The 55,387-nt window shown below is 56.6% G+C and carries 60 protein-coding genes and 1 tRNA gene (1 of these 61 cut by a window edge); 45 read left to right on the plus strand and 16 right to left on the minus strand.

Annotated elements, in window-relative coordinates; genetic code table 11:
* Positions 1 to 322 (minus strand): hypothetical protein (locus ACFE7X_RS15780; protein ID WP_375436644.1); only part of this gene is annotated, 322 nt, incomplete at its 3' end.
* A 62-nt stretch (positions 323 to 384) separates the two neighbouring features.
* The gene (locus tag ACFE7X_RS15785) at positions 385 to 1,065 is read right to left on the minus strand and encodes a helix-turn-helix transcriptional regulator (RefSeq protein WP_375436645.1); all 681 of its coding nucleotides are present in this window, start codon (positions 1,063 to 1,065) and stop codon (positions 385 to 387) included.
* 369 nt (positions 1,066 to 1,434) lie between these two features.
* Here ACFE7X_RS15785 and ACFE7X_RS15790 point away from each other — a divergent pair, with 369 nt between their 5' ends.
* From ACFE7X_RS15790 to ACFE7X_RS15900, 23 genes are all read left to right on the plus strand, one after another.
* A complete protein-coding gene (locus tag ACFE7X_RS15790) occupies positions 1,435 to 1,749 on the plus strand; it encodes a hypothetical protein (RefSeq protein ID WP_375436646.1) in 315 nt (104 codons plus the stop codon).
* A gap of 32 nt (positions 1,750 to 1,781) precedes the next feature.
* Positions 1,782 to 2,207 (plus strand): hypothetical protein, encoded by a 426-nt coding sequence (locus ACFE7X_RS15795; protein ID WP_375436647.1) that lies wholly within the window; start codon positions 1,782 to 1,784, stop codon positions 2,205 to 2,207.
* A gap of 39 nt (positions 2,208 to 2,246) precedes the next feature.
* Complete coding sequence (locus ACFE7X_RS15800; protein ID WP_375436648.1) at positions 2,247 to 2,471, plus strand: hypothetical protein; 225 nt, start codon at positions 2,247 to 2,249, stop codon at positions 2,469 to 2,471.
* Between the two features lie 199 nt (positions 2,472 to 2,670).
* Positions 2,671 to 3,414 (plus strand): hypothetical protein, encoded by a 744-nt coding sequence (locus tag ACFE7X_RS15805; RefSeq protein ID WP_375436649.1) that lies wholly within the window; start codon positions 2,671 to 2,673, stop codon positions 3,412 to 3,414.
* 64 nt (positions 3,415 to 3,478) lie between these two features.
* Positions 3,479 to 3,700, plus strand: coding sequence for a hypothetical protein (locus tag ACFE7X_RS15810; protein WP_375436650.1), 222 nt, complete (start codon positions 3,479 to 3,481; stop codon positions 3,698 to 3,700).
* Positions 3,701 to 3,704: 4 nt separating this feature from the next.
* Positions 3,705 to 4,775 carry a hypothetical protein gene (locus ACFE7X_RS15815; RefSeq protein WP_375436651.1) on the plus strand — a complete coding sequence of 357 codons (1,071 nt, stop codon included), beginning with the start codon at positions 3,705 to 3,707 and terminating at the stop codon, positions 4,773 to 4,775.
* Positions 4,765 to 5,649 (plus strand): hypothetical protein, encoded by an 885-nt coding sequence (locus ACFE7X_RS15820; protein ID WP_375436652.1) that lies wholly within the window; start codon positions 4,765 to 4,767, stop codon positions 5,647 to 5,649. The genes ACFE7X_RS15815 and ACFE7X_RS15820 overlap by 11 nt, the downstream gene beginning before the upstream one ends.
* A gap of 18 nt (positions 5,650 to 5,667) precedes the next feature.
* Complete coding sequence (locus ACFE7X_RS15825; protein ID WP_375436653.1) at positions 5,668 to 5,829, plus strand: hypothetical protein; 162 nt, start codon at positions 5,668 to 5,670, stop codon at positions 5,827 to 5,829.
* Positions 5,826 to 6,263: a hypothetical protein gene (locus ACFE7X_RS15830; RefSeq protein ID WP_375436654.1), complete on the plus strand. Its 438-nt coding sequence runs from the start codon at positions 5,826 to 5,828 to the stop codon at positions 6,261 to 6,263. Before ACFE7X_RS15825 ends, ACFE7X_RS15830 begins: the two co-directional genes overlap by 4 nt.
* Before the next feature lie 238 nt (positions 6,264 to 6,501).
* Complete coding sequence (locus ACFE7X_RS15835) at positions 6,502 to 6,948, plus strand: hypothetical protein (protein ID WP_375436655.1); 447 nt, start codon at positions 6,502 to 6,504, stop codon at positions 6,946 to 6,948.
* A 39-nt stretch (positions 6,949 to 6,987) separates the two neighbouring features.
* Positions 6,988 to 7,374 (plus strand): hypothetical protein, encoded by a 387-nt coding sequence (locus tag ACFE7X_RS15840; RefSeq protein WP_375436656.1) that lies wholly within the window; start codon positions 6,988 to 6,990, stop codon positions 7,372 to 7,374.
* A 158-nt stretch (positions 7,375 to 7,532) separates the two neighbouring features.
* Positions 7,533 to 7,766 carry a hypothetical protein gene (locus ACFE7X_RS15845; protein ID WP_375436657.1) on the plus strand — a complete coding sequence of 78 codons (234 nt, stop codon included), beginning with the start codon at positions 7,533 to 7,535 and terminating at the stop codon, positions 7,764 to 7,766.
* Entirely contained in the window at positions 7,766 to 8,587 is an 822-nt protein-coding gene (locus ACFE7X_RS15850) for a terminase small subunit (protein ID WP_375436658.1), read from the plus strand. Before ACFE7X_RS15845 ends, ACFE7X_RS15850 begins: the two co-directional genes overlap by 1 nt.
* Complete coding sequence (locus tag ACFE7X_RS15855; RefSeq protein ID WP_375436659.1) at positions 8,580 to 8,879, plus strand: hypothetical protein; 300 nt, start codon at positions 8,580 to 8,582, stop codon at positions 8,877 to 8,879. The genes ACFE7X_RS15850 and ACFE7X_RS15855 overlap by 8 nt, the downstream gene beginning before the upstream one ends.
* A 3-nt stretch (positions 8,880 to 8,882) precedes the next feature.
* The gene (gene terL / locus ACFE7X_RS15860) at positions 8,883 to 10,337 is read left to right on the plus strand and encodes a phage terminase large subunit (RefSeq protein ID WP_375436660.1); all 1,455 of its coding nucleotides are present in this window, start codon (positions 8,883 to 8,885) and stop codon (positions 10,335 to 10,337) included.
* Positions 10,330 to 11,055, plus strand: coding sequence for a hypothetical protein (locus ACFE7X_RS15865; protein ID WP_375436661.1), 726 nt, complete (start codon positions 10,330 to 10,332; stop codon positions 11,053 to 11,055). The genes terL and ACFE7X_RS15865 overlap by 8 nt, the downstream gene beginning before the upstream one ends.
* A gap of 12 nt (positions 11,056 to 11,067) precedes the next feature.
* Positions 11,068 to 11,589 carry a hypothetical protein gene (locus tag ACFE7X_RS15870; protein WP_375436662.1) on the plus strand — a complete coding sequence of 174 codons (522 nt, stop codon included), beginning with the start codon at positions 11,068 to 11,070 and terminating at the stop codon, positions 11,587 to 11,589.
* A complete protein-coding gene (locus ACFE7X_RS15875; RefSeq protein ID WP_375436663.1) occupies positions 11,589 to 13,208 on the plus strand; it encodes a hypothetical protein in 1,620 nt (539 codons plus the stop codon). Before ACFE7X_RS15870 ends, ACFE7X_RS15875 begins: the two co-directional genes overlap by 1 nt.
* Positions 13,205 to 13,837 (plus strand): hypothetical protein, encoded by a 633-nt coding sequence (locus ACFE7X_RS15880; protein ID WP_375436664.1) that lies wholly within the window; start codon positions 13,205 to 13,207, stop codon positions 13,835 to 13,837. Before ACFE7X_RS15875 ends, ACFE7X_RS15880 begins: the two co-directional genes overlap by 4 nt.
* 7 nt (positions 13,838 to 13,844) lie before the next feature.
* On the plus strand, positions 13,845 to 14,360 hold the full coding sequence (locus tag ACFE7X_RS15885; protein WP_375436665.1) for a hypothetical protein: 516 nt from the start codon (positions 13,845 to 13,847) through the stop codon (positions 14,358 to 14,360).
* Positions 14,361 to 14,526: 166 nt separating this feature from the next.
* Positions 14,527 to 15,078 carry a hypothetical protein gene (locus tag ACFE7X_RS15890; protein ID WP_375436666.1) on the plus strand — a complete coding sequence of 184 codons (552 nt, stop codon included), beginning with the start codon at positions 14,527 to 14,529 and terminating at the stop codon, positions 15,076 to 15,078.
* Complete coding sequence (locus tag ACFE7X_RS15895; protein ID WP_375436667.1) at positions 15,075 to 17,078, plus strand: hypothetical protein; 2,004 nt, start codon at positions 15,075 to 15,077, stop codon at positions 17,076 to 17,078. The genes ACFE7X_RS15890 and ACFE7X_RS15895 overlap by 4 nt, the downstream gene beginning before the upstream one ends.
* Positions 17,079 to 19,250 (plus strand): hypothetical protein, encoded by a 2,172-nt coding sequence (locus tag ACFE7X_RS15900; RefSeq protein WP_375436668.1) that lies wholly within the window; start codon positions 17,079 to 17,081, stop codon positions 19,248 to 19,250.
* 210 nt (positions 19,251 to 19,460) lie between these two features.
* Here the strand turns inward: ACFE7X_RS15900 and ACFE7X_RS15905 are convergent, their stop codons facing one another.
* Entirely contained in the window at positions 19,461 to 19,589 is a 129-nt protein-coding gene (locus ACFE7X_RS15905; RefSeq protein ID WP_375436669.1) for a hypothetical protein, read from the minus strand.
* A 253-nt stretch (positions 19,590 to 19,842) separates the two neighbouring features.
* Here ACFE7X_RS15905 and ACFE7X_RS15910 point away from each other — a divergent pair, with 253 nt between their 5' ends.
* Complete coding sequence (locus ACFE7X_RS15910; RefSeq protein ID WP_375436670.1) at positions 19,843 to 20,409, plus strand: DUF4468 domain-containing protein; 567 nt, start codon at positions 19,843 to 19,845, stop codon at positions 20,407 to 20,409.
* Positions 20,410 to 20,441: 32 nt separating this feature from the next.
* Here ACFE7X_RS15910 and ACFE7X_RS15915 read toward each other — a convergent pair whose 3' ends face one another.
* Positions 20,442 to 22,883, minus strand: a complete 2,442-nt coding sequence (locus tag ACFE7X_RS15915) for a hypothetical protein (RefSeq protein WP_375436671.1) — start codon at positions 22,881 to 22,883, stop codon at positions 20,442 to 20,444.
* Between the two features lie 401 nt (positions 22,884 to 23,284).
* On the opposite strand from ACFE7X_RS15915, the gene ACFE7X_RS15920 reads away from it, so the two are divergent.
* The 12 genes from ACFE7X_RS15920 to ACFE7X_RS15975 all read left to right on the plus strand — a co-directional run bounded on the left by ACFE7X_RS15920 (position 23,285) and on the right by ACFE7X_RS15975 (position 31,295).
* Positions 23,285 to 24,610 (plus strand): XkdF-like putative serine protease domain-containing protein, encoded by a 1,326-nt coding sequence (locus ACFE7X_RS15920; RefSeq protein ID WP_375436672.1) that lies wholly within the window; start codon positions 23,285 to 23,287, stop codon positions 24,608 to 24,610.
* Positions 24,611 to 24,649: 39 nt separating this feature from the next.
* Positions 24,650 to 25,657: a hypothetical protein gene (locus tag ACFE7X_RS15925; RefSeq protein WP_375436673.1), complete on the plus strand. Its 1,008-nt coding sequence runs from the start codon at positions 24,650 to 24,652 to the stop codon at positions 25,655 to 25,657.
* A gap of 86 nt (positions 25,658 to 25,743) precedes the next feature.
* Positions 25,744 to 25,983 carry a hypothetical protein gene (locus ACFE7X_RS15930; protein WP_375436674.1) on the plus strand — a complete coding sequence of 80 codons (240 nt, stop codon included), beginning with the start codon at positions 25,744 to 25,746 and terminating at the stop codon, positions 25,981 to 25,983.
* 5 nt (positions 25,984 to 25,988) lie between these two features.
* Complete coding sequence (locus ACFE7X_RS15935) at positions 25,989 to 26,522, plus strand: hypothetical protein (RefSeq protein ID WP_375436675.1); 534 nt, start codon at positions 25,989 to 25,991, stop codon at positions 26,520 to 26,522.
* Positions 26,523 to 27,029 carry a hypothetical protein gene (locus ACFE7X_RS15940; RefSeq protein WP_375436676.1) on the plus strand — a complete coding sequence of 169 codons (507 nt, stop codon included), beginning with the start codon at positions 26,523 to 26,525 and terminating at the stop codon, positions 27,027 to 27,029.
* A gap of 13 nt (positions 27,030 to 27,042) precedes the next feature.
* Positions 27,043 to 28,452, plus strand: a complete 1,410-nt coding sequence (locus tag ACFE7X_RS15945) for a hypothetical protein (RefSeq protein WP_375436677.1) — start codon at positions 27,043 to 27,045, stop codon at positions 28,450 to 28,452.
* Entirely contained in the window at positions 28,445 to 28,813 is a 369-nt protein-coding gene (locus ACFE7X_RS15950; protein WP_375436678.1) for an SH3 beta-barrel fold-containing protein, read from the plus strand. Before ACFE7X_RS15945 ends, ACFE7X_RS15950 begins: the two co-directional genes overlap by 8 nt.
* On the plus strand, positions 28,803 to 29,285 hold the full coding sequence (locus ACFE7X_RS15955; protein WP_375436679.1) for a hypothetical protein: 483 nt from the start codon (positions 28,803 to 28,805) through the stop codon (positions 29,283 to 29,285). Before ACFE7X_RS15950 ends, ACFE7X_RS15955 begins: the two co-directional genes overlap by 11 nt.
* Before the next feature lie 12 nt (positions 29,286 to 29,297).
* The gene (locus tag ACFE7X_RS15960) at positions 29,298 to 29,780 is read left to right on the plus strand and encodes a hypothetical protein (protein WP_375436680.1); all 483 of its coding nucleotides are present in this window, start codon (positions 29,298 to 29,300) and stop codon (positions 29,778 to 29,780) included.
* 12 nt (positions 29,781 to 29,792) lie between these two features.
* Positions 29,793 to 30,305, plus strand: coding sequence for a hypothetical protein (locus ACFE7X_RS15965; RefSeq protein ID WP_375436681.1), 513 nt, complete (start codon positions 29,793 to 29,795; stop codon positions 30,303 to 30,305).
* 11 nt (positions 30,306 to 30,316) lie between these two features.
* Positions 30,317 to 30,736: a CHAP domain-containing protein gene (locus ACFE7X_RS15970; RefSeq protein WP_375436682.1), complete on the plus strand. Its 420-nt coding sequence runs from the start codon at positions 30,317 to 30,319 to the stop codon at positions 30,734 to 30,736.
* A 1-nt stretch (position 30,737) separates the two neighbouring features.
* The gene (locus ACFE7X_RS15975) at positions 30,738 to 31,295 is read left to right on the plus strand and encodes a hypothetical protein (protein ID WP_375436683.1); all 558 of its coding nucleotides are present in this window, start codon (positions 30,738 to 30,740) and stop codon (positions 31,293 to 31,295) included.
* A 78-nt stretch (positions 31,296 to 31,373) separates the two neighbouring features.
* Here ACFE7X_RS15975 and ACFE7X_RS15980 read toward each other — a convergent pair whose 3' ends face one another.
* The 7 genes from ACFE7X_RS15980 to ACFE7X_RS16010 all read right to left on the minus strand — a co-directional run bounded on the left by ACFE7X_RS15980 (position 31,374) and on the right by ACFE7X_RS16010 (position 39,389).
* Positions 31,374 to 31,982 (minus strand): RNA polymerase sigma factor, encoded by a 609-nt coding sequence (locus ACFE7X_RS15980; RefSeq protein WP_375436684.1) that lies wholly within the window; start codon positions 31,980 to 31,982, stop codon positions 31,374 to 31,376.
* 459 nt (positions 31,983 to 32,441) lie between these two features.
* Positions 32,442 to 33,524: a hypothetical protein gene (locus ACFE7X_RS15985; RefSeq protein WP_375436685.1), complete on the minus strand. Its 1,083-nt coding sequence runs from the start codon at positions 33,522 to 33,524 to the stop codon at positions 32,442 to 32,444.
* Positions 33,525 to 33,639: 115 nt separating this feature from the next.
* Positions 33,640 to 33,710, minus strand: a tRNA-Cys gene (locus tag ACFE7X_RS15990).
* A 190-nt stretch (positions 33,711 to 33,900) separates the two neighbouring features.
* Positions 33,901 to 36,012: a 30S ribosomal protein S1 gene (gene rpsA, locus ACFE7X_RS15995; RefSeq protein WP_375436686.1), complete on the minus strand. Its 2,112-nt coding sequence runs from the start codon at positions 36,010 to 36,012 to the stop codon at positions 33,901 to 33,903.
* Between the two features lie 152 nt (positions 36,013 to 36,164).
* Positions 36,165 to 36,755, minus strand: a complete 591-nt coding sequence (locus tag ACFE7X_RS16000) for a hypothetical protein (RefSeq protein WP_375436687.1) — start codon at positions 36,753 to 36,755, stop codon at positions 36,165 to 36,167.
* Between the two features lie 64 nt (positions 36,756 to 36,819).
* Positions 36,820 to 37,884, minus strand: a complete 1,065-nt coding sequence (locus ACFE7X_RS16005; RefSeq protein ID WP_375436688.1) for a fatty acid desaturase family protein — start codon at positions 37,882 to 37,884, stop codon at positions 36,820 to 36,822.
* Between the two features lie 242 nt (positions 37,885 to 38,126).
* Positions 38,127 to 39,389 (minus strand): DUF3298 domain-containing protein, encoded by a 1,263-nt coding sequence (locus ACFE7X_RS16010; protein WP_375436689.1) that lies wholly within the window; start codon positions 39,387 to 39,389, stop codon positions 38,127 to 38,129.
* A gap of 113 nt (positions 39,390 to 39,502) precedes the next feature.
* Between ACFE7X_RS16010 and ACFE7X_RS16015 the strand changes: the two genes are divergently transcribed.
* Positions 39,503 to 40,342 carry an alpha/beta fold hydrolase gene (locus tag ACFE7X_RS16015; protein WP_375436690.1) on the plus strand — a complete coding sequence of 280 codons (840 nt, stop codon included), beginning with the start codon at positions 39,503 to 39,505 and terminating at the stop codon, positions 40,340 to 40,342.
* A 196-nt stretch (positions 40,343 to 40,538) separates the two neighbouring features.
* Here ACFE7X_RS16015 and ACFE7X_RS16020 read toward each other — a convergent pair whose 3' ends face one another.
* The 5 genes from ACFE7X_RS16020 to tsaD all read right to left on the minus strand — a co-directional run bounded on the left by ACFE7X_RS16020 (position 40,539) and on the right by tsaD (position 44,211).
* Positions 40,539 to 41,036: an HNH endonuclease gene (locus ACFE7X_RS16020; RefSeq protein ID WP_375436691.1), complete on the minus strand. Its 498-nt coding sequence runs from the start codon at positions 41,034 to 41,036 to the stop codon at positions 40,539 to 40,541.
* Between the two features lie 187 nt (positions 41,037 to 41,223).
* On the minus strand, positions 41,224 to 42,027 hold the full coding sequence (locus ACFE7X_RS16025) for an NlpC/P60 family protein (protein ID WP_375436692.1): 804 nt from the start codon (positions 42,025 to 42,027) through the stop codon (positions 41,224 to 41,226).
* A 167-nt stretch (positions 42,028 to 42,194) separates the two neighbouring features.
* Entirely contained in the window at positions 42,195 to 42,668 is a 474-nt protein-coding gene (gene smpB, locus ACFE7X_RS16030; RefSeq protein WP_375436707.1) for an SsrA-binding protein SmpB, read from the minus strand.
* A 47-nt stretch (positions 42,669 to 42,715) separates the two neighbouring features.
* Positions 42,716 to 43,117: a thioesterase family protein gene (locus ACFE7X_RS16035; protein ID WP_375436693.1), complete on the minus strand. Its 402-nt coding sequence runs from the start codon at positions 43,115 to 43,117 to the stop codon at positions 42,716 to 42,718.
* 89 nt (positions 43,118 to 43,206) lie between these two features.
* Complete coding sequence (gene tsaD / locus ACFE7X_RS16040; protein WP_375436694.1) at positions 43,207 to 44,211, minus strand: tRNA (adenosine(37)-N6)-threonylcarbamoyltransferase complex transferase subunit TsaD; 1,005 nt, start codon at positions 44,209 to 44,211, stop codon at positions 43,207 to 43,209.
* A 445-nt stretch (positions 44,212 to 44,656) separates the two neighbouring features.
* Between tsaD and ACFE7X_RS16045 the strand changes: the two genes are divergently transcribed.
* The 8 genes from ACFE7X_RS16045 to ACFE7X_RS16080 all read left to right on the plus strand — a co-directional run.
* Complete coding sequence (locus ACFE7X_RS16045) at positions 44,657 to 49,228, plus strand: translocation/assembly module TamB domain-containing protein (RefSeq protein ID WP_375436695.1); 4,572 nt, start codon at positions 44,657 to 44,659, stop codon at positions 49,226 to 49,228.
* A gap of 271 nt (positions 49,229 to 49,499) precedes the next feature.
* A complete protein-coding gene (locus ACFE7X_RS16050; RefSeq protein ID WP_375436696.1) occupies positions 49,500 to 50,393 on the plus strand; it encodes a cell division protein FtsX in 894 nt (297 codons plus the stop codon).
* A gap of 83 nt (positions 50,394 to 50,476) precedes the next feature.
* On the plus strand, positions 50,477 to 50,791 hold the full coding sequence (locus ACFE7X_RS16055; RefSeq protein WP_375436697.1) for a DUF3098 domain-containing protein: 315 nt from the start codon (positions 50,477 to 50,479) through the stop codon (positions 50,789 to 50,791).
* A 128-nt stretch (positions 50,792 to 50,919) separates the two neighbouring features.
* Complete coding sequence (locus ACFE7X_RS16060; protein WP_375436698.1) at positions 50,920 to 51,708, plus strand: undecaprenyl-diphosphate phosphatase; 789 nt, start codon at positions 50,920 to 50,922, stop codon at positions 51,706 to 51,708.
* Between the two features lie 170 nt (positions 51,709 to 51,878).
* Positions 51,879 to 52,700, plus strand: coding sequence for a tRNA pseudouridine(55) synthase TruB (gene truB, locus ACFE7X_RS16065; RefSeq protein WP_375436699.1), 822 nt, complete (start codon positions 51,879 to 51,881; stop codon positions 52,698 to 52,700).
* A 495-nt stretch (positions 52,701 to 53,195) separates the two neighbouring features.
* Positions 53,196 to 54,152, plus strand: a complete 957-nt coding sequence (locus ACFE7X_RS16070) for a bifunctional riboflavin kinase/FAD synthetase (protein ID WP_375436700.1) — start codon at positions 53,196 to 53,198, stop codon at positions 54,150 to 54,152.
* Between the two features lie 149 nt (positions 54,153 to 54,301).
* The gene (locus ACFE7X_RS16075; RefSeq protein ID WP_375436701.1) at positions 54,302 to 55,006 is read left to right on the plus strand and encodes a CoA transferase subunit A; all 705 of its coding nucleotides are present in this window, start codon (positions 54,302 to 54,304) and stop codon (positions 55,004 to 55,006) included.
* A 108-nt stretch (positions 55,007 to 55,114) separates the two neighbouring features.
* Positions 55,115 to 55,387, plus strand: partial view of a serine hydrolase domain-containing protein gene (locus ACFE7X_RS16080; RefSeq protein ID WP_375436702.1) — the beginning only. Its footprint extends 1,032 nt past the window's final position; 273 of the gene's 1,305 nt are visible here — the first part of the coding sequence; it begins with the start codon at positions 55,115 to 55,117; the stop codon falls past the right edge of the window.

Below are 55,387 nucleotides of genomic sequence, written 5' to 3' on the forward strand. Positions count from 1 at the left end.
GTTCAACTAAGGGTACATTGCGATCATTACGGTGAGTTGGCCCCAGCGAATCATAATTTACCAATGGTGTGGACATAAGCGCATGTCCAAATAGCAGGAACTTAAACTTGGTTTCTTGGTGAATGCTAATCTCGGTATGCAATACTCCAGGTTGAGTGGCATCAAAAAGGTGCTCGACCGGTAATCGATCCACTTTCCACCTAACACTCGACGGTTTTAAATTGGTTACTAAGAAACCACGGCCTTCAGTCAGCTTGCCGCCCAATAATAACTGCTCGTAAAGCTGATAATTTGCCTGCACTTCTGGGCTGAAGTCTTTCATACAAATAAGCTCAAAGGTTAATTACTATTCATACTAGGAGGTAACAGGCAGTAGTTAGAGTATCAATCTTCAGCTGGCATAAAAGTGGCTTCACCCACCTTCCACATGCAGTTGATATCTCCCAATTGAATCTCCATTTCTTCTCCGTTGGAATCAGAGCGCAACTTGAGCATGCCGTTGAGGTTGCTCACGATGCGCTTGATAAGAAACATCTCGCTACGTAGCGAGATAGCATGCACGCCTAAGGCATGCTGCCAGTTTCCATCGGATACGGGACGTACCACGTGGCAAGAACGGTCCGGGTAGCGCGGGGCCATGCTATTGCCGCGCACCTCTAAGACAACAGCACCTTTATAATCGGCACCAGGCTGCTTAATAATGCTTATAGTGTCAAAGTCGCCAAAGTTACGGTCATGACAACTGTTGAGGAAAGAGCCGTAAGCGGCGGGAATGATGAAGGGTAACTCAATAAACTTCAATGTGCTAGTATCTATAAAGGCAACAGTATCATTGGGCCCAGGAGTGTTTGGCCTAGGGTGTTGACCTGACTCTATGAACTCTGGTGTGGTCTTATAAACCTTAGCTAGCTTCTCAAGTACCGAGCGTCGAATTTTGCTTTTGTTGTCGGATTCATAGCGGTAAATCGTCTGTCGGCTCATTCCTATTGCTTCTCCAACCTCTTCCATGGTTAAATCAGCAGCATCACGAAGTTGAATTAAGCGAGCCGAACGCGTAGCAGTCATGTGATAAGTGTGATTTACGGGAGCAAATCAACTCAATCCGTCACAATGTGTGAAAGATTGTGACAACATGTATTGCTTTATCACGCATTGTAACATATCTTTGCTTCATCATATAACGCAATACTGTCATGCCTAAAGCCACAGATTCTAAAACCTACGCTGTCCGTGCCGTAGTTGACGAACAAACAGAAAGTGCCCTAAAAGCAGAGCAATCCAGAATTCAACTAGCAACAGGCAAGCGGCCTCGCATTGATGAGGTTGTAGCAGCTTGGTTGAGTCAGCAAGCTATGCAGCATCCAAGAGTGTAACTTTTTTTGTTCTACTTATCACGTTTTTCCCTTTTCATCACGCATTTCACTGTTATTCGATATGACTAGTCTCGAACAACTAGCTGCCTTGCCTACTCAGCTCCACGAGCTTAGCCAGCGCATGCTTCAGATGGAACAGCGGTTAACGGCCTATGTCGAATCGGTGAATGACGAAGTGGACACGCACGAGGCGCTAAGGATTACTGGCATTAAGTCCCGCGACACCCTGATTAAGGAGCGAGACCGTCCGGGCAGCCTCCTCAAATACAGCAAGCACGGCCGGTCAGTAAGCTACTCCCGCAAGAGCTGCATCGACTACAAGCTTTCCCGCCGACTCAGCCCCTACTCCCAGGCCCCTATGCGGCTGATCTCCTAGTTTTTTCTTCCTGCCTTCCTCTTCTGTCCAAGATGGATTTCGCAACCGCCTCCCGCAATCCGGCTTTCGTCGTGGTGCCGGCTCACCTGCCGACCCGTGAAGCCCTCGCCTTTTGGCTTACTAATCCGCTGCTACTTGCTGCGCATTCCGCGCTCGTGGCCGAACGCACGGAGCAATACCCCGGCTGGAGTGCTTCCGAGCAACTAGGCCTGCTTACTCGAATCAAAACGTGCCGCGACAAGCTCCGCAACCAAGTAGCGGTGCCTTGTGACGTGCTGCCGATGAATGAGCTACGGAGCCTGATAGCCGGGCACGAGGCCTGCCTGGAGCCGAAGGAGCTCAGCTACGTGCGGGCCTTTGCCTACAAGCTCCATCCACTTGAACTCCGATGGTACTACGATTTCCTCGCCGCCGCCTTCGCCCAGCGGGAAGAGGCGCTAATGGCACAAGCCGCTTAATCCTTCCATTCTTCTTTTCACCCCAATCCATTCTGTCCAATGGCTCTTACCCTCACCACCACCAAGAACCACGCCCGGCGTGAAACCACGGTTACGGCTACCGACAACGGTCGCTACATCTGCTCGGAAACCATGATGGGCACCGGCGCTCGTGTCGCTACTCACTTAGAAAAGCAGGTGCATGCCGCTGCGCAATCGGAAATGCGGCGTCCTCGCGCCGCCCACGGCTTGCCCCTTCCTCAATCCGTGCTCAACCTCTGCTAATCTGCCTCCAGCTATGGAAAAGCTTCTCTGTCATGTTTCCCCGGTTGTTTGGCGCGTGTTGAGCGGGCTGCTCATGAGTGGCCTATTGGCCCTGATGATTGACGCCTTTTTGCACCCCTAGCCCGAAAAAAGGAAGGGCGCCGCCCTGTCCGACGTCGCCCTTCAAATCCTATAATTTCTTCAGAACGTCACAAATATAATGAGTACTTCTAATACTACCGCTAAAAAAGACGAAGATTTTTGGGCCCTCTGCCACGCCAATGGGCTTACGCAAGCCGATGTCTGGCAGCAGAACCAGAGCAAGAAGTGGATCATCGGCCGTACCGGTATCGAGAAAATCCAAGGCAAGAATAACATTCACATCTCGCTGAATGTAGAAGCCGCCGGCCTCGACTTCGCTATTGTAAAGGCCACGGCTAGCCGCACGGTTAAGCCTGAGGGCGCGAAAGCCGCCAAGAAAATAAGCGTGGAAACCCTCGGGTCCGCGCAAAAGTCCAATAGCAAAGTCACCTACTACGCTGAGTTAGCCGAGAAACGAGCCAAGGGTCGGGCCGTGCTCATGCTCCTGGGCTTCTATAAGCTGGGCGTGTATGGGGAAGATGAGGCAGACGAGTTCGCCCGCCCAGCCGACCAGCCGCCGGCCGCTGCGCCAGTACCAACTCCGGAGCCCCGCCCCTCTCCGCCGGCCGCGCCAGAGCCCGCGCCGCCGGCTTCAGTAGCCCCGGCTCCCTACGTTACACCCGACCAAAACGGCGAGGCGGAAGCGGAGGAGTGGCTGGCTAAGGCCACGGTGCTGAGTGTGATTAAGGAGGCGGAAACGCTGGAGGAGTTGCAGAAGATCTGGGTAGGGGAAGCCAAGCAGCTGCAAAAGGATGTGGATGTATATGCGGCCAAGGAGGCCCGCAAAAAGCATCTGCAAGACAATCAAACGCTTGCCGCCTAGCACAAAGCCCCGTTGCCAGGCCTGCCTAGTAGCGGGGCTTACTGCCCTCAACTTCCATAGCCGTATGCCAGCCATTACCCTAGCCGACGAAATAGCGGACCTGAAGCGGGAAATCAAGCTTCGGGAGCGCAAGTACCCCGAGTGGCGGGCCTTGCAAACCGACCCGCGCATCGTGGCCAAAATGAAGGAAGAACAGGACCATCAGCTCGCCTGTGCTTACGCCACGTTGGCCCGCCTCGAAACCTTGCTCCAGTCTCAACTCCCTATCCAAACAAGCTTATTCTAATGGGATGCTTCACTATCAAACGGGACGAGTTCCCGCCCCGCCCGTGAGTACCGCGCCGATGATGGCTGCCCACGTGGGTGGCTCCAGTACTCCGTCCCCTTCCCGCCGCATGCTTCCCATTCGCCAAGCGCTCAACTCCCTCAAGAAATTTCCGGCCGGCCCGAAGGCCGCGCTCATTGAGGTGTGTGAGCTATTTGAAAACGGTGGCAAGGATAGCTGCTGGATTACCAATCAAAGCTTAGCCGAGCGGCTGGGTTCCCATGCCATTACCGTCTCGCGGAACCTACTCTGGCTCTATGAGGCGGGCCTGCTCGATGTATGCCACCGGCCCGACCTGGGCAACCGCCGGGAACTGTCCCCGACCATGGCCACGCGAGCCGTGTACGGCTCAGAGCAAAATGCTGAGGCGGCGCAATTGCTCTTAGCAAAACGCTATACCTCTAAGCAAAGTGCTAAGACCACTCCTCTTAGCGAAACGCTAAGACCCTCTTACCAAAACGCTAAGAGGGTCTTAGCAAAACCGCAAGAGGGTCTTAGCGAAACTGCTAAGAGTTGTCTACGACCAATGACGACCAATGACGACCAAGTGAGAGAGGCGGCTGCCGCCGCGCCGCGCGAGGCAATTGCACTTGAATTGGAAGAGCAGGACAAAGTAAAGTTAGTGTCTGCCACCTCCAGCGCGTGGGCTCCGCACACCAGGGGGGGCGGGGCACCGCCGGCCAACATGGAAGCCGACGAGCGGCCGGTGCGGCCGGTAGTGGTCGATGAGCGCCAGGCCGATGACGAGTACCACCGCTGGCTAGCCCGGCCGCGGGATGTGCAAATGGTTGATGACTACCTCACTCGCATCAACCACCCCAAGGCGGGCAAAGGCCACTTGTTTTTCGATTGGTACGAACCGCTGGGCTGGGTGATTGGCAAGAGCCGAATGCCTTGCCAGAATTGGAAAGCCCTGATTAAATCCTTCAAATTTCTCGAAAACAATGCTTCAGCCGCTAACCAGCGCTCTGCGTCAAGCCAAAGCCGAGATCGATACAGCACGCCAGGACAGCGGGATTTCGACAATGACCATTAGCCGAGAGGTGCCACTGGCAGGTGCTCCGTTGACGCTGGAGCTGAGCGGCGCTCGTGTTCGTTATGTAGCAGATTTCACCCCGAATGAGGCCCGAGAGTTGCCTCTCACCCCCGAGGAGGAACAGTTTGCTATTGACAAAGCACTGGCCCTGGCCAGAGCCCGCAAGTACCAAACGGCGTACGACACGTGGTATACCGCCAAAACCAAGCGGCCGGAGTTTCCGGCCCAACTCACTGCGGAGGAGTGGTTCACGCTCTTCAAACGCCGGGCGGACTACCACGTGCAGCACGAAGCGAAGCCTCGCCCCGAGTTTGTCATCGATGAGAGCAACCGCCTTCAAATCTGGCAACTGTGCCTCTACTTCGCCCACGATGCCCGGTTTGAAACCGAATACGATCTGAAGCTAGGCAAGGGGCTGATGCTGCGGGGAAACGTGGGGTGCGGCAAGAGCACCATTCTCTCGATGTTCAGCAGCAACAGCCGCCAAAGCTTCGCCCTAGTGCCCTGTCGCGATGTGTCGGATGCCTACGAGGAAAGCGGTAAGAAGTCGATTAAGCACCTCTACAACCTGCTCGACTCGGTGAATGCGCTGCACACCTGGGGCCAGAACCAAGTCGGCATCCTGTTCGACGACTTGGGTACTGAGAATTTCTCGGCTCAGCATATGGGTAACTATTGCAACCCCATGGCGGATATTCTGAGCAACCGGCACGATAAGGCCCATACGCTGCCGATTGGCGCTACTCACCTCACGACCAACCTGATGTGGGCTGAAATCAAGGAACGCTACCAAGACCGGGTAGAGAGCCGCATCCGGGCCATGTTCAACGACATTAAGTTCCCGAGCCATGCCCCTGACTGGAGGCGTGATTAAGAATACTATCCAAGCCGAATGAGTACCACCAAAATTCGCGAGTACCTGCGCACCCAAGCTTCTGAGCGGCTGCCAGAACTCCTCAAAATCTATTCGGCCGACCCGCTGGCTACCACGCTTATCCACAAGGAAATCAACCGCCGTCAGGCCCTAGTACAACCTTCCAAGCCCACCCTATGACCCGGATTAACCTCAACATTATCAAGATTCTGCGTAAAGCCTGCCAAGCCGCTACCCCCGCTCCATGGCGGGTTACTGCTCCCAATTCCGTGGTCGGCTGCGGTCTGATGGCCCAGCCGGATCTCAATTCCGACCTAACCCACATTGGCCATAAGCTCTCGCATGAGAATGCAGTGTTTGCTCTGACGGCCCGGGCGTGGATGCCGCGCCTGCTCGATGTAGTGGAAAACGTGGTCAAGAGCCAGCAAGCAGGTTCCGCTATCGTACTCGACATGACGCCGGACGTGGTGGAGCTGCAACATCAGTTAGAGCGACTCAAAGATGCCCTCTATACCGTGCACGGCTGGAGCACGCATGAAATTGAATCGTGGATGAACCACGACCCCAATACAGGCTTGCCCTGGTCTGCGAAGGAAGGAGGTGAAGCCGCATGAGCTACACCTGCTCTCAGATTAGGCACTCTAGAGCCGAACATAAAGCAAGAATCACGCACAGTACTAGCGCTCGCCAGTGCTCAGAAGTGAATTGAAAGGAGGGTTTATGTTTGGAGGGAGAGTACATGAAATAATACATATATAATACTTTAACAATAGTAGCAATTAATGTTCACACCACCCTCACTTAAACAATATATTCTAGTTTAAATGACACTCCGCATCGCCTCCCAAGTCGATGCCAACCAAAAGCAAAATCAACATGAGTATTCTCAACTATACGACTACCATCGACGCCGGTAAAACCGTTGGTGAGCTTCAGGGCATTCTCGCTAAGGCAGGATGCAGGAAGATTCTGATTGACTTTAATGAGATCGGAGAGCCTGATGCCGTGACGTTTATGGTAGCAGTGAATGAGCAGCCGCTTTATTTCACTCTTCCCTGCAACGTCGCTGGTGTGCTGAAGGCGATGCAGAAAGACCGCAACATTGCCGGCAAGTATCGCACTGAGGCGCAAGCCCGCCGGGTGGCTTGGCGCATCATCAAGGATTGGTGCCAGGCGCAACTGGCCATTATCGAGGCCGGGCAAGCGCAGCTAGCAGAAGTGTTCCTGCCCTATGCTCAGCACCAAGGCACCACGCTCTTCAAAAGTCTAGAGGCAGGAAACCTAAAGCTGCTCAACTGATCGAGCGGGAGGTGGTCAGACTTCGCCCGTGATGGGGGCATGATCCGAACCGCCTCCCGCGTCGACGGGAACCAACCCTACATCGTAGCCGCTCTCCGTCGCATCGGCTGCTCCGTGCTCCACCTCCACCAGCTCAAGAATTGCTTCGACTTGCTGGTGGGCTATCGAGGCCGAACCTTCCTCATGGAGGTGAAGGACCCTAGCCAGCCACCCAGTAAGCGCAAGCTCACGCCGGGGGAAGAAGAATTTCGCCGTACCTGGAACGGCACCCCTTATCACATCGTCGAAACGATAGACCAGGCTATTGCCCTCGTTACCGCTCCCGCTCCGTGCCTATGCCCCAAACCACTACCCGCCGCGGCTTCGCAACCTCCGACCGCCGCTACATCGAACTCAACTACGCCACCAGTTCCGCCGCTGCCATAGCCACGGTTCTTGGCCGACCCATAGGCTCGATCTACCAATTTGTGAAACGGCACAAAGAGTTGCAGAAGCGTCCCCGGCCCTAAGCCTTGGGACGTGGGATAAACCCCCATCCCGCCCGTGATACAGTGGAATTTCAATTCTTCCACTCCCACTGTCGCATGCGTAAACTCCTCCGCTTCCTGACGTTTCTCGTTGCCCCTCTCCCCTATCCGTACGTGGGGCTCTATCATTTCCTGGTGGGTGCTGCTGGCCTGTGGTGGCTGAGCGGTGCCCACCATTCGCATGTTTGGCAGTCGGTGCTCGTTGGTGGTGGCGTTGGCTGGTGGGCCGGTCTGGTGGGCTACTTGGTATTTGGCTATTCGGTGGCGAAGCTGGAGGCGGAGGCAGAGTAATGAGTGCCCAGGATACGAAGAGCAGCCCGCTCCATAATCTTACGCCTCAGCAACGATTGTTCGTTGAGGCCTACGTGTTGTCGTTCAACGGGGCAAAAGCTGCTGTAGAGGCGAAATACAGCGCAAAAACAGCCCGTCACCAGGCGTCGAGGTTGTTAACATCTGTTAACATCCAAGCGGCTATCAAACACCTGCTTGGTGAGTGCATGGGGCCGGAGGAAATCGCGGCTCGTTGGCAGCGCGTGGCCACTGCCTCGCTGGAGGATTTCTATACCCGGGTTGAGTACGAGCAGACGCTGAAGGTGCAACAGCCCCTACCGAAAGCTATCGAGCAGGTGAAGGAGGAAATCGAGTGGGAGTACGAGCTGATGGTGCGCTCGTGGGACGTGCTGCGCACAAGTGCCGAGGACCAGGCCAAGGAGTTACTCCAGCACGAGAGCTGGAAGCGGCACCGGCGCATGGATATTCTGCGCTGGACCATGAAGCTGGAGCGTGACCCGAAAGCCTTCCGCGTAGTCGATGGCCCGAAGGTGAAGAAATACCGCATGGAGCTCGATCTGGCCAAAGCTGAGTCGCTGGGTATGCTCGACTTGGTGAAGACGCACACCGACGGAAAGAATGGCACTTCCTTCAGCCTGCGCGACCAAGACGCGGCCCTCGACAACCTAGCCAAGTGGCGCGGCATGCAGACCACCAAAGTGGATGTGACCACCAAGGGCGAATCCTTAGCCCCCCAACACGACCCGGCCGAACTGGCCAAGAAACTCTCTCCCGAACAATTGGCCGCTTACCGGTCAATACACGACGCTCTCCATGCATAAGCATCTCGTTACCCCAGACCTCGACCCCGCCTTTCGTCAGTTCGCCGCCCGCATGCCGGAGCCGGCCTTTGCTGGTTCCGCTCCCCAGACCGGCACCGTGCTCAATGGCTACTATCCGCAACTGCTCACCACCAGTGGCCTGCCCATGGCCGGGCACAAGCTCTACTTCGTGGTCAACAAGTTCACCCGCCGCCGGCACCTGCGGGAGCTGCGCCGGGTGTATCGTAGTGGCGGGCGCCCCGCGCTGATTCAGCACCTGAAGCCCTACGCTGCTTTTCTGAAGACTGAGTAAGCCGTGAACCTGCTTCCCCTCGATACGGTAATTGCTGCCCAGTGCTACCAGCGCTTCTACACCTTCTTCCTCGAAATGTGGGAAACCATAGAGGCGGTGGAGTTGGTGCCTAACTGGCACATCGAATATCTGTGCGATGAGCTACAGGCTATTTACGAGCGCTGGAAACGAGGGGAGGCACAAGCCGACGTGCTCATTAACATTCCACCAGGCACGAGTAAGAGCACAAGCGTAACGCAACTCTTCCCGGCCTGGCTCTGGCTCATGGAGCCCAGCATTCGAACGATCAGCACCTCGTTTGCATCGGACGTGAGCATCGGCCACGGCCTGAAGTCACGTGACTGTTTGACCTCGCCTAAGTTCCAACGGCTGTTCCCCGGCCGCATCACCTTCAAGGCCGATGAAAACGGAAAGACCAACTACCGTAACACGGCTAATGGCCAGCGCTTCATTACCTCCAGTGGCGCCCGGGTAACGGGCGTGCACGCCGACTTTATTCTCATTGACGACCCCATCAACCCGGAGAAGTCGGATAACGAGAAGGCCCGCAAACAGGCTCTCAAGCACGTGCAGACGGTATCGAGCCGGAAGACCGATAAGAAGCGCACCGTTAGCATCATGGTCATGCAGCGCGTGCACGAACTCGACCCGGCCGGCTCGTGGCTGAAGAAGAAAAAGAATCTTCACCACATCTGCCTACCGGGTGAGCTGACACCGGACTCTGTAACGGGCGAGGTGGGTAAGAACGTGAAGCCGGCCGCGCTGGTGAAGCGCTACACGAACGGCATGCTCGATGCCAACCGCCTCGACCGGAGCACGCTGGCCACGCTGAAAGAGGATTTAGGTAGCTACGGGTACGCTGGCCAGATACTTCAGATACCAGCTCCAGACGAGGGCGGCATTCTGAAAAAGGCCTGGTTTGATGTCATCAGTTGGGACGAGTTTAAGAAGCGCACCGCCGGCAAAGTGGCCACTGCTTGGCAATTCGATGCGGACCCGGCTTACACGGATAAGCAGCAAAACGACGCCACCGGCGGCATGGCATCGGCTTATATCGATAACACGCTGTATGTGCGCAATGCCTCCGAGTTCCGGCTGGAGTTTCCGGAACTGTGTGAGAAGCTACCTAAGTACGTCGAGGCCCATGGCTACACGAGTCAGAGCAAGCTCCACATCGAGCCTAAGGCCAGCGGCAAGAGCTTACACCAGACGCTCAAGCGGCAAACCAAACTCAACGTCGTGGAAGCCCCCGCTCCCACGGATGACAAGCGCACCCGGGTAAACGGTATCTCGCCTTTCTGTGAGGCCCGGCGGGTGGTGCTCATCGACGGCGGCTGGGTGGAGGCTTTCCTACAGCAGATCTGCACGTTCCCGACGGCCGCGCATGATGACATGCTCGACTGCCTAGTGCAGGCAATCAACAGAGCCCTAGACAAAAAGAAATTCAACTATGCGTAGTATCAAGATTACCGATAGCGAAACGGGACAGGTATACCCGGGCCACCTGCCCACCGGCTGGCATGAGGTGCCCTTGTCGGCGTTCCAAGCGTATGCTCGCCTCCAGCAGCAACGCCGGCCGGAGCTCTCGCTGCTCAGTGCCGTGCAAGCCCTGACTGCTCTGCCCGCCGACGTACTGGAAGCAGACATGAGCGTGGCCAAAGTGTTTGCTGACGAAATGCCCTGGTTCTTCGCAGGCTTGCCAACCGGAGAGCCGGCGGCAGTGCTCACCCACCGCAGCCTCGTGTATGAGCACTGCCAGGACTTTGGGCGGCTATCAGGTGGCCAGTTCGAAGCGCTACTTACCTTCCTCGACGAAGCGGACGGCAACCCGGCTGTTGCCGCGCCTTACCTGCTCGCCGTGCTGCTCAAGCGCCGGGGCACTCGGCAGGATGCCCGGGCCGTGCGAGAGGCCGCCGAGGCTTTCGCTTCGTTGCCCATGGAGGTAGCCTGGCCCTACGTGATGGGTTTCTTACGGGTCTGGAGCACCAATGCAGTGCGACTCCAGGCCTGCTCCGTCGCCAAGCTGAAGACGGAGACAGCGCTGCTTCAACTGCTGGAGGGCCTGCATTCGGCGCCCAAACCGGCGGGTCGTTTACGCAGGCTCTGCTCTACCACAGCCGCCGCATTGGCGAAACGGTACGTGCGCTCCGCACTTGGCCACTTGAGGAACTGCTAGAAGACATGGCCTTTGAGCGGGAAAACCAGGCCCGCCGCCCGTGATGGTGGCATGGATACGCCCCAACACCCCGACAGCGCCCAGGCACGCCTATTCGCTTACTTCCAGGATGTAGTGAGCCGCTACAGTCCAATCAAGCATTTCCAGATCGGCTACCCGGATGAGCAGGGCGGCGCCGGCAATACGCCCTACCCGCAGGTGTTTCTCGAATCCGCGATGGAGCTAAGCGAGAAGCAGCCGGGCCTGTGCGCCTTTCAAGTGAGCCTCTACGTGCTCGACATGCCGGCAGGCCACGGCCGCCACGCCGGCACCCGCAACGAACCGGAAATACTGGCCCGCACCGGCGGCTACGTGGAGGAGCTGCTGGAAATTCTGCGCCTGGAGGAGGTGCTCACGGACGTGGCCTTGAACAGCTCCCTCTCGCTGACCGACTACGGCCGGGACAAGGCTGCGGGCTGGCACCCGGAAATCTCTTTCACCTTCCCCATGGCTGTGGACCGCGCCGCGCTCCGCAGTCGCTATACCCCTGCCTAATGACGTTCACTGAGATACTCGCCTTAATTGGCTCTGCCTTTCGCGACCGGGGCACCACCGAGCTGGCCCAGCGGGGCCCCACCCGGGCCCGCGAAGTGCGCGAGGTGCTGGAGGCGATGATGACCGGCGGCAACAACGCCCGTACCGGCGTTAAGTTTGTGCGAAACCTCTACCGTGCCGACGAAGAGTACGGCTATGCGGTACGCGAAGAATTGGATCGGGAAACCTGCTGCCTGGGCACGATCTGCTATTCCTCGTATGCGCCAACCCCGGAAGAGAAAGTAACGGTGCTCGTTTATCACGAAAACCAAACCGACCAGGAGTGGCGCGTGTATGCTGATGGCCAGTACGACCACGGCCTGGTGTCGGCTAAGTGGGTGCCCTACGGCAGCGCCGAGGCCGCTGCGGCCGGCTTTCGCCTGTTCAATCCTTTCGACGAAGACGGGTATATAACCGGTGAGATTGTGAAGTACGTCGCGGGCAACGTGACGCAGTTTGCCGAGGCCCGCCATGACTTCACCTTAGGCGCGTACCCAGCCGGCTACCCGGCGCCGACCGACTCGGCTAGTAACGCGCATTGGAAGCCCGTTAGCCCGCCCAATCCCACCTACCAGCCGCTTAAAAGCGTTACGTACGCCACGCTCTTGGCCGCCCAGGATGGCAGCCTAGAGCCGGGGCCGCTGTACGAAATCACCAACCGTCCCAACAACGGGCCCGTGGTGTATGCCACCTTTGATACCGACTCGGCCAACGTGTCGGAGGTGGCGCGGGTCAGTGGACAGCCAGGGCTGTTTCGCTATACCATTAGCACCAATACGCTGGAGCCCATCACCAACGCGACGCTAAAAAGCGTGGTGGTGTTGCCCTTCTTTGCCGACTCCGACAGCCAAGGCGAGTTCAACGACCTGGCCAGCGGCGTCGAATATGCCACCGGCGGCGAGTACGGCATGGTCCACCTGAACCGGGGCTTTCTGGAATTACTGCGCCAACCCGTTACCCTCGAGCAGTACCCGGTCCTCAAAGCCAACGGCTGCACGGTCTACCTCAACAACCTGGAGTTGCTGGTGCCGGACCTGCTGCTAAGCGAAATTATCGCCCTGGCCGGCACCCTGGCCGGACCGGGGCGCATCGTGGATTCCGAGCTAAGCCAGTGCGTGCTGCGGCCCAACGGCAACATTCAGCGCGTGGAATCAACGCTCATCCGAGGCGGCACGATTGCGCAGCCCTTTACCTACACGGCCGGCCCCGGCACCGTTATTTTAGGGGTCGGCACGGAAGTAGACCCGTATTGCGTGCCGGACCCGGCCACCACCATCATCGACTTGCGTTCCAAAGCGGCTACGGGCAGTGGGGTTGTCTTTAAAACGAGCACCGTGCTTACGTTCGCCGAGGATGCCGAACACGCCCCGGTACTGAGCGGAACCTTCACGGTCGATACCAGCGGCAAGGTAGTAGGCACCGTGGTACGGGCCTACTTAGGCCCCGGGGCCAGCGCCCCGGCCCTGGGAGCTGACTTTCAAGTGGTGAGCGGCGCCTACGAAAGCGGGCGGGAGCTGATGTACTCCTTTGCGGTGGGGGGCAACGGCAAAATTCAATGCTATATAACGCCCTTGTCATGAGTTTGCGACGCGCTTTTTTAGCGGGCTTAGGGGCGGGGGCCGTACCGCCCGTGTATGTGCCCTCCTTGCGCCCGCCCACCAACGGCGTCGTGCGCCAGCAGCTTCAGGAATTCGGCTTTACCCCCAGCCCGGACGCGCCCTATTCGGGGCACGAATACACCCTGGATGGGGGCGCTACGTGGCACTCCCTGATTTGGACTGCGGTGGAATATGACTACCGGAATTACCCGGCTACTACGGTAGGGGTACGGGCCAAAGCAACAGAGTTTTTGCCCGCCTCGGCGGTGCTATGGGCCCCCGCGCTCCTCATGCCCGTATTCGGGGAGAACCCAGCGGGCGCCTCCTATTCCTGTGCGTCGGACACGCCCTTAAGCGGTTGGATTTTTTCGCCCCAATACTACGACCGCCGCATCTGGGTAAAGGTGGTCATCGACGGGGTTGACCGTACCAAAATCCTGGCCTCGGGTTACCGTCAAGACGTGCGCGATATCGTCGGCAACAACAGCGGCTACGTGAACTATAGCTATACCGTGGCCCATAAGTTCCGAGACGGTAGGACGCACACAATTTACTTCACCCCCGATGATCTCATTCCGACGGGCGACCTGAAATCATTCTCCATCTCCTAGTACCCTTATGCCTTTACTGTCCACTCCCGTTGCTGTCATTGAGCTACCCGTATCGAATCGGGTGGTAGAAAACACCATTATCCGGCAGAAAGCCCGCTATGAGAGTTTGGAAATAAGCCAAACGGAAAGCGGAGAATGCACCGTCAAGCTCTGGGTTGCGGTTACGCCCTATGCCTTGGCGGAGGATGGAGACTACGGCCAACGAATGCCCCCCGATTTTATCACGCGCCGCATTGCGTTGCTGGCCGACAACAACACGGCCGTGGACCCCGCCGCCAACGGGGCCCTGCTCTACATTCGCTTAACGGCGAGTACGGCCCTAAACTTTGCCGCCGGCACCATCGAGGAAATCCCGAACGCCGATTTACCGAGTGCCTGGCGGGATTATCTCAACAGCAAGCCCGAAAGCATGCGGCTGCAAGGCGACTTTTTCTGCACCCTACGCGACACGCAACCCGTGCTAATCAAGGGCCTGCTGGAAGATCATATTCGCCAAGCCGACGCGATGGGGCGTTTCAGCTGATGCTGGTCTTGCCCTCTTATGCCGTGCCCCTCTTCGCCCTGGTGCTGCTGCTCATGATTGCCGGCGCCGTGTGGCGTGGCACCCGCTCTTAGAGCCTTCGCCCGCTCCTTCACCAGGGAGGGGGCGTTTTGTTGGGATAGCACCCGGCCGCGCCCGTGATGGTGGTATGACTTCTACCATTCGGGAAACCCTGCAAGCCGTAGGCGAAGCCATTATTCAGCACATCTATTTCGTGCTGGAGAGTGGCCGCTACCCGCTCGATAGGCGCAGCTCCGCGCTGCTCAAGAGCCTGAAGGCCACCGTGGCGCAGGGCCGCAACGCCGCCGGCCGCTTCGAAGGCTTCAGCGTGAATTCATCGCTGGAGCTCTACGCCCTCGACTACCTGGAGTACCTCGACCGGGGCCGCCCCAAGTTCACCACGCCCGTGCCGATCGACGCGCTGCTGGTCTGGATTCGCAAGAAGAAAATAGGACAGCCTGGGCGCACCGCCCAGGGCCGTTTCCAGGCCCGCCGGAGCCAGAGCACCGGGCGCCGTATCTCGGCCAATCAGCTAGCCTATGCCATTCAAACCAGCATTTACAAGAACGGCATCCGGGGTCGGCACTTCCTTAGGCCCGCTTTTGATGAAGGCCAGAACCTGCTCGACATCTACTTAAACAACCAATTACTCGACGAGGCCACGATAGAGCTCGACCGGGTATTTAAGAAAGCCGCATGATTATTCACTTAAAAGCTACTTATAGTGCAACGGGCCTGGATGGTGCAGGTAATCCGAGCGCCTCTTATGTGGGCTATGGCTTTGATACGGAGAGCGACACTATTGTTGGAGTGAGCGGCACGTGGCGAGGTGCGGCATTGGAAAATAAGCCGGCGGATATTTATGTGCCGGATGGCAACATTTTTTGGAACACGTGTGGCGAAACAGACACCCCCACCCAGTACACGGCCACTCTTTATCATCATGTGCGGCCTACGGGCAGCGGCTACGGCTCCTTTACCACGTCCACGGAGGCAAATAGTCTTTATTGCAACTACGTCCCGCCCGCCAATCCGGCGGCTGGCACCTTTATTCGCGACGAATGCCGAGATGCCAATGGGCAGGTAGGAGGCTTCAATCGCTACCGCATCACGGCCAACGGCCAAGGCGGCGAAACGGCCACCCTGACGCAGGCCAACAGCCCGCTGTGCGGCTACAATCCGCCGGTTGACCCCAGCCCGGTGCGGGGCTGCATGGACCCCGAGGCGAGCAATTACAACGCCGCCGCTACGCAGGATGACGGCAGTTGCGTGTACGACCCGCGCCTGGTTCCCTCCACCCTACCCCACCTCGCCGCACTCGGCTTGCCGCTGCTCTTTACGCTCCAGTCCGCCGCAACCGGCCAAGTGCCCGCGGCGGCGCGGCTGCTCCTCACCGTCGGGATGCTCACAGAGGGCGCGGTGCTGACCATCAATGGGGAATCCTTTACGGCCGTAACCACCAATCCCGCCCCGGGCGAGTTCAGCTCCGGCATTACCCTGGCCACGGCCCTGGCCTCCTCGGTTACGCTCACGGCCCGCTACCGCGTCTCGCAGCCGGCACCCGACCAAGTGCAGCTCGTGGCCCTGGCCAGCGGCTCGCAGCTCACGCCCGTCGTTAGCTTCCGCGTGCCGGCCCCCAACCCGGACCCGGGCTTCACCGTGAACCTGACGCCCGGCGTGGATGAGCTGCGCTCCCAAACCAAAGCCGAGTGGGGCTGCTACGTGGAAATCTGGGCTATCCCCGGCGCGGTGTGGGGCCAGCCCGACAACGACCTTTCGCAGATCTATCTCGTGGAGCGGCTCGAACAGCTCTACCAGGCCAGCAACCGCTACGTGTTCGACCTGGCCCCGGCGCTGTTGCCGCTCGTCGGGCACAGCCGGCAAACCAGCACCGACCGGCTGGTGGCGTACTTCGTGCGCTACGGGGAAGTGTATGTTCCGGCAAACGAGCAAGTGCGCCAGCGGCTGGTAGTGGCCGATACGGGGGGACGCTGGGGCCTGGAAAGCGCGGTGCCGGTGCCGGCATTGGCGGGCAGCCTCGTGCTATCGGTTCCGTGCCCGGGGGGCGTGCTGCCCACCGATCGGGCCACGTATGCCGAGCGGCTCTACGTGCTGGCCCCCGCTGGCGCGGCGGTGCAGGTGCAGCGCCGCACGCTCAGCTATGCCGGCGTGCCGAGCACCCAAGTGCTGAACCGGGTTGCCGGCGGCGGCGTGGAAACCATCGAGCTCAGCAGCCTGCTTACCCCCCTGGTCGACGCCTCGCTGCGAACTACGCTTACCGTATCGGTCGCCGGTGCGGCGCTGGGTAGCTACGTGCTCGAGCACAAGCCCGCCGCCGCGTACCTGGTTTTTCTGAGCCGGCGCGGGGCCTACGAAACCGTCTGGTTCCGGGGCGTAGAGGAACCCGCCCCGAAACGGCAGGCCCAGCTCTACGCGAAGGGCCGTAACCAGGCCGTGGCCCGGGTGAACCTAACGCTGGCCCGCAGGCTGACCAGCGGCCTGCTCACCCGCGCCGGCCTCGACTGGCTCTGTGAGGAGCTGGCCAGCTCGCCCGTGGTGCTGCTCTTTCATCCGGTTACCGGCCAAGAGGAGCCGGTGGTGCTCACCAGCTTCAGCCCGGACTACAACGCGCCCGAAAACCGCTACACCCTTACCTGCGACGTGGAGCCCGCCGCCCCGTTTGCTGTTCTCACTGCCTAGATGGAAGATATTCGCCTGCTTCTCAACGACCAAGCAGTGGACTTGCCCGAAGGGGTCGAGCGCCTTCTGCGCATGCAGAAGCCCGGTACCGACGTGGCCAGCCTCGAAAGCCGGGCCGGGGAAAGCTCGTACACGCTGGAGCTGCCCTTCACCCGGACCAACGATTTGATTTTCTCCCACCACCGCGACGCGCAGACCCTCGATAAGTTCGCGCCGCTCGTGCCCTACGTGGCCCGGTTGTACGTGAATGGGCACCTGTTTTTTAGGGGCGTTTGGCAGCCCTCCAGTATCAAGGGCGCCTACATCGGCAAGCTGGTCAGTGACGAGGTAGACGTGTTTACGGCTATTGGCTCAAAGATGCTAGCCGACTTACACTTTGCTCCCTTCGTCTACGAGGGACGCCACGGCTTCGACGCGCGCCTGGCCTTAAGCTGCGCGGCTACGGACGTACAATTTCCGTTTGTGGCCTACGGCAATTTCTACGAGCAAGGGTTTGTTCTCAACGGGCAAGAGCAGGACGTGCCAGCTAGCAATCAGGTAGGCAGCGGCCTGGAGGTAGATGAGTACTTGCCCAGCGTCTCGTTTGTGCGCACGCTGCGCCAAGTATTTGCCGACGTGGGCTGGCGCATTCGGGGCGAAATTCTAGAGCAGGAAGAGGTCCGCGAGTTGTGCATGCCCTTCACCGGCTCGGCTATGCCCTGGAACTGGGGCGAGCTGCTGAAGGTGCGCTGTGAGGGGGGCGTGCCGGGCTTGGGCTTCAATGCCTTCACCAGGGATGCCCAGTTTGGGGGGCAGATTCCGCTCTCGACCGGTGGCGCTGGCTTTTGGGCGTTGCAGCCGCAGGACCTGTACAGCCCGGCGGCGCGGTGGCGCTTAGTCGAGGTAGGCGAATCGGGTCCGCTTACTGACGGGCGCCGGGCGGCGTACGCGGTGCGGCTCGACGGCGGCTATCGGTTGCAAGCCGGGCTCACGGTTACGGCTCTTACGGGTGGCCCCTGCGAATTGAGGCTGATGCGGCTGGAGGCAGGCCAGCGCATCGACGAGGGCGAAGTGTTGCAGTACATCCCCCTCTCCGCTCCGGGCAGCTACCGCCTCGATTCCGACGTACTGAGCTTGAACGGGCTGTTTCTAGAAACCAGCCAAACCGTGGTGGCCGTGGTGCACCACCCCAGCCCGCCGGCAAACTTTCGACTGGAGTATTCGGCGTGGAGCGTGCAAGTAGATCCTCGCGAAGACTGGCCCCTGACGCTCGACGTGGCCAAGCTCTTACCGGGCATGAGCCAGCGGGATTTTCTCAAAGGTTTCGTGACGGCGTATAATCTGCGCTTTACCACGGACCCCACCACGCGCACCCTCACCTTTCACCTGCGGGAGCGCTACGAGCTGCCGCCGGCCTTGGCGCTGGACTTGTCGGACGTCTGCCATCCGGAGGCGGGCGACTACGGGCCGGCGTTGCCGGCGCGGCGCATCGTGCTGGGCTGGCAGCCGGATGAGAGTGACGCGCTGCTATCGGCCCGCCAAGGCTTTGCCGATTACACCTACCAGCCCAACCGGGTGCCGGTGGGGGTCGAGCAGGACGAGCAGCGGCTGACCCTGCCCTGGGCACCCACGGTGCTGCGCACGTATCGGGACGGATTGGGCAACCGGGTGGCGCTGCCCTGCCTGGCCTCCGCCGACGCGCTGGCTACCAAACGCAACGAGGTGAGCTGGAGCTACGGCTTTACGGCGCGGCTGCTGGTGTATCGCGGCGTGGCGCCAGTGGCGCAACAGATACTGCCCTTCCGGTTTCGGGGAAGCGGGCAAACCAGCTTCGGGCTAGCCGAGTTTCCGGACTCGCTCTGGTTCGGCGGTAGCCAGGGGCTTTACGCGCGCTACTATGCGCAGCTCTTTGAGCAGCTGCTACGAGGCCACTTGCTGCGCGTCAACGCGCTCCTTAGCCCGGGCCTCTACGCCCGGCTTTCGCCGGCCGTGCCGGTGCTCGTGCACGGAAGTCTGTACCGGCTGGCGAAGATTCCTTCCTTCGTGGTGGGAGGCGAAAGCGAGACGGCGCTGGAGCTGCTCCGCGTAGTGCTCTCGGCGCAGGGCGGCGGGGTGCCAGCACCAACGGGCGAGGCGGCCGTAGGAGTTGAGTTCTACACGCCGGACGAATTCTATTTGGAAGAGTGGTTCTAATCCTCCAGTGCCAGCAAATGGGTCCATAAGGTGGACTGCCGATAATGAAACATTATTCAGAATATTTGGGCGTTATTCAGAATACTTAGGCATTATTTAGAATACTTGCGAAATATTTTTTCGTTAAACACGTATGTTTGTCTTGTACAAGACAGACGGTCTGTAAAACACAAACGGCGGTCAAGACCGAAGTCCTGACCGCCGCCACCTCTACGGGTGTCCGAGCCAGTGGCTAACCACCGCTCGAATGGCTCCCCCTAGCGCCGCCTTGAACAGCTCTAGGGAAATGTGAAACCAACGGGCCTGGCCCGCTAGTTTCTCTTTTGCACGTTTACCCATCTTCGTTCGGGAGTAAGGGTGCTCTAATCACCCACTTCCTGAAGCCCTGGCTGTTCCTAGCAGCCGGGGCTTCGTCTTTTCAGACAAAGCCGGCTGGGTGACTTACCGTGCAATAGGCCAAAGATGCGTCCTTCTGCTAGAGCAGACAACAGGCCGTCTTTTTTTGCCAGTTATTAATGGGTTTGTAACTACCAGAAAACTACCCTCTGCCATAATTATGTGCATTGGTAGACTTTTTGCTATCCTTGCGCCCATGAAAAAATTCTACCTGTCCGCCTTATTACTATTTGCTCTAGCGGGCTCCGCTACGGCCCAGAAAACGAAGTATGCTGGTTATGATCGGCTACCCAAAGACTCAACCACGCACAAGGTGGTCTACACCGCTGTAGTGCCGGTAGCTGGCGCGTCGAAAGACGAGCTTTACAACCGCGGAAGAGAATGGTTTGCTAGAACGTTCAACGATGCAAACCGTGTGTTAAGGATGGATGACAGGACCGCTGGCACTTTAATTGGCAGTGGTATTATTACTCAACCGGCGCTGGAGGCTTTTTCGTCGGGTAATAATTATCATTTCAATCTAGCGGTATATGTCAAGGATGGTCGATTCAAATATGAATTGACAGACATCGAACAAAAGTTTCGCTTGGGTGGTAAAGGCCAAGAGTTCTCTAATCCCTTGGAGTTTTGGGCTACTCATAAAATAAACAAGCTTAATAATCATGAGCTTGAAGACGCCGACGAAAGAATTAAGGCGCTATTAGCCTCTCTTGAAAAGGCAATGGCTGCAAAATTGGAGGGCACTGTAAAGAAGGATTGGTAATGAAAAAGCCCGGTAGAAACCGGGCTTTTTCATTAACCGAAAAGCTTGCCACCGTTTTCGTCGGCCTCTTCTTGTTTACTTAGTTTGTACATCTGGCGGGCTTGCTGAGCTCCTACACTGAGCACAGGAGGACCATAACCAGCCGTTTGTGCGGTGTGCCCAGCAATCTGAGCTAATAAGCCGACCATCTGATTGAATTGGGCTGTTGGCACAGACATCATTCCAGAACCTTCCCCGGCCTGCTCTAATCCGCCCGCTTCAGTTATTTGCCCACCGTTAGCAGCTCGCAGCATCGGCTTTGGAACTGCTACAAACTGCACTCTTGCCCCGTATTTATTGATGGTGGCAAGCGTATCGAGATTGTTAGAAGTAGCACGACGGTTTACGACTTGTTCTCCCCCTTCTAGTTCAATGTTTGCAAATCGTGCGGATGAGTTGCTGCGAATTCCACCTAATGAATGGGAAGGACCTTCGAGTACACCTCCCTGCTCACCTTTAACCGTAGCAGAAAGCTTCTTTGCTGAAGCAACAGCCGCAGCGACAGCCGCCAATGCAGCTAAAATCGCGAAGGGTGTTGTTGGCCAAGGTGATTTTGCTCCCTGTTTTACAGCTTCGATAGCGGCGCCAATGGCGCTTGCTGCGGTTGCCGCATTGGTTATTGCTATACTCGCTTCCGTCAGAACTTGCCCCTGTTTCTCAAGTGCTTGCTTTTTCTTCTCGGCCGCTTCTTTCTGCTTGGTAGCATTTAACTCCGCTGCATCATTCTTGGCCTTTTCTCTAGCCAGACGGGCCTCCTCAGCTCGCTCCTTCGCAATGCGGGCAATAGTAGCCTCACGTCTAGCGCCTTTTTGTGCATCAACATCCTTCTCTAGTGCTTCGCGGTTGCTTTGAGCCGTTTTTAAGTCCTCTTCAATCTGCTGACCTCGCTCCTTTAACGTATCGAGCGACTTATTATATCCCTCAATCTGTGCATCAAGCTTTTCCTGCTGCGCTGTAAAATACAGGTCCGAAAGAATATTAAGCGAGTCGGAAACAAGCTGTGCTGACTCCGCAATTTTCTGCTTAACCACATCGAGCTTATCCTCCGCTACCCCGAATAGGCGGGTAAGGATCAGGTCCCCTACGCTCAAGGCCTTGGGCTTGAGCTTTGCCTCCGCATCAGAAATGGCGTTGAGCACCTCCACGTAGGCCCGACTAGCCGTAGCGCCCTGTTGCTCGAGGGTAATGCGCTGTGCCTTCAAATCCTTCAATCGTTGCTCATCGAGCTGCCGCTCACTGGCACCTCCCCGCTGAAGGCGACTGATGCGCTCAAATTGAGCATCATTTAAGTCCTGCAATTCTTTTGCCTGCAACGCCGCTCGCTCGTCGAAGTCACGTTTGCGGTCCGCTAGGTTAGCATCAACGATTTGTTGCTCTTTGGTACGGATTTCCTCTTGTAAAGCCAGGTATTCCGACCCAAAGCGCTTGCCATTGAGCATCAACTCCACCTGGGCATCCTTGGCGGCGTCGATTTCCGCCCGTAAAACCGCCTGTGCGGTGCCACCCAGCGCTCTGGCCAACGCTACCCGGCGCTTGCGCTCCTCGTCATTGGCGGCCGTTTCTTTCTCTGACGCTTCTTTTTGGGCGTTTCTGAGTGCTGCATAACGTTTCTCGGCTTCTTGTTGCGCCTTTTCGGTGGCGGCTTTCTGCTTATCGGCCTCCTCTTTTCGGGCTTTTTCGCCTTCGTCCGCTAGCTTTTTGTTGTGGCCAACCGTCAACACCCGGATTTCCGACTGCTTGTCCGCGAGTAGTTTCTGATAGTCGGTGGCGGACTTATCCAATAGCAATATCTCGTCTTGCAGTTGTGCTTTTTTAAGCTCAAAAGAGTCTTTACCGGCTGCCTCCGCCTCGGCTATAGACCTTTTTAGACTATCCTGCCTTTGTTTAGCACTTTCCCGCTCTCTTTCCTCTGCTAGCTGCGCATTCTTTTCTCGCACGCCGGCGTCGAAGGCCTCTGACGTACGCGTGCCTATTTTGCGGGCCTCAGCTAGCGCTCCAGTCACGTCCCCTTTGAGCAAGGAGCCTAGCACGTCGCCGGCGACGCTGAAGGATTCCACCAGCGCACTGCCTAACCCGGAGACGAGCTGGCTTATACCACCAAACTTCTGCTCTACCAGGTCTAGCACCTTCACTAGGTCACCAATAAGCGGTATTTGCGAGACGAACGCTTTAATAGCAGCGCTGTTTCGCGTAACAGCCGCACTGATTTTATCCCAGTTGGTGATGACGACACCTAGTAGCACAATGAAAGCCAGCAGGCCGGTGCTTAGTAAGGCCGTGCGCGTTACGCTTGCCGACGTGCGGGCCGCGGTGCCCATGCCGAAGTAACCGGCAATAGTGGTCTTGATATTGCCGAGTACTCCTCCCAGTGCCGAGCGCACCTCCGACGTGGTGAGCTTGTGCACTTGCTCCAGCCCACCCACTACGGCAATCATTTCCGTCAGCTTGGCGGTGTATTTCTCGGCTGACTCGCTTGATACCAAGCCAAAGTTGGTGGCGGCTACCGTGCCGACTTCGAACGCGCCGGCGATACCGCTGGCCGCATCGACGAACGCGCCGGCCTTGTTCTTGGCAAAGGCGGCGTCGGTGGCCTCCTCCACATCGTTGATAGCCGATTTTGCGCGGCCCAACTCTAGCAGCACTTTGTCTGCTTCCAACGTTCCTAAGGTCAGCCCCTCCAGCTCCAGCTCTAGCCGCTCGACTTCCTTCTTGATTTGCCCGACCGTGGCAGAAGCCTGTTGGCCGTCAATTTCGATTTTGTAGCTCTTCGTTATTGCCATGCCCCTATCACGGGCGGCGGTGGGATAAATCCCGACCGCGCCCGTGATGAGGGCACATGGCCAAGAAAACCGTCTACGCAGTCCAAATCAGTGATGCCGCTCCCGAGCAGGGAGTGAGCCTGGTTTCGTTTGTCGAAACCCCAGCCATCGGGGTGAATTTCGTGACCCTTTCGGCCGACAAGCCGCTCGCCGTCGCGCTGAAGGCGGATGCCAAAAAGCAGATTCTGACCGGCCCGGTGCTGATTCCCGACCTGGAAATCGCCCGCTTAGCCGACGACAAGAAGAGCGTCTACTACCTCACGTTTTCCGCGCAAGTCATCGAGCAGTTGCGGGACCGGTTCCACGAGCAGAACAACACGCAGGCCACCAACCTTCAGCACGAGACGGCGCTGGAGGGCAATTACGTGGTCGAATCGTGGATTATCGAAGACGAGGCGCAGGACAAGGCCGTGAAGCTGGGCTTCGAAGGGCTGCCCGTCGGCACGTGGATGGCCAGCTACAAGGTGCCGGATGCCACGCTCTGGACCGACGAAGTCGAGACGGGCAATGTGAAAGGCTTCTCCATGGAGGGGCTGCTAGGCTATACCACACTTTCTAAAATTCAGATGTCTAAAAACCCAAAACCAGCCAATAAGCTGGCGGCATTCTTCAGCAAGCTGAAGGAATTAGTACTGAGCGTCGGCCTGGCCACGCTCGTGCTCGATGATGATACCTCCGTGGAGGTAGACGACGAAACGGGCGAAGTCTTTAGCGTCGATGCCGAAGGCACTCGGGGCGAAAAGGTGGCTGATGGCACCTATCAGCTGAAGGACGGTGGTGAGCTGGTCGTGAAGGAGGGGAAGAAAGTAGAGGCAGAAGCCGATGGCGCCAGCACTTCCACTGAGAGCACGACCACCACCATCGATACCTCAGTTGCGGCAGCCAAGCTCGCTGATGAAGCTACCACCACCGATACCACTGAAACGGCGGCGGCTATCACCATGGCAGAAATTACGCTCGACACGGGCGAAGTCGTCAAGCACGACCCAATTTCCAAAAAGCTCTATAACGCGGCGGGTCAGCTGCTCAAGAGCGGCAAGTACAAAACGGCGGATGGGGTGATGTTCAAGGTTACCACCGACCAGTGGTGGTACGAGACGCAGGAGACCCTCTCGGCTCAGGTCGATGCGCATGAGGTAGCGCTAGGTGCCAAGGATACCACCATTGTTGACCTCAAAGCCAAGCTAGCCGCGGCGGAGTTGAAGCTGAAGGCCAAACCTGCCGCCGCTCCCCTCAAGCTTGCCGGCGACAAAGGCGCCGAAAAGCTCTCGGAGCAGACCGCTCCTAAAACGCGTGGCCAAGCCCGCTTCGAATCGCTCAAAGCTCTCAACGGCCTGAAATAGGCCGGCTTTTTTTCTTCACTTTCTTACTTACCAACTGCCGTGGAATTCACCGCAAAAACCTACGAAGGCATCGAAGCCGGCCCGATCATCAGCGAAGTGCTGGAGGCCAGCAATACGGTGTCGAAAAACCTGGTCCGGGTGCTGGACAACATCAAAGGCAAAACCAGCATTGGCCGCGCCACCGCTAACCCGGAGTGGGACGGCTACGAGGAGAAAATCCGCGAAGCTGATTTAGAGAATTATTCGGACTCGATGGAGTTCTCGGAGCGCGATTCGACGCCCGAGAAAATCATGGTATTCGAGCCCTTCACGATGGATAAGCTGCGCATGTCGCGCTTCCGTGCCGACATGCCCAAAGGCGCTGAAAACACCGACAGCAAGTCGTTCACCGACCTGGTAGAGGCTACCTACGTGCCGCGCATCGGCCTAGGCTTCGAGCGCACGTTCTGGAATGGCATTACGGCTGCTGATAAGGCGGCTATTGCCACTTCGGGCGCTAACGCCAAGCTCAAGGCGTTGGCCGCTGCTACGCCTACCACCGCCAAAAAGAAGGTATCCGGCATCCTGACGCGCTTCATTCAGGATTTCGGCCAAGTGGTATTCGTTGACGGTACGGCTATCACCATTGCCAACATGGATGCCGAGTACGACAAGGTGCTGCTGGCCTTGCACGAGGTGGCTTCGGGTTTGTGGGAAGATGGCGGCGCTAACGGCAAGCCGGTTATCTACGCGCCCCACAGCCACAAGCTGCTGTTGGCCATGGCCAACAAAAACAAGCAGTACCGGGACGTCTTCACCATCGATGGCGAGAAGTACGCCTACCTGGGCACCCCGATTGAGTTCGTACCCGTGCCCCAGAACGTGCTCTTAGCCGGCCGGGGCTACGAGGATGGGGATTTCACGCTCACCACCGACCTGCTCGCCGACAGCATGTCGGTGAAGATTGGCGAGGTCAACACCATGGGCGACGAGAAGTTCATCAAGGCCGTGGCCACCCTCGACAGCGTGTTGCTCGTGCCGCAGCAGAAGGTAATCCGGGTCGCCTAAGCACCCTTTCGCCAGCATTTCCAATCACTCGTAACCGGCCTCACCTCACGGGAGGCCGGTTTTGGGTACCACTTTTCTCTACGCACGTGGACAACACCGAAAATCCACAGCAGCCCACGACGGCCGCTGCAACCAAAGAAAAATCTCTTGCTCAGCTCCTCAAAGAAGAGCGCATCAAGGAGGTAAAAGCAGCGCTCAAATCCTTTCCCGTCCTGAAAGAAGGCTTCGTCACTCCTCGGGGGGTGTACTTCGACGAAGAGTCTGCTCTGGAGAGCGTGGACGGCGACGAAGAGCAGGTAACGAAGGTTCTACCCGCTAAAAAATAGCCCTGATGAAACTGACTGGAAACGTCCGTAAAACAACCGGTTATAGCCAGGGTGGTGCCCAGGCCAACGTCATTGCCTGGGCTACGTTCTTGGCCAATGGCGTCAGCCTCGCTGCCACCGTTGAGCTCAACGCCGGCAAGGTATCAGGTATCACGTTTGCCGCAACTGAAAAGCCTGTGGTGCTGGAATGCGAGAAAGACAAGGTAGCGGGCACTTTCCCGACGCAGTTCGGCGCTTCTACCTACGTAAAGCAGGCGCTGGGCCTGGTACTCGCGGGTGCTGATACGGCCAAGAACGCCGCGGCCAAGGCAATGGACTTGACTGACCATTGCTACGTAGTGAAGGACCGCCGGGGCACGCCGTGGCTGTTTGGCCACCAGAACGGCCTGCGAGCCGCCAAGAATGATGGCGGTCTGGGCGGCGCTTCCGGTGACTTGAACGGCTACGACATTTCGGTGGAAGGTGCCGAAAACGACCGTCCCCTAGAATTGACGCTGGAGGCCTATAACGCCCTGGCGCAATTGGTAGCTGCCGACTAGATGGCTACCGGCACCATCCCGGCTCCTGGCCTAGTAGTCAATCGCGGCATCTATGCCGTGCTGGGCATCCGGGCACTGGTGCTGCTCCCGTTTCAACCTGGGGTCGAGTGCTTCTACTCGACCCCAGACTTGAGCGAAGTCAGTACGCTCGGCATCTCCGTGGCCGGCGGCGTGCTGCTCACGGGCCGGACGCCGGGCCAGCTCACCCAGCAGGCCCAAACCACCCAGCAAGGCGCCCTGGTGAGCCAGAAGCTCAACTTCGCGGCGCCCGACCCGACCGACGCGTTGGCCGGGCCAGTGCTGCGCCTGGTGGGGCAACCCGTGCACGGGCTGGCCCAGGACCTGAATGGGCGCTGGTGGTTCATCGGGCAAGAGTTCGGCCTGACGCTGGAGGTGCAACACACGCCCGGCATCGAGGTGAGCCTGGCCCTAGCCGCCCAAAGCACCCAACAGGCTCCTCGCGTGGCCGTGGCCCTGATTCCAGGCTTTCTCTCCCTCCTTTCCTAAGTAGTCTGCTTCCATGCAAGTTGTTTCCGTCTCACTCAGCCTTGTTTTACCAGCTCCGCCCACGGTGAAAACCAAAGGCACCGGCGGCGAGTGGGTAACGATTGGGGCTAACAACCTGTTTTTCGAAGAACTGCTGGCGATCAAGAAAAGCTCCACGACGCTGGCCCGTTGCATCAACACGGCCGCCCGCCTCACGGCCGGTTCCGGTTTTGTAGTGGACAAGAAAAAGGCGCCGAAGCTATTCGACTTGTTCAAGCGGTTGGACGGCAAGCACAGTGCCACGAAGATTCTCAAGCAGATTGCCCTCGACAAGCGCACTTTCCGGGGCTGGGCGGCTCAGGTTATCTGGAATGAGGCAGGTGACGCTATCACTGAAATCCACTACCAGCGGTTTAAGCAGGTGCGGTGTGGGAAGTGGAACGACGAAGGCGAGATAGAGGAGTATTTCATTTCCCGCGACTGGAGCAATCCGAGGGGCAAGAATAAGCCGGTGATGATTCCGGCCTTTAACCCGGAGCTGGCTCATGAGCAGAAGCGCCAACTCTTTTGGAGCGTTACGGAGTCGGATGATATCGAGTATTATCCGGAGCCGGAATACTGGGCGGCTATCAACTATGCCCAACTAGAGCGGGACCTATCGGAATTTCACGTCTCCAACGTGCAAAACCGGTTCGCGGTAAACACGATTTTGGTAACTGCGCAGGAGCCCGAAGAGGAAGGCCTGACCCCGGAAGAAGCGGCCAAGAACTTCGAAAAGCACATCGAGAAGAAATTCACCGGCGCCAAAGGCAAAAGCTTAATGGTGATGACGGGCATTACCGACCCCGAAAGCACTAAGCTGCTCAGCTACCAGACGGCGAACGGAGACACGCTTTACGAAACCTACTCCAGCCTTTGTGAGCAGAAGATACTCACGGCCAACGGCGTGACGTCGCCGGTGGTCATTGGCTTGCCGGCTACCGGTTCGTTGGGGGGCAACGGCAACGAGCTGCGCCTGGCCTTCGAGCTGTACTACAACACGGTGTGCCGACCCGACCAGGAGGAAATCTGTGAGGACTTCCGGGAGCTGCTCGAGCACTGTGATGTAGAGGAAGAGGGCGTAGAGCTGCTCGATATCACCACGTCGCTGCCGGTACGCATGACGTTCTCGGAAAATTTGCTCGAGCAGATTCTGCCGGCCTCGCGTCTGCGCAAGTGGATCGACGAGCCGGAGCTGACGGCCGCCGAAAAGCTGGAAATGGGCGAAGGCAACGAAGCGGACCCGGCCGATGGTGGCGAGGGCTTGCAGCGGAGTGTATTAGCGGCCCTTCAGGAGCAGACGCCCCAACAGCTCCAACTCCTGAAGCTGTTCGATGTGATGGGCGAGGTAGAGCAGAAGCGGCTTATTAAGGAACTGGCCTCTAAAAAGCAGTCCAGTGGCTAAGACCTTACGCGTCCGGCTTCACCAGCGTAAGGCCTGGGGCAATAAGGAGCACTTGTTAGAGCTGCTCAATAAGACGGCCGTGCGCTTCGTGTTTCGCACCGTGACGGACGGCTCCGCCACCGGCGGCAGTTCCAAGGGTCGGCTCCGCTTGGCGGAGGGCACACGCAACCTGCAACTCGTGCCGGGTAGCAAGCAGCCTAAATCCTTCCGGCCCTACTCGAAAACGACCAAGACCTACTACGACTACGGCAAAAAGCAGTGGCGCTCTTTCCGGTCGGTGGAGGTAGTGAGCATTCTCAATTATCTGGACCCCAAAACCGGCAAGGTGCTCAACTACGCCGCCCCCCTCGATGGAAAGTAAGCTCGTACCAGCGGCCAATATTCACCTGCACACGGATGCCGAGCAGAATGTGTACCCGGAGAAATTCGACCCGCGCATCATTCGGGCGCAAGAGAAGTATTTGGAGCCAGTACTAGGCCGGGTGCTCTACGAGCTGCTCTGTGAAGCATTCGAGGCGGAAGCGGCTACGCCTTCCGTGGTTATGCCGGACCGCCTCGACGAACTGCACACCGCCATGGTACCAATGCTTAGTCAATGGGTATTTTTTCTCTCGCTGCCTTTCCTAAGCACGTCGGCTACGAACCGTGCCCTGGAGACGGCTCCTGAGGCGGCCACTGGCCCGGGCTACAATGCCTACGCGGCCGGCGTGAAAACCGAAGCCGAAGACCGCACCAACGACCTGAGGAAGTGGTTGGAAGCCCGCCGGGCTATTTATCCGGAACTGCCGACCTGCCCTGCTAAACGCCGCCGGACCGGGGGCATTGTCCTCTAAGCTCGCTGCCTGATGCCGACAAGCGCCTCTTTTCAAGTACTCAGCCTCCCGCTTGCCTGGCAGCACGCCGCCTGGGAGCTAGTCAACCAGCCTTTTCCGCAACTGCTTCTCTCCCTGGGTATGCTCCCGACACTTTCGCTTACGACCCTGCTATTGGACGCTGCTCCGCTCAGTGGCCCGCCCCCACCGCCCTATTTGGTCACCATTCTAGGCGGCGGCATTACCATTGTAGTGAGCCTACTTGGCTGGCTGCTCAGCCGCAACATCGCCGCCAACGATGCTTCCATTAAGAAAATCGAGGAAGCCGTTACCGCCGTCGCGACGCTGGTTGGCAAGCTCAGCAGCGAGCAATCGGCTACGAATACGCTGGTTAACTACCTCAAGGACGATGTGCGAGAACTGAAAATTCAGAAGGAAAGCCTGGTAAAAAGCCACGCCGCCATGGACCGAACAATTGCCGTGCTGCTGGCGCTCAAGAATAAGCAAGACACTTAATTTCTTTTTACGATGTCCAATCACATTCTCTCCAAGCCGCATTATCTGCGCTTTGCCGCGCTGGCCTTGGTGCTATCGGCCTTCATTTTTCTGGTGTTGCCCTACGGGCTACGCCTGTTCGACCCCACCGCCGGCGCTTTCGATGCCGGTACCATCAACGCGCTGGCCTTGGCGGCCGTGCTCTTCGTGGCCGTGCTGCACCTGGCCTTTTTCGCCTATCGTCAGCTCTTCCCTCGCTTCTACGACTATCAGCGCGAATGTCTGGAGGGCGAGGGGAAGCTGTTTGAGAAGCTGACGGAAAACCTGGAAAAGCCCTTATATCCAACCGGCCCGCCGATGGAGCTATCGGTTTCTGATGCCATGCTATTGGCAGCTGAACGTCGCAAAGTCGCTCAATTCAAATTCACCATCCGATGCGTACGCTTATTCTTTTGCTTGCTCTGTTTGGGCTTTTTGCTGTGGCTGGCCCTGCACATGCTGACGGTAGCCATGACCGCCGTGCCGGGCTCCGCGCCGTCTATCTAAGCCAGTTGCACGTGCGCGAGCACGGCCGTAACGCCGGCCCGGAAGTCGAGGCCTACCAAAAAGGCGGCGGGGGGAAAAAGGGCGACGCCTGGTGCTCGTGGTTTGTGAGCTGGTGTTTGCGCAAGGCCCACGTGAAAACCGCCTATTTCGGGGCGGCCCGCTCCTGGTTTGATGCCCGACACATTATCTGGCAAAACGGCCGCGGCTTCGCTCCGCAAACCGGCGACGTGGTCGGCTACCAGTGGGGTAACTCCCGGATTGCGCACGTCGGCTTTATTGATGTGTGGGGCCCGGGGCCTAGTTGCCAGACCGTGGAGGGCAACACCTCCGGCGGGCGAGAAAATCGGGACGGAGACGGCGTTTTTAAGAATTGGCGGCTCAAACGGCAAGTAACGGCCGTAGCCAACGTGATTGATAATCCTAGCTACTAAGATGAAAATACTTCTGTTTTTTTTGCTGCTCGGCATGAGCAGTTGCCTTCCCCGTTATTTCGCCTCTGAGGAGGCGCCACTGGCGCCCGTACCGGTGCCGGTCAAGCTCGACTCCTTTGGCCAGCTCAGTGCCGGCAAAGTCAAGTTCAACGGCCCGGTTACGATTCAGCACGGCCAAGGCAACGTGGCCAGCACCACCAAAACCGATAACACCGGCCGTGCGGCCGAGTCCGGCGCGAATGGGGGCTACTCCGAAGCCAAGCAAACTACTGTTATCTGGCCCCTCGTGCTTTGTGTAATAGTGGGGCTTGCTGGTGGGTGGCTGCTCAGGAGCCGGTTAGCGGTGCTCTTGGTGCTGCTCTGCTTGCCGCTGGCCAGTCAGGCCAACGAGTTGCCGGAGCCGAAGCCGCGCCGCTATTCCTATAAGGAAGCCCGCCGGACAGAGAGGCGCTACAACCAAGCGGTACGCCATTACAAGCGCCGAAACCGCCGCCTAGATAAGGAGCTTGCTCAAGATCGGAAAAAGCAAGCCAAGCGGCTGAAGCAAGACCACCCGTAGCTTCACCAACGCTTTATGTAAAAGCCCCGTTACCTATTGGTAGCGGGGCTTTTTATGCGTTACGGGTGCTAGTGGTACTTATAGGCCAGTAGGTAGCAAAGCGCTCTCCTCCTCTCCAAAGGCCGCGAATTCCTTCCGCAGGGCCAGCCGTAATTTGTTGACCAGGCGGTGGGCTGCCGAGCGACTCGTGCCCGTAAGGAAGGCAATCTCTTCGAAGCTGATGCCCTGGGTATGGTATTCCCAGACGGCAACTTGCTCTTGGGTGTAGTGGCGAATCAGGTAGGTGTGTACCGCTACGGCTAAGGCCACGGGGTCCGGCTCGAAGCTAGGTTGCTCGTCGGGTTGCTCACAGGCCCGGGCCAACTTGGAGTCGGTGAGCGGCACGAGGCGGGCCTGGCCAGCGCCTACCTTTTCTTCTTTGCCGGCGCGGGTGCGGCGCCCAGTGCTCTGACGCTGCTGCTCCTGGTGCTCGTGCTTCATTACCACGCACAGGTAGCCGGTGTAGGCGTCGGGTTCCCCGTTGAAGCCATTGCGTTGGATGCGCCCGTGGCAGACCAATATCGTATCGTGCAGCAACTCTTCCGCCGCCGCGCCCTGAGGACCGGTTAGCAGGCGGGCATAGCTGAGTAAACGTAATAAGTGGGGCGTAATAGACTCTAAAAATTCGGCGGCTTTGTCGGGATGCATAGATAGCAGTAGGGACGAATCTAGTGCCACTGTTACCCCTTTCCCTTAGAATTGTACTTAAAAGTTTTGATTGAACATATACAGGTATTAGAGCTAGTTTATGCTGTGTTTAAACAAGAACAAGCTCGACACTATTAGCATCAATTATAAGACAAAGGCCTGGCTCTTTTTGAGAACCAGGCCTTTGCTTTTAAAAGGGCAAAATCTTATCGACTATATGAAGAGGATATCTTCACATATCGGAAGATGAATAAAAGAATGGCAATGCTGAATAACACACTCCGGCCTGATACACTACCAAACAACATCCAACTCTGGAGCAGAGGCACGAAGCCAATGGTGTATTCCAGAAGGAGGTAGAGTGAGGTAAAAACGGCAGTGAAAGTGGCGATCAACGAAACCCAATGACGCACGATTCGCATACTTGTTAAACAAGAATTCGCCGCGAGTGAGTTCATATTAAGCAGTTGTTGGAGGAATTTGCGGAGGGGAAAGGGGAGCCTGAGGCGCTGGTGTTGCTGGCGTTACAGCTGTTAATGTACGTAAAAGATCAGCAGATACACTTGCGTCCATCAATTGAAGTTTTTCAGCTAAAATTTGTTCTAAAGTTATACGTCTTGAACGAGCATCAAGGTAATTCTGAACGCTTTTTATTAAGCCATCAGTACCAATACTTATGCCAAGCTTTTCACTCTTAGCATGCCCGCCAAATAAGCCCACTGTAATAACAGAGGCCAGCCAAGCCATTAATAGAGGATTCGCACCAATGAATTCTAGAAGGCCAGGCGACTGAACATTTGACCGAACATCGATGCGTTTTGCATCACTAGCAAGCCCATGTTCCTCTCGAAAATCTCGGCACAAGGACAGTAGAGCATGTCCCATGTCAAAATAGTCATCCCCGTCAATGCCGCCTTTTGATCCTATATCAAGACGCACATGGGTTTCTCCACCTTTGGTATAGATAGCATGAAGCTCTCTATCTATGAAGTCACCATAATCATTTAGCTTACTCAATGCCTGAGGAGCAACAAAGGCCCCATACAAGTTGGAGTCAAGTTTTTCTCTGCTAGCACGCATGAGCCACTTAACAGACCGCCGTTTACGGAAAGGGACGTGTCGGTCCCGTTCTCGGTCAATGTCACTCCAAGGGCCTTCACCTTCTAGTTCAAAAGGAGGGTCTCCTGTTACTTCGCCGAAGGCTACAACACCGGAACCACTTGGCATTACAACAATGTCACCTTCCTTCATTTCATAAAGGAAGCGCAGCATGAGTCCAATTACGCGCCCAGGTTGTTTGTGACCGGTATAATACTGCTCTACAGCACTATTTAAATAGCCAGTGGGATTAGTAGTTTTTCCCGCTTCACTCAGCATATCTAAGGTAAGGAGGTTGTACCCAATACCAACTGCGCTGGAGTGCCAGAAATCATCGTAAAACAAACCTCCATTTGTGCGAATGAACCAGTATTGTCGGTTAGCATCAATAACCGGTATGTTCTTGGAAACCTCGAGCAAGGCTCCGTATAATTCTTGGTCCATCAGTTTTGCTATTGGGAAGGAGTACTTTTTGCTCAGTGTTGTACTTATGTTGTACCTAAATGAAAAAACCCCGCTGTAAGAGGTTGACTTATAGCGGGGTTCTTCAGGTAATGAGAGGTGACGGGCGGATTCGAACCGCCGTAGGAGGTTTTGCAGACCTCTACCTAGCCACTCGGTCACGTCACCGGATTGGGGATGCAAACTTACACCTTAATCTGATTTATGCCAAGTCTGTAGTGGCATTTCCCTAGGTAGGCGGGATAAGCTACTGTTTTTCTGGTAGAAGTATTTCTTGGAAATAAATAATTCGTCATGAGTTGCGCACAAAAAAGGCCCCGGATAACTCCGGGGCCTTCCTGATTGCGAGAGAACAAGCCTACGCCTTCTCGTCGTCCTTCTTGTCAGCTTCGTCGTTGCTGTCGAGCAAATGCTTGGCACGCTCTACAACATCACCGGCTACTTCCTTAGCCTTCTCGAAAGCGTCGGTGTGCGTGGCGGCCTCTACGGCGTCGCTGGCTACTTCCTTCACTCTGTCGAAAGCGGCAGCAGCAGCCCCCGTTACGGCAGCAAAGATACCACCTTCAGCAGCTGGCGCCTCCGTTTCCTCGGGAGCAGTTGCCTCAGGAGCTTCCGTTTTTGGCGCTTTAGTTGAAAGCTTCTGCTCGCCTACTTGGCGCTCCGTGCCCATCATCTTGTCGCGCAGAGCCGATAGAGCATCCAGGTCGCCAAGAGTCGACTTCTCGGCAACAGGCTGCTTTTTGAGGTCAGTCAGCTTGCCTTCGCCCTGCGTTGCTGTTGGAGCCTGGCCAGCAGGACCTTTCTTCTTGAACTTGGCAGCACGCGTGTCTTCTTCCTGCTGCTGGTTGTACACAGCGGTGTGCGACAATACGATGCGGCGGTCGTCCTTGGAGAATTCCACCACACGGAAGTCCAGCGTCTCACCATTCTCAGCGTTGCTGCCATCCTCTTTTACCAACGACTTCGGATATGCGAAGCCTTCGATGCCATACGGCAACTCGAGCACCGCGCCACGGTCGTTTTTGTCGGTGATGGTAGCCTTGTGCACCGAGCCAGCAGTGAATACCGTCTGGAACGTGTCCCATGGGTTTTCTTCCAACTGCTTGTGGCCTAGGGCCAAGCGACGGTTAGCTACGTCCAGTTCCAGTACGAGAACGTCTAGACGGTCGCCCACCTTCACTACTTCCGAAGGATGCTTGATCTTCTTGGTCCACGACAGGTCCGATACGTGCACGAGGCCGTCAACTCCTTCTTCCAGTTCTACAAACAGGCCGAAGTTAGTGAGGTTGCGCACCAGACCGTTGTGCGAGGTACCAACGGCGTACTTGGTGCCGAAGTCAGCGCGGGTCCATGGGTCTTCGCTCAATTGCTTGATGCCGAGGCTCATCTTGCGGTCTTCGCGGTCCAGCGTCAAAATCTGCGCTTCTACCACGTCGCCCTGCTTGATGAAGTCCTGCGGGTTGCGCAGGTGCTGGCTCCAGCTCATTTCCGATACGTGGATGAGACCTTCCACGCCAGGAATGATTTCCATGAATGCGCCATAGTCGGCTACGTTTACGATGCGGCCTTTTACTTTCGAGCCTACGCCCATGTCGGCGGGTAGCGAATCCCATGGGTGGGCCGTTAGCTGCTTCAAGCCGAGGCTGATACGCTTCTTGGCTTCGTCGAAGTCGAGAACGACGATGTTCAGTTTCTGGTCGAGCTGCAATACTTCACTCGGGTGCGCGATACGGCCCCACGAGATGTCGGTGATGTGCAACAGACCGTCAACGCCACCAAGGTCAATGAACACACCGAAGTTGGTCATGTTCTTGATAACGCCTTCCAAGATCTGGCCTTTCTCCAGGTTGTTGAGGATGGCTTCGCGCTGCTTCTCGAGGTCTTTCTCGATCAGGACTTTGTGCGAAACTACCACGTTGTCGAAAGCAGCATTGATTTTCACCACTTTCACTTCCATCCGACGACCCACATAAATGTCGAAGTCGCGGATAGGCTTCACGTCGATTTGCGAGCCGGGCAGGAAGGCTTCAACACCGTCCAGGTCCATAATCAGACCGCCTTTGGTGCGACGCTTTACTACGCCTTCGAGAATGGTGTCATTCTCCAGCGCGTCGTAGATAGATTTCCAAGCCTGCTTGATCTTGGCCTTCTTGCGGCTCAGGATCAGCTGACCGTTCAGGTCTTCTTGGTCTTCGATGAACACCTCTACCTCGTCACCGATTTTCAGATCGGGCAGGTCGCGGAATTCAGTGATAGACACCAAACCATCGGATTTGAAACCGATGTTCAGAATTACGTCGCGCTCGGTGATGCCCACCACAACGCCTCTTACTACTTCTTCTTCCTGTACGGTGGTCAGCGTGTTGCCGTACATCTGTTCCATTTCGGCGCGCTGCTCGGAGGTATAGTTACCACCGAAGCCTGACGCTCCTACATTGTCCCAGTCGAAGTTATCTGCTACTTCAGCCATTTGTTGCTTGTAGCCCTGCTGTACACGTCCGGCTCAGGGCCAACTCCGGAACGCGTTTTTACTTGATACACAGCACGAAAGCGCCGGCCCGCCACCCTGACGGGGCGGCAAAGATATGGAATTTGAAGGAGAGTTAGAAAGGAGATAGTAGCTCAGTTTGCAATACTTGCCGAACCTCGTTTAGTAGTGTGGCAAATAATGCTGCCTTTTATCTCATCCACTGTCTCTTTGATAAGAGAAACATGCTTGCTCCTCGCAAAGAAGAAGCGGAATCTAGTATTATTCTTCACCACTATGATCTGGCGAAAGTATAGACGGTGCTGTATTTCATAGGCACTTATATCTACACTGCCTTCGTCAGGATCGGTACTAACAGATAAAAATTTGCAGCCAGGGTTTTTCTCCTTTATGGCTGCTACTTCGTATTTTGGCGAAAAACGAAATCCGCTTTTAGGATTAACCTCTATATGTGTAGAGCAGCCCCTACCCTCAATACTATCCAAACTTTTGCTACTCTTTGTATTCTTGCTAGTGCTTATTATTTCGCTATTCACTGTGTATCCACATTCTGGGCAATCAGGTCCAAATACGCGCAGTTTTTCTTGATATTTCCAATTAGCCGGCACCTGCATAGATACCCATGCTTTATCAGCATTTGGATTGCCTATCGTAACTGTCCTATGTTCCTGGTCACGGCAGCTAGTTGTGATAAGTAAGGATATGATAAAGAGCCTCAACATCATTGTAAATAAAAAGAGGACTGCAATAAATACTGCAGTCCTCTCTTAGTAAAAGTTTAACGCTTGCTTACGCCCGGCCCATTTCGCGCAAGTGTGCTACGTGGGAAGCTACGGCGTAGCGCATCTTGGGGTACTCGTTGTACTCAACACCAAACTCCAAGCAAGCTTGGCGGATGATTTTGTTGAGGGCAGGATAATGGATGTGCGAAATGGTAGGGAATAAGTGGTGCTCTACCTGGAAGTTGAGGCCGCCTACCAACCAGCTGATAACCTTGCTGTCGGTGGCGAAGTTGGCGGTGGTTTTGATTTGGTGGATGGCCCACTCGTCTTCCAGCTTGTTGGTGATTTCGTGGGGCATGGGGAAGGCCGTGTGCTCGACGGTGTGCGCCAACTGGAACACGATGCTCATCGTGAAACCAACTACCGTGGCAAAAACCAGGAAACCGATAATCCAGGCGACGAAACCAACGGTGTAGATAGGCAAGGCCACGAACAGAAACAAGTGCAACGCCTTGAAGCCCCAGAATACGCCTTGATCGGTGGCGGTCATTTTCTTGATGGGCATCTCCCCGATCTTGCCTTTGAAATACTTCTGATAGTCCATGAAGAAAATCCAGGCAATGAAGAGCAGGGCGTAGAAAAACCAGAAGTAGAGGTGCTGGAAGCGGTGGAAGCGGTGGCGCGTTTGGGTGCTGCTCAAACGCAACCACGGCTGGGCATCGAGGTCGTCGTCCACGCCGTCCACGTTGGTGTACATGTGGTGAATGAGGTTGTGCTTCACATTCCACATAAAGCTATTGCCGCCGAGCACATTAAGCGTGAAAGAGGCAAACTGGTTGATCCACTTAGACTTGCTGAACGAGCCATGGGCTCCGTCGTGCATGACGTTGAAACCAATAGCCGACCCGACGAGGCCCAGCAGGGCGCACTCCAGAAGAGCCAGCCAAGTAGGAGGCGTCAGGAAGACGAGGTGCAGGTACACGGCCACGAACGAAATCGTGAGGATGATGGCTTTGGCAAACAAACGGGAGTCGCCGGTGGTGTCTTTGCCCGCTTCGGCGAAGTAGGCGTTGGTGCGGAGTTTCAGCTCCTTATGAAAAGAGCGCGAAGCCGCGAATTTGGGTGCGTGCATATGAGGTGATGATGAGGGAATCCGGCAAAGGTATGTCCCTCTAACGCCAGCTCGTCAGGAATCGTCCATAAGCCCCGCATTTTGCACAATGGCAGTAACGCCAGCCCATACCTTTGCTGCAACTTCTTACGAGAAGTTTTCGGAGCATAGCGCTGATACACAACAAGAACGCGCCAGTAAGTAGTATTCCAACTCGCTGCGCCGCAAGCGAAACGACAACCTGTTCTCGCTATTGGAGCTAGTCACCGCTGGCTTACCTCTCCCCCGCTTATTGGCAAATTGGGTTTCAACAAGGGACGCAATTGCGCTTGCGGCACAAACACCCGGAGTTCTCCTCGCGCGTACGAAGCAATTTCGTAGGGGGTATAAATAAATACTGCGCCGCTGCTCGTTAGGTACACGTTGTGGCTGACAGGCATTTTCTTTACAAACAGAAACTCATCGAGCTTCGTAGTGGCCGGCTGGTGCAGCACCCGGCGCACCGCTTGCTCAAGCAAAACACTGAGTTGGGCGTCGGAATTAGGGCGAAAAATATCCGGAAAGCGCAGGGCGCGACCAGTACGGGTGTCGAAGGTGACGGCACTGGTACCGTAGTTGCCGTGGGCACCACCCGTATAGCTGTACGCGAAGAAGCCAAGGCTAAGCAGGTTCTGTTGGTTCCAGAACACATGCGTTGCCACTTGGTCTTCGTAGCGTAGCATGTAGTTATAGGAAGGAGCATCGGTGCTGGTATCGGGCTCAGCGGGTCTGTCCTTTGTTAGATCGGTGACGCTTTGCTGGTACTCCTTTCGGAAGGCACTACGTTGCTGCTGCCAAAACTGCTCCGGTGATGAGGGTACCGCATTTGTGTCCAGACTATCACCGCGCAGGCCGCGCAGCATACCGGCTGCCAAAGCGCTACGGGCTGCTTCGGGGCCGTTGGTGGGCACCAGAACGTGCAGACTAGTGCGGCCATGCACTGACTTCGGCTGGGTGGGATACGCTGCCACCGAATCAAGGAAGTAAAGCGAGATAAAGGACGTGCTGCCGGGCAGTTCCACTTCGCGCAATTGCACGGGCTGCCCGGCCCGGGTACCTAATAATTCCTTACCGTTCCTGTGTAGTCGCCAGACTGGCCCGTTGGAATTGTCGTCCAACAATTCAGGACTTCGGTCGTGAACCACGACGCTGTCCGGCGTTATGATGGCGTCATAATCGGAGCTCAGTTCGTAGGGCTGCCCATCGGCGCCGCTGTAGGAGCCAACGAAGCGGGTGCTGGTACGATTTTCGGTTCCTGCGGGCAAGGCTTGGAGATGCAGCGTGATAGTCTTGGGGCCGAGGGTGCCACGGTAACACCGATACCAGGTGCCGGGCGAATCTTGGGGTGCAACTAAAGCAAACTTCTTGTCGAGCTGTGTGGCTACGGCCCCGGAATCAGTTTTGGATTGGCAGGCGGCCAGCACCCCACCGAGCAATACAACGGCAATACAACTAATTGGTAAGCTATTTGAAACAGGTACTCTCATCTGGCAAAGGTGGGTAGGAAAGATATGTGCAAGATATTGTTCTAAAAATACCTAAGCAGATATACAGCGTATGTACCCACATCTTTTTATCAACATTGTTTACCCCTCTCCTCATGAGCTATATCAAAGTCGGCCAAGACGCCAATGGCGAAGACATCAAGTTGCATTACACGGATCAAGGCCAGGGTACGCCCGTCGTACTGATTCATGGTTGGCCCCAAAACCACGAAGCTTGGACCTACCAGCTTGGCGAACTGCCCAAGCACGGGCTGCGCGTAATAGCCTATACCCGCCGTGGCTTCGGGAATTCCACCAAACCATTTGAGGGCTACAACTACGACACACTGGCCGACGACCTAAAAGCGGTACTCGACACGTTGAATTTGCAAAACGTGACACTGGTCGGTTTCTCGATGGGCGGCGGCGAAGTGGCCCGCTACATGAGCCGCTACGGCGGGGCCCGCGTAGCCAAAGTGGCGTTTGTATCGTCGGTAACGCCTTATTTGCTGAAAACCGATGACAACCCCGATGGAGTTCCGCAATCGGTTTTCGACGACATCCAGGCCAATATTGCCAAAGACCGGTTCGACTTCTTGCAGTCGTTTGGCAAGGACTTCTACAGTGTTGGCACGCTCAGCAAGCCCGTCAGCCAGGCGGTACTCGATTGGTCGTTTGGCATGGCTTCGCTGGGCTCTCACCAAGCTACTGTGGCCTGCGCCAACGCTTTTGCCACCACCGATTTCCGTCCTGACCTAGCCACTATCAACGTTCCAGTCCTCGTTATCCACGGCGACGACGACAAGACGGTGCCCATCAAAAACAGCGGGGCCCGCATGAGTGAACACCTGAAACAGGCTAAGTATCTTGTCTACGATGGCGCTCCGCATGGCCTCTTCATCACCAACAAGGATCAACTAAACCGCGACCTGCTCGATTTCGTGTCTGGTTCATAACCAATTCGTATTATCTACCAACAACACGCAGCCCCTGACTCTCATTTGGAATCAGGGGCTGTTTGTTGGTGGATAATACGAATTAACTGGCGTACGCCGATACGCGAAGCTCAGGCTTCGCGCTACAGCCTGCGGGGCCGGCATAGCCATACAGATGCGCTGAGGCAAAAAAAAGCCGGTAAGCAATGCTTCCGGCTTAATTATTCAGATAGGCGTGCCAATTATGGTCGATGGTGCCAGCGCTGAGCTTGAGGAAACCAGACAAGGTCGGTTTCTTCGGGTGCTGCCGAATCGTGAGGCCGGCTTCCTGCGGGGTGCGGTGCCCTTTGGCATGGTTGCACCGGGAGCACGCCGTTAGCAGGTTGCCCCAACTGGAGTCGCCGCCGCGCGAACGGGGTAGTACGTGGTCGAGAGTCAGGTTTTTGGTCGAGCCGCAATACTGACACTCGAAATGGTCACGCTTCATAATGTTGTGTCGGCTTAGGGCAATGCCTTTGTAGGGCACGCGCACATACCGTTGAAGCCGAATAATGCTTGGCTTAGGAAACGACTTGCTGACGGTACGCAGCACGCCATTTTCTGAGTTGGCAATCATCTCAGCTTTATCCAGAAACAACAGCACAAAAGCCTTCTGCACACTGCACAGCGTAATGGCTGTGTAGTCACCATTGAGAACTAGGACTTTTTGATCCATACGCTTAACTAGAGAGTAATCATCGGGTACAGCGAAAGCTAGATGATTCTAAGCGCATTAACAATAGCCAGAAAGTTTAGTTTCTAATCTAGATCCTAGTCAATTAGTTGAGCTTACAATTGCTCATTGTCAACTGGTATATATAGTTTTAGAAGCTCTGGAGGCCCAAAAAGCAAGCAGAAATAGGCTATTCGGCTAGGATGCGCTTAATCAAGCGCAGCTTATGGGAGTATTTCTGCCGGTCGCGGTTGAAAATGCCGTTGTGGTCGAGGGGGTCGATGCGCACTTCGCCGCTGGCGTGGATAATTTGCTGCTCGTCGAGCAGCAGCCCTACGTGCACAATATTGCCGTCGGCGTTGTCGAAGAAAGCCAGGTCGCCGGGTTGGGTTTGGGCGACGAAGTGCACGGTTTGCCCGAGATTGATTTGCTGGCGGGCGTCGCGGGGGAGCTGCACGCCAATCAGGCCGTAGAGTTGCTGCATCAAACCCGAGCAGTCGATACCGAACAGGCTTTTGCCGCCCCACAAGTAGGGTGCCTTCAAGTACACCAGCGCCATCTTCTGGAGCAGCCGTAAGCGAGCATCAGCAGGACCGTGCGGACCGTGACCATTTTGCGGATTGGTAGCGGCCCCATTGTAGAACAGCTGCCGCTCACCCAGGCGCAGGGTCATGCCGTCGAAAAAGGGCAGGCGCGAGCCAAGCTGCACCGGAATTCGGATGGTGGGGTCGCTTACCATCTGCACGACATCGAGGGTGCGCGGGTGGTCTTGGGCCTGCCACGCAGTTAAGTATTCGGTTGTTACGGGCGTGTGTTGCTTGGCGTCCATCCAGCCCACGTACTGGTCGGCGGCGGCCCGTACTTGCAGCCACTGATTCTGCACCAACAAAATAGAATAGCACTCACCGAAAATTAATTGGGTAACAATTTCGGCTTTGTCCGTAGGCTCGGCGCGTACCGGCACGACGCTCAACGCGCAGATTCCGTGTTCCACAGGGATGAATTTGTGAAGGGTAAATTTGGGCGCAATATGCTACAACTACAGAGAACGGCATTTGAGCTTACCGAAGAAGCAACTCGCATGCTTCATCACCCAAGAATTAATTTGGCAATAAAGACGCTTCGACAAGCTCAGCAGGACGGTCTGAAGTTGCTGGTTGCTTAGTATTCCCTTGCGCGGTCTAATTCGCGTTTCTGGTCTTTCTCTTTGATGCTGTCGCGCTTATCGAACAGCTTCTTGCCTTTAGCCAGAGCAATTTCCAGCTTGGCAAAGCCCCGGTCGTTGACAAACATCCGGATGGGAATGATGGTGAGGCCTTGCTCCTGGCTCTTGTTGTGTAGCTGATTGAGTTCGCGCTTGTTAAGCAGCAGTTTGCGGGGCCGGGTGGGCTCGTGGTTGTTGTAGGTGCCGGCCGTGTACTTGGCAATGGTAAGCCCGTGCACCCACAAGCTACCATCGGGCTGAAACACGCAGAAACCGTCCTGAATCTGCACGCTGCCATCCCGAATGCTCTTGATTTCGGTGCCTTGCAACATGATACCGGCATCGTACTTCGCCAGGAAAGCATATTCGTAGGAGGCGCGACGGTTCAGAATGTTGACGCGCTTGGGGGTATCTTCTTTCTTGCTCACGATGGTTCGGATATTATTTCTCGCGGTGTTTTGCAGCGCTTAGGCAGTAGCTACAGCTTGCTGCGCAACTCTTGGAAGTGGGCTTGCAGCCTGGCAGCACTTACGATGCGCTGGCCGGTGCGGCCGGTGGCTACTAGCCGCTTGCCTACATGGGCTTCTACGTGACAAGTCAACTCGGCGCCTTTCAGTCGTTCAAAAATAGCTTGAATTTCCACGGTTTCTCCTTCAAAGGCGGGGGCGCGGTGCTCAATGGTTAGCTTGGTACCGATGCCTGTCTCCCCTTTCTCCAGCATCAGCTCTACAAACTGCCGGCTGCTTGACTCCAGCGCCTGGCCCAAGGCAAACGTGCTCAACACCGGATGAATCAGCTTGCCATGCAGCACCGCAAAGTCCTGCGGCCTGACCACGAACGAGTACAACTGTTGGTCGCCGGGCTGAAACGGGTTATGCATAGGGTTGTGTTAGACGGCATTGCTCTGTCCTCCCACTCGTCACCTGATGAGCAGAAAGAACAAGGGCCGATTAAAGCGACCTAGAAACCTTATACCAGTTTCAGCCGGGGGTCGGAGCTAACTAATTGCGAGGCAAAGTCGCCGGCTTCGTACTGGAAGTGCGCCGTCATGGCGACCATGCCGGCATTGTCGGTGCAGAACTGGAAGGCGGGGATGAATACCTGCCAGTGTTGGATGGCAGCTTCGTCTTGCAAGGCTTGGCGCAGGCCGGAATTGGCGGCCACGCCACCGGCAAGGGCTATTTCAGTGAGACTGTGGTCGGTGGCGGCGCGCCGGAGCTGGCGCAGCAGCGTTTGGATGATGGTGTATTGGATGCTGGCGCAGAGGTCAGCCAGGTTTTCCTGGATGAACTCCGGGTTCTTAGCGGTTTGCTGGCGTAGAAAGTACATAACGGCGGTTTTCAGGCCGCTGAAGCTGAAGTCGTAGCCCGGCATGGCGCCAACGGGAAACGGGAAGCGCGTAGGGTTGCCTTCGCGGGCGAGCTTGTCGAGGTGGGGGCCACCGGGATACGGCAGGCCGAGCTGCTTGGCGGTTTTGTCGAAGGCTTCGCCGGCGGCATCGTCGATGGTTTGGCCGATGATTTCCATATCCAGCGCGCTCCGCACAATTACGAGTTGCGTGTGGCCGCCACTAACGGTTAGGCACAGAAAAGGAAACGTGGGCCGTGGCTCCTCAATGAAATGCGCCAAGATGTGGGCGCGCATGTGGTTGACGGCAATCAGCGGTTTGCCCAGCGCCAGCGCCATGGTTTTGGCAAACATACCGCCTACCAGCAACGAGCCCAGCAGCCCCGGACCTTGCGTGAAAGCCACGGCATCAAGGTCTTGCTTTGCAACGCCCGCCTTGTGCAGCGCGGCCGTCACGACCGGAATCAGGTGTTGCTGGTGGGCCCGGGAAGCCAACTCGGGCACTACACCGCCGTACTGCTCGTGGATTTGCTGCGTAGCCACTACGTTGGAACGGATTTCACCGTCCACCAGCACGGCAGCGGAGGTGTCGTCGCAAGAAGATTCAATGGCGAGAATAGTGGGCATTGTGTGTTCTTATGCTAGTACTGCTTAAAACAGCTTATTTAATTTGGCATCTGCTTGCCGAAGCATCACTCCGTTAACTTTCAACACTGCTTGAGTGAAAATGGAAGAGCCAGTTCCCCTCAGATAAGGATAGGCTAGTAACAATTAACGCCCGTACGCCAGATGGTTCAGCAAGCTCGGCATAGCTGGCGGGTTTGCTAACTTCTATCTATCCGAGTATCAAAAGAAGCGCGTACTTCGCTAAGACAAGGTTCGGATAGACGGAATCCGGGGCCAAGTTCGTTTAAAACCTTAAACCATCAGGGTTTGGTCTAGTCAGAAGCCTAACCAATGAAGGCACGGTATCGTTCTTGCGGCAGCAGTAGCCCGGCCGTACGTGCTTCCTAGGCAAGCAACTGCTAACCTGTATCTTCGCTTTTTCTGCTTTCTTTCAGCTGTTTCGCCTGTGCCTCGTTTCGTCTCTGTCCTGCTTAAAGTGCTGCTGGCCTTGGTGCTGGTGCTGGTGGTGACAGTGGTGGGCGCGTTGGTGGCGCTCCGAATTCCGAGCGTGCAGACCCGGCTGGTACAACAAGCCGCCAGCGTTCTGACCGACAAGCTAGGGCAGAAGGTGATAGTGGGCCGGGTGGACGTGCGGCCGTTTTCGCGGGTGCTGCTGCAAGGCGTGCGGGTGCTAGACCGGCGTGGTGGGGAGCTGTTTAGTATTGGCCGCGCCGATGCTTCCATCAGCTTGTTTAGCGTTTTCGACCCTTCGCACCTACACATCAACAACCTCACGCTGGAGGAGCCGCGCTTCGCGCTGGTTACGTACAAAGACCAACCCGATTCTACCAATCTCACGCAGTTCCTGCGCGCGGTACGCCGCTTGGTGGGCCCCTCGGATACCACCAAAGTCAGCAAGAAGCCGTTCGATTTCAAGATCCAAACGGTCAGCTTGCGCAACGGCCGCTTCCTGCTCGAAAACCAAACCAAGCCCCGCGCCGCCTACTACGGCCGGTCGATGGATTACGCCCACATGCAGCTCGACAGCATTTACGCCGAGGTATCGGAGATTCAGCTGCACGGCGACACGATTCATACCCAAATCGATGGGCTGCGCACCGTTGATACGCCTTCGGGTACCCGCCTGCGGGAACTGACGGCCAACATGACGTATGCCAGCAAGTTCTGGGAATTTGCGGGCCTGAATCTGCGCGTGGGCAACAGCCAGATCAGCAACTACCTACGCTTCGAGTACCAACGGTTCCTCAACTTCACCAGCTTCAACGACTCGGTGCGGGTAATGGCCCGGCTTCAACCTTCACGCCTCTACTCCGACGATATTGCTCAGTTCGCGCCCCAACAAGCAGTGCGCGATTTAAAAGAAACCGTGCTGATTTCGGGCGAGGCCAAAGGCTACGTGCGCGATTTTCACACCAAGAACCTGGATATCCGCTACGGCAAGAACACGCACGTAATCGGCAATATTGGGGTGGAAGGGCTGCCGAATTTCAAGGAGAGCTTCGTGGAAATGAAGCTCCAGCCGTCGGTGGTGGACGGGCGCGATATCCGGCGCTATATCCCGGCTTCGGGCTGGCCCTACGTGCAACGGCTGGGCACGGTGAAGCTAAGCGGACAATTTTTGGGGTTCTACAACGACTTTGTGGCCAACGGCTCGTTCAATACGGCCTTGGGCTCGGTGGTGTCTGATGTCAACTTGAAATTCAAGACCGACCCGCGCCTTTCTTCTTATGAAGGCGACATTCGCACCACCAATTTTCAGCTAGGCAAGCTGCTCGGCCAGGAAAAAACGGTGCGCGACATCACCATGAATGGCCGCGTGCAAGGTGTGGGGTTCGCCCCGGAAGCTGCTCGCCTGACGGCCCGTGCCACCGTGCAGAGCGTGTGGCTGAACGGCTACCGCTACCGCAACATCAGCACCGACGGGCGTTTCAGCCGCGAATCGTTTACGGGCCGCCTCGCCGCCAACGACCCTAGCCTGCAATTCGACGCCAACGGCACCGTCAACCTCAACAAAGCCACCCAAGCCTTCGACGTGCGGGCCCGCATCCGCCGCGCCGACCTGCGAGCCCTGGGCCTCACCAAGCAAAGCGTGACGGTAGCTACCACCGCCGACGTGAAGTTTCGAGGCTTGCGCCTCGACGATTTACTGGGCCGCATCATCCTGCGCAACACGCGCTTAGGTTACGCGGGCCGCACCGTGGCGCTGGATACGTTCGACGTGCTTAGCCAGCGCACCGCGGGGCAACGCCAGCTTACGGTTCGTTCGGAAGCGCTTAACCTGACGGCAACCGGCAACTACAACTACACCGAAGTAATTCGGAGCGCCCAAGTGCTGCTGACCGAGTACGCCTTGAACTTCGAGAGCGACGACGCGGCCATTACCACCTATTACCGCCGCAAGCGCCAGTCGCCGATTCGGGAGTATGCTATTGCGTTGGATTTGTATTTGAAAAAGCCGAATCCGATGTTGCAGCTGTTTGTACCGGGTTTGAAGGTGTCGAACTACTCGCGCATTGATGGCTCGTTCCGCAACGGCCAAACCTCTATTTTCCAGCTCGGCGGCAGCTTCGATACGTTGCAGGTTGACAGCATCCGCACTTACCGCACGGCCTTCGACTTCACCACCTCCAAGCTACCTTATCAGCCTGAAGTGTTGGCGCAGGCCAGTGTGACCTCGGAGCGGCAGGTGTTGCCGAGCTTGGGCAAAACCGAGCGGTTCTACGTGGAAGGCGTGTGGGACCAGGAGCGCATCAATTTCTCGACGGCTTTGGCGCAAACCAACACCACCAACCGAGCGCAGATTAACGGGGCGCTGTCGTTTCTGCCGAGTGCCGTGCAGGTGGTGTTCCGGCAGTCGGGCGTGAACCTGCTGGGCAAGGACTGGATGATTGCTCAAAACAACGCCGTAATAATTTCCAATAAAGGTAAGGAAATTGATATTCAGAACTTTAGCTTGAGTAACGGGCCACAGAGCATCAGCGCCCAAGGCTTTATCTCACAGGATGCCAGCAAAGAGCTGAAGCTAACCGTGAAGGATATGGAGTTGGAAACGCTCAACTCACTTACTAAACAAAACATGACGGGCCGCGTGAATGCGGAAGGCACGCTGAGCGGCGTTTACGGCCCGTTGGCCATCAACTCCACCCTCACCGTCGATTCGATGCGCTTGGATAAGGTGCTGATTGGGAACGTGACCGGGCAAAGCAGTTGGGACAACCGCGCCAAGCAGGCCTTGGTGGACCTGGATGTGCTGCGCGATGAACAGCGCGTAGTGCGGGTGGCCGGTACCATTGCGCCTAGCCTCGAAGAAGACCAGCTCAACCTCACGGCCGTGCTTGACAATGCCCCCGTCAAGCTCGCCGAGCCTTTCCTCAAAACTTTGTTCCGCAACCTAGGTGGCACGGCAGTGGGCACCTTGCGCCTAGCGGGCCGCTTCAATTCGCCCCGGCTTACGGGCACGCTCGATGTTACGGAAGGCCAGCTCACGTTCATTTATCTGAATACCACCTACACCTTCTCCGACCGAATTCGGTTTGCGGAAGACCGGATTGCGCTGCGTGATATTCGGATGCGCGACCCGCTTGGCAACACCGGCACCATCACCGGCGACATCTTCCACGATGGGTTCAAAAACATGCGGCTTGACTTGGATGCTTCGTTCCGCAAGCTGCTGGTACTCAATACCACCCGCAAAGACAACCAATTGTATTTCGGCACGGCCTATGCCACGGGTACGGCCCGCGTTAATGGCCCGTCTACCAACTTGGTAGTCAATGTGCAAGCTAAGTCGGACCCGGGCACGCGCCTTTCCTTGCCGCTCGACAACGCGGCCAAAGCCGAACAGGCTAGCTACATCCGCTTTGTAAACCGCAACCTGCTCGACACGGCCCGCACGCCAGTGCCAGTGGGCGTCCAAGACAAGATTGACTTGTCGGGTATCCGGTTGAGTATGAATTTGGAAGTGACGCCTGATGCTTACGTGGAGATTCTGCTCGACGAAAGCACCGGCGACGTTATTCGCGGCACCGCGGCGGGGCGGCTGCGCCTCAACATCGACACGCGCGGCGACTTCAACATGAGCGGGCAAATCGAGATTGTGCGCGGGGCCTACAACTTCACGTTGCAGGGCCTTGTAAACAAGGAGTTTGTGGTGCGGCCGGGGGGCACCATCGTTTGGAACGGCGACCCGCTGGCGGGCGAGATGAACGTGACGGCCGCCTACACGCAACGCACATCCCTAGCCCCTGCCCTACCTGGCAACAACGCCGTGGTACCCGTTACGGCCGTGATGAACCTGACCGGGCCGCTGCTGCTGCCGGCCATCAAACTGAATCTGGAATTCAATGATATTCCCTCGTCGTTGGAAGGTGATTTGGCGCCGTTCCTGTCGTCGTTGCGCAATGATGAGCAGGAGCTGAACCGGCAGGTATTTAGCTTGGTGGTGTTCCGGCAACTGGCGCAGGTGGGTTCGTTGTCGTCGGTTACTTCGCTGCGGGGGCAGGACAATGCGTTGGGCAACAGCTTGGGACAGATTATTTCCACGCAGCTTGGGGCCCTCACTTCACAGCTCGACCCGAACCTGGAAATCAGCTTCAACTTCAATGGCCTTTCGGCCGAGCAGTTGCAAGCTTTGCAAGTACGTCTAAGCTACTCCTTCATGAACGGCCGGCTGCGCGTAACGCGGGAAGGCGGCTTCAGCAATGGCGTTGCGACTACCTCTTCTGGCCTACCCGTAAATGGTACTAACTCTTCGGTTATCGGGGATTTGAGCTTGGAATACGCCCTGCGCACCGACGGAAAATTTCGGGCCAAGCTGCGCTACGAAACCACCCCGCGCGACTACAGCGACTTAACCAGCCAGAACCAGGCGCGTGCCGGTATTTCCCTGCTCCATACCGAGCAGTTTGATTCTTTCAACGAGCTATTTGCGCGAAAGCACCTGCGCCGTCGCGAAACCAACGCCCGCAAAGCCCGCGAAATACTGAATGTAGATGACGACCCGCGGACCACATTATGATTGGCAGGTAGAAACCAAACAAAGAAGTAGTCGAGGAACACAGCCCGTTCTGCTAGCAGCCTTTGTCAAAACAACGCTCATGGTGCGCCTGTCGAAGCGTATCTACCACCGTGGTAATTATATACTGTTACAATGAAGCGGGAGAGAGGCTTTGATAGGCTCAGCAGGAGCGTGCACCATAGTTATGAAGTAGGGTGTTACTGTGTTAATCATTGTTAATGATTCACTCACGTACGCCTCTAATCACTCTTACGCTTACCTTTGCGCCTCTATGCCCCAAACCCGTCCGATCCGTAAAAAAAAGCTTGGCAGCTATCCGCACCTGATGGTTGTGTTCAGCATCACGCTGGCGTTGCTGGTCATAGGGTTGTTCGGGTTGCTCTTGATTCATGCCCATAAGCTCTCCAACCTGGTGAAGGAGAACATCGAAATGCAGGTGTATCTAGAGCGCAACTTGCCGGCTACTGAACTGCTCCGCCTGCAACAAGACTTTTCGCGCAAGCCCTACATTGCCCTCCGCGACCAGAAACCGCAGGTGCGCTTTTTATCGAAAGAGGAAGGCGCCAAGCAGTTCATCGACCAAACTGGCGAGGACTTCAAGAACTTCCTCGGAGACAACCCACTGCGTGACGCCTACATCCTAAAAATCAAGTCCGAGTATTCGGATTCGTTGCAGATGGGCCGCATCGAGCGGGAGCTGAAAGCCGAGCCGGGCGTGTACGAGGTGCAGTACGTGCAGAGCCTAATCAGCTCCATCAACCAGAATGTGCGCAAACTCAGTTTGGTGCTGCTCGGCTTTGCCGTCGTGCTTACCATCGTCGTGACGGTGCTCATCAACAATACCATCAAGCTTGCTCTGTTCTCGCAGCGCTTCCTTATTCGGAGCATGCAACTGGTGGGGGCCACTTCCTTTTTTATTCAGCGGCCGTTTCTGCGGCGGGCTACGTGGCAGGGCCTAGCCAGCGGTATTCTGGCGGCCTTGCTGTTGCTGGCTTTGCTGCAATACGCTTACTTACAGGTAGCTGACTTGCGCATTCTGCGCGACGACCGGCTCATTGGGGCGCTGCTTTTGGTGATGGTCGGCTTGGGCTGTGGCATCGGTTTCCTAAGTTCCTACCGCGCCGTGCGGAAGTACTTGGGCATGTCGCTGGATGACTTGTACTAACTCTTTAAAACTACAACCAGACCGTCCTGTTGAGCGCAGAGCACCGAAGCAGAAGCAGGACATTCTTCTCTAATACTACTACAATGGAACCTACACAAGAACCTCGCTTTGCCTTCGGGACGCGCAACTACCGCCTGATGTTTCTTGGCCTAGCCGTACTGGCCGCTGGCTTTGTCACAATGACGCTGGACTCCGCCGACTATGGCGAAGGATTTCTTGGCATCACGCTCGGCCCCATTCTGCTGATCATCGGTTTTCTGATTGAGTTTTGGGCAATTATGGCGCGGCCCCACGGCTATGCTCCGGTAGCGGCTGACGCCACCACCCGCGAAACCTTGGCGCAGCAACCTGCTCCTGCCGCTCCCGCAACCACCGCCCCTACTTACAAGCGCCCGTAGCTTTGGGGCGCGAAGCTCCAGCTTCGCGCATCGTTCGCCTGCCCCCGAAGTGAGACTTCGGAGCACAGGTACGCACGCCCATCTTCTACGCGGCGCGAAGCTGGAGCTTCGCGCTACACCGTTTCCTTATGAATTACTGGCACGCGCTGCTACTCGCCATTGTCGAAGGCCTAACTGAATTTTTGCCGGTTTCCAGCACCGGCCACATGGTGATAGTGGCCAACCTGCTCGGCATTGGGCAGCTTCCGTTCACCGAAACGTATATCACCTCCATTCAACTCGGGGCTATTTTGTCGGTGGTAGTGCTGTACTGGCGGCGGTTTCTGCAAAGCGTCGATTTCTACGTGAAGCTGATTGTGGCTTTTCTCCCTTTCGGTGTGTTGGGCTTCTTGTTGAAAGATGTTATCGAGGAACTGCTGAAGAGCGTGACGGTGGTAGCGGTTTCGTTGGTGGTTGGCGGTATTATCTTGCTGTTTGTAGACCGTTGGTTTTCGGGTCCGCGCAAGGAAGTAACCACTCCGAGTCTCATGCAGGCGCTCAAAATCGGCCTTTTCCAGTGCATTGCCCTCATACCGGGTGTGTCACGCTCGGCGGCCACTATCATAGGCGGCCTCACCCAAGGCTTCGACCGTCGCTCGGCCGCCGACTTCTCTTTTCTGCTGGCGGTGCCCACCATGTTCGTCATCACGGGCTACCAACTCTACAAAACCTACAAAGTGAGTGCGCCGGGCGCGGAAGACATCAAGCTGCTGCTGTTCGGCAACGTCGTGGCGTTTGCGGTGGGGCTACTGGCCGTCAAGTCGTTCGTAAACTTTGTGTCGCGCTTTGGTTTCCGGGCGTTTGGCTTCTACCGCATCATTGTAGGCGTGGTTATTCTGGTGATGATTGGGTTGGGTATCAACTTGAAGTTGATTTAAGCTAAAATCTGTTTGGCTAGACACTGGGTGGTTGTTGAACTAGCCCTTACCGTCTCTTCCCTTAGTCGTGCTTCGGCAAGCGCAACCTCACTTGAATTAAGCTGTTTCGGCTCGCCTACTTTTGGTACTCCCCTGGCCGCGCATTCCCATAACGCCTTTTTAAGCTGTAGATGATGGACGCTTCTTTTCCTCCTTTCGATTTTGAAACCGGCGAAGTTTTGCTGCTCGACAAGCCCCTAACCTGGACTTCGTTCGATGTGGTACGCAAAGTCAAAAACACGCTGCGAATCAAGAAAATCGGGCACGCGGGCACTCTCGACCCGCTGGCTACGGGTCTGCTTATCTTGTGCACCGGCAAGAAGACCAAGGAAATCGACTTGATTCAAGCGCAGGAAAAGGAGTACACTGGCACCTTCCGCCTAGGCCAAACCACTCCCAGCTTCGACCTGGAAACTCCAGTCGATGTGGAACTGCCGTTTGAGCACCTGAGCGAGGCCGCCGTGCGGGCGGCCACCGCGCCGTTTACGGGCTTGGTTGAGCAGACGCCCCCGCTGTTTTCGGCGGTAAAAGTGAACGGTGAGCGGGCCTACGAAGTAGCGCGGCGCGGCGAGGAAGCCGTTATCAAAAGCAAACAAGTCACCATCAAAGAGTTTGAAATAACGCGCTTGGCACTGCCCGAAGTCGATTTCCGGGTGGTTTGCTCGAAAGGCACGTATATCCGCAGCCTTGCCCGCGACTTTGGCGCCGCATTGGGCTGCGGCGCTCACCTCACCAAATTGGTGCGCACCCGCATCGGCAATTATCAACTGGCCGAGGCCTTGAACATCGAGCAGCTTGAAGCGTTACGCCCAGCGCCGCCAGAAGGTGCCACCGAACGCGCTTCTCGGCCGCAGAGGCAGCGTCGGCCGGAGCGCCGGGCCGGCTTAGAGTATTTCCATACTACCAACCCGGCGCCGGAGTCAGGTGGCAACTCAGAAAGTGTTTCAGACTAACCGTTGAATCCGGTGCTGGGGTCACTACACCGCGCTATTTGCTTGTTGCAATCCTCTGCGTAAGCTTGCTACTGCGCTGCCTTCGGCTGTGCGTATGGGTGGTTAGGCGGTTATCTCCAGCGCAGCAAAAATCTGAACGCCTATTTTGGCTTGGAAAATCAGATTGTACGCGCAGAATAGCAGACAAGCCGTTTTCCACTTCACTACTATAATCCAATCAAGCTCAACGCACTAAGGGTAATTAGAAGCAAGTATACTGGGAGTTTGCGCGCACTCAGCTCTATCTATGCAGCGTTGTGGAGCTCGTCAGCAATTCGGTTGATTTCAAGTCCTAAATCAGCGAAGCTAAAGATGATTACACCCTGACAAGCGCCGCACCGTACAGGAGAATCTGCATATTGCAGACTATCGGCACTTACAAGGGTAAACTTCCTCCGCCGACCGTTTCGAGTAGACGTACTACTTAGTTACTTTAACCTTAGCACTATCAAGCAGATGCAAGTTGTTCGGGACCCGGCGCAGTTTCCACACCTTCAAGGCCAAGCGGTTGTTACTAGTGGCACATTTGATGGCGTGCACCTCGGGCACCAGCAGATCCTGCGGCGGTTGCAGGAAGTGGCGCAACAAAGCGGGGGGCCATCGGTGGTTATCACCTATTGGCCCCACCCACGCTTGGTGTTGGACCCACCGCCTTCCCACCCCAACCCGCAAGATTTGCATCTGCTCAACACGCTCGACGAGCGAATCAAGAAGCTGAGTGATTTTGGAGTCGATTACCTGCTCATTATTCCCTTCACCCACGAATTCGCCTCCTGGACTTCCGAAGAATACATCCAGAATATCTTGGTGCGCACGGTGGGCACCAGCAAGTTGGTTATCGGTTACGACCACCGATTCGGCAAAAATCGGGAAGGCGGCTTCGAGTATCTCAGCCAGAATGCGGATCGATATGGCCTTAGCGTAGAGGAAATTCCGCGCGAAGATGTGGATGCCGTGGGCGTGAGCAGCACCCGTATCCGCCGTGCCCTCGAAAGCGGCGACATCCTGACGGCCAGCCGCTACCTCGGCTACCCCTACGAGCTGACGGGCACTGTGGTGCGCGGCCGACAACTGGGGCGCACCATCGGCTGGCCCACCGCAAACCTGCACGTAGAGGAGCCCCTTAAGCTGATTCCGGCCCGTGGCGTGTACGCCGTAATGGTCACTACCGCTGCCGGCGTGCACCACGAAGCCATGCTCAATATCGGCGTGCGTCCTACCGTAGGCGGCGACTTAACCCAGACCATCGAGGCGCATCTGCTGGACTTCAACGGCGACCTGTACGACCAGCAACTCACAGTTCAGCTGGTAGCCCGCCTGCGCGATGAGCAAAAGTTTGAGGACCTGGACGCGCTGAAAGCACAGTTAACGCTCGACGCCGAAGAAGCCCGCCGGCATCTGGTAGGCGGCTGAGGTCAATCAAAACACAAGGCCCCGCCTAACCACTTCGTTGAGGCCGCTAAGCTTGGCTATGCCAATAAAAAGCGCACCTCTTCCACTGAGTGAACTTTTAGGTATCGATTACGCCCCGAACCCACCGACAATTGCTCACGCTCTTTCCTATGATCAACAAAGTAGTTCCTGACGCCCAAGCTGCCCTGCACGGCCTCACCGACGGCATGACGCTCATGCTCGGCGGCTTCGGTCTGTGCGGCATCCCCGAAAATGCCATTCAGGAAATTCTGCGCCTAGGCGTTAAAAATCTTACCTGCATCAGCAACAATGCCGGGGTTGATGATTTCGGCATTGGGTTGCTTCTGCAACAGCGGCAGGTAAAAAAGATGATTTCCAGCTACGTGGGCGAGAATGCCGAGTTTGAGCGGCAGCTACTCAGCGGCGAGCTAGAAGTGGAGTTGTTGCCGCAAGGCACTTTGGCCGAACGAATTCGGGCCGGGGGCGCGGGTATTCCGGCTTTCTACACTCCTGCCGGCTACGGCACCGAAGTGGGCGAAGGCAAGCCAAGCCAGGAATTCTACGGCAAAATGTATTTGCTGGAAACCTGGCTGAAAGCGGATTACGCCTTTGTGAAAGCCTGGAAGGGCGACACGGCCGGCAACCTTGTCTACAAAGGCACGGCCCGCAACTTCAACCCGATGATGGCGACGGCCGGCAAAATTACGGTAGCTGAAGTGGAAGAATTGGTGCCCGCCGGCGAGCTGGACCCCAATCAAATTCACACGCCCGGCATCTTCGTGCAGCGCATTTTTCAAGGTAAAAACTACGAAAAACGCATCGAGCAGCGCACCGTACGGACTTCAGTCAAGTAGCATCGCACGCAGAATTTGCAAGGAGTACAGCAGCGTGTCACAGGGTCGTTGAGCTAGCCATTGTTAGCCCTTGCGCCACCCATCACGAGACCAATCTTAGAGCATCCTATGAAAAAGACAGCTTTCCTCGTTCTCCTTTCGCTTGCTTTCGGCAACTACTCGTACGCCCAAACGGCGGCTCCGGCGAAGCCAAAGAGCAGCAAGTCGCAGACCCTTACGGCCAAACCCGAGCAGTTGCCGGGCCTCGACCAGCTCTTGCAGGAGTACACGGCCGCCAACCGCATTCCGGGCGCTATTGCCTTGGTGGCGCGCGACGGCAAAATCATCTACCGCAAAGCCTTTGGGTATGAGGATGTGGAAGCGAAAACGCCGCTCAAGCCC

The organism is uncultured Hymenobacter sp. (assembly GCF_964242765.1).
GTDB lineage: Bacteria > Bacteroidota > Bacteroidia > Cytophagales > Hymenobacteraceae > Hymenobacter.

What these genes read in the sequence shown, in the direction of transcription:
- ACFE7X_RS15785 (WP_375436645.1), bottom strand. Translation starts at nt 1,065, where the DNA reads ATGACTGCTACGCGTTCGGCTCGCTTAATTCAACTTCGTGATGCTGCT.
- ACFE7X_RS15790 (WP_375436646.1), top strand. Translation starts at nt 1,435, where the DNA reads ATGACTAGTCTCGAACAACTAGCTGCCTTGCCTACTCAGCTCCACGAG.
- ACFE7X_RS15795 (WP_375436647.1), top strand. Translation starts at nt 1,782, where the DNA reads ATGGATTTCGCAACCGCCTCCCGCAATCCGGCTTTCGTCGTGGTGCCG.
- ACFE7X_RS15800 (WP_375436648.1), top strand. Translation starts at nt 2,247, where the DNA reads ATGGCTCTTACCCTCACCACCACCAAGAACCACGCCCGGCGTGAAACC.
- ACFE7X_RS15805 (WP_375436649.1), top strand. Translation starts at nt 2,671, where the DNA reads ATGAGTACTTCTAATACTACCGCTAAAAAAGACGAAGATTTTTGGGCC.
- ACFE7X_RS15810 (WP_375436650.1), top strand. Translation starts at nt 3,479, where the DNA reads ATGCCAGCCATTACCCTAGCCGACGAAATAGCGGACCTGAAGCGGGAA.
- ACFE7X_RS15815 (WP_375436651.1), top strand. Translation starts at nt 3,705, where the DNA reads ATGCTTCACTATCAAACGGGACGAGTTCCCGCCCCGCCCGTGAGTACC.
- ACFE7X_RS15820 (WP_375436652.1), top strand. Translation starts at nt 4,765, where the DNA reads ATGACCATTAGCCGAGAGGTGCCACTGGCAGGTGCTCCGTTGACGCTG.
- ACFE7X_RS15825 (WP_375436653.1), top strand. Translation starts at nt 5,668, where the DNA reads ATGAGTACCACCAAAATTCGCGAGTACCTGCGCACCCAAGCTTCTGAG.
- ACFE7X_RS15830 (WP_375436654.1), top strand. Translation starts at nt 5,826, where the DNA reads ATGACCCGGATTAACCTCAACATTATCAAGATTCTGCGTAAAGCCTGC.
- ACFE7X_RS15835 (WP_375436655.1), top strand. Translation starts at nt 6,502, where the DNA reads ATGCCAACCAAAAGCAAAATCAACATGAGTATTCTCAACTATACGACT.
- ACFE7X_RS15840 (WP_375436656.1), top strand. Translation starts at nt 6,988, where the DNA reads ATGATCCGAACCGCCTCCCGCGTCGACGGGAACCAACCCTACATCGTA.
- ACFE7X_RS15845 (WP_375436657.1), top strand. Translation starts at nt 7,533, where the DNA reads ATGCGTAAACTCCTCCGCTTCCTGACGTTTCTCGTTGCCCCTCTCCCC.
- ACFE7X_RS15850 (WP_375436658.1), top strand. Translation starts at nt 7,766, where the DNA reads ATGAGTGCCCAGGATACGAAGAGCAGCCCGCTCCATAATCTTACGCCT.
- ACFE7X_RS15855 (WP_375436659.1), top strand. Translation starts at nt 8,580, where the DNA reads ATGCATAAGCATCTCGTTACCCCAGACCTCGACCCCGCCTTTCGTCAG.
- ACFE7X_RS15865 (WP_375436661.1), top strand. Translation starts at nt 10,330, where the DNA reads ATGCGTAGTATCAAGATTACCGATAGCGAAACGGGACAGGTATACCCG.
- ACFE7X_RS15875 (WP_375436663.1), top strand. Translation starts at nt 11,589, where the DNA reads ATGACGTTCACTGAGATACTCGCCTTAATTGGCTCTGCCTTTCGCGAC.
- ACFE7X_RS15880 (WP_375436664.1), top strand. Translation starts at nt 13,205, where the DNA reads ATGAGTTTGCGACGCGCTTTTTTAGCGGGCTTAGGGGCGGGGGCCGTA.
- ACFE7X_RS15885 (WP_375436665.1), top strand. Translation starts at nt 13,845, where the DNA reads ATGCCTTTACTGTCCACTCCCGTTGCTGTCATTGAGCTACCCGTATCG.
- ACFE7X_RS15890 (WP_375436666.1), top strand. Translation starts at nt 14,527, where the DNA reads ATGACTTCTACCATTCGGGAAACCCTGCAAGCCGTAGGCGAAGCCATT.
- ACFE7X_RS15895 (WP_375436667.1), top strand. Translation starts at nt 15,075, where the DNA reads ATGATTATTCACTTAAAAGCTACTTATAGTGCAACGGGCCTGGATGGT.
- ACFE7X_RS15900 (WP_375436668.1), top strand. Translation starts at nt 17,079, where the DNA reads ATGGAAGATATTCGCCTGCTTCTCAACGACCAAGCAGTGGACTTGCCC.
- ACFE7X_RS15905 (WP_375436669.1), bottom strand. Translation starts at nt 19,589, where the DNA reads ATGGGTAAACGTGCAAAAGAGAAACTAGCGGGCCAGGCCCGTTGGTTT.
- ACFE7X_RS15910 (WP_375436670.1), top strand. Translation starts at nt 19,843, where the DNA reads ATGAAAAAATTCTACCTGTCCGCCTTATTACTATTTGCTCTAGCGGGC.
- ACFE7X_RS15915 (WP_375436671.1), bottom strand. Translation starts at nt 22,883, where the DNA reads ATGATTGCCGTAGTGGGTGGGCTGGAGCAAGTGCACAAGCTCACCACG.
- ACFE7X_RS15920 (WP_375436672.1), top strand. Translation starts at nt 23,285, where the DNA reads ATGGCCAAGAAAACCGTCTACGCAGTCCAAATCAGTGATGCCGCTCCC.
- ACFE7X_RS15935 (WP_375436675.1), top strand. Translation starts at nt 25,989, where the DNA reads ATGAAACTGACTGGAAACGTCCGTAAAACAACCGGTTATAGCCAGGGT.
- ACFE7X_RS15940 (WP_375436676.1), top strand. Translation starts at nt 26,523, where the DNA reads ATGGCTACCGGCACCATCCCGGCTCCTGGCCTAGTAGTCAATCGCGGC.
- ACFE7X_RS15945 (WP_375436677.1), top strand. Translation starts at nt 27,043, where the DNA reads ATGCAAGTTGTTTCCGTCTCACTCAGCCTTGTTTTACCAGCTCCGCCC.
- ACFE7X_RS15955 (WP_375436679.1), top strand. Translation starts at nt 28,803, where the DNA reads ATGGAAAGTAAGCTCGTACCAGCGGCCAATATTCACCTGCACACGGAT.
- ACFE7X_RS15960 (WP_375436680.1), top strand. Translation starts at nt 29,298, where the DNA reads ATGCCGACAAGCGCCTCTTTTCAAGTACTCAGCCTCCCGCTTGCCTGG.
- ACFE7X_RS15965 (WP_375436681.1), top strand. Translation starts at nt 29,793, where the DNA reads ATGTCCAATCACATTCTCTCCAAGCCGCATTATCTGCGCTTTGCCGCG.
- ACFE7X_RS15975 (WP_375436683.1), top strand. Translation starts at nt 30,738, where the DNA reads ATGAAAATACTTCTGTTTTTTTTGCTGCTCGGCATGAGCAGTTGCCTT.
- ACFE7X_RS15980 (WP_375436684.1), bottom strand. Translation starts at nt 31,982, where the DNA reads ATGCATCCCGACAAAGCCGCCGAATTTTTAGAGTCTATTACGCCCCAC.
- ACFE7X_RS15985 (WP_375436685.1), bottom strand. Translation starts at nt 33,524, where the DNA reads ATGGACCAAGAATTATACGGAGCCTTGCTCGAGGTTTCCAAGAACATA.
- rpsA (WP_375436686.1), bottom strand. Translation starts at nt 36,012, where the DNA reads ATGGCTGAAGTAGCAGATAACTTCGACTGGGACAATGTAGGAGCGTCA.
- ACFE7X_RS16000 (WP_375436687.1), bottom strand. Translation starts at nt 36,755, where the DNA reads ATGATGTTGAGGCTCTTTATCATATCCTTACTTATCACAACTAGCTGC.
- ACFE7X_RS16005 (WP_375436688.1), bottom strand. Translation starts at nt 37,884, where the DNA reads ATGCACGCACCCAAATTCGCGGCTTCGCGCTCTTTTCATAAGGAGCTG.
- ACFE7X_RS16010 (WP_375436689.1), bottom strand. Translation starts at nt 39,389, where the DNA reads ATGAGAGTACCTGTTTCAAATAGCTTACCAATTAGTTGTATTGCCGTT.
- ACFE7X_RS16015 (WP_375436690.1), top strand. Translation starts at nt 39,503, where the DNA reads ATGAGCTATATCAAAGTCGGCCAAGACGCCAATGGCGAAGACATCAAG.
- ACFE7X_RS16020 (WP_375436691.1), bottom strand. Translation starts at nt 41,036, where the DNA reads ATGGATCAAAAAGTCCTAGTTCTCAATGGTGACTACACAGCCATTACG.
- ACFE7X_RS16035 (WP_375436693.1), bottom strand. Translation starts at nt 43,117, where the DNA reads ATGCATAACCCGTTTCAGCCCGGCGACCAACAGTTGTACTCGTTCGTG.
- tsaD (WP_375436694.1), bottom strand. Translation starts at nt 44,211, where the DNA reads ATGCCCACTATTCTCGCCATTGAATCTTCTTGCGACGACACCTCCGCT.
- ACFE7X_RS16050 (WP_375436696.1), top strand. Translation starts at nt 49,500, where the DNA reads ATGCCCCAAACCCGTCCGATCCGTAAAAAAAAGCTTGGCAGCTATCCG.
- ACFE7X_RS16055 (WP_375436697.1), top strand. Translation starts at nt 50,477, where the DNA reads ATGGAACCTACACAAGAACCTCGCTTTGCCTTCGGGACGCGCAACTAC.
- ACFE7X_RS16060 (WP_375436698.1), top strand. Translation starts at nt 50,920, where the DNA reads ATGAATTACTGGCACGCGCTGCTACTCGCCATTGTCGAAGGCCTAACT.
- truB (WP_375436699.1), top strand. Translation starts at nt 51,879, where the DNA reads ATGATGGACGCTTCTTTTCCTCCTTTCGATTTTGAAACCGGCGAAGTT.
- ACFE7X_RS16070 (WP_375436700.1), top strand. Translation starts at nt 53,196, where the DNA reads ATGCAAGTTGTTCGGGACCCGGCGCAGTTTCCACACCTTCAAGGCCAA.
- ACFE7X_RS16075 (WP_375436701.1), top strand. Translation starts at nt 54,302, where the DNA reads ATGATCAACAAAGTAGTTCCTGACGCCCAAGCTGCCCTGCACGGCCTC.